Annotated in this window: 55 protein-coding genes, 1 tRNA gene, 1 pseudogene and 1 riboswitch (1 of these 58 only partly in view); of the genes and pseudogenes, 39 read left to right on the top strand and 18 right to left on the bottom strand. The window is 63.2% G+C overall.

Going from position 1 to position 55,338, the window contains the following annotated elements:
* The 20 genes from BGRAMDRAFT_RS29185 to BGRAMDRAFT_RS34755 form a co-directional block, all read left to right on the top strand.
* Window positions 1-1,163, top strand: partial view of a terminase large subunit gene (locus tag BGRAMDRAFT_RS29185; protein ID WP_006052495.1) — the 3' portion only. 649 nt of this gene lie to the left of the window's left edge; only the last 1,163 of its 1,812 coding nucleotides appear in the window; its start codon lies beyond the left edge, outside the window; it ends in the stop codon at window positions 1,161-1,163.
* 11 nt (window positions 1,164-1,174) lie between these two features.
* Entirely contained in the window at window positions 1,175-1,756 is a 582-nt protein-coding gene (locus tag BGRAMDRAFT_RS35710) for an HK97 family phage prohead protease (protein WP_006052494.1), read from the top strand.
* Entirely contained in the window at window positions 1,753-3,147 is a 1,395-nt protein-coding gene (locus tag BGRAMDRAFT_RS29175; protein ID WP_006052493.1) for a phage major capsid protein, read from the top strand. Before BGRAMDRAFT_RS35710 ends, BGRAMDRAFT_RS29175 begins: the two co-directional genes overlap by 4 nt.
* Before the next feature lie 52 nt (window positions 3,148-3,199).
* Window positions 3,200-3,457, top strand: coding sequence for a DUF7210 family protein (locus BGRAMDRAFT_RS29170; RefSeq protein WP_006052492.1), 258 nt, complete (start codon window positions 3,200-3,202; stop codon window positions 3,455-3,457).
* A 1-nt stretch (window position 3,458) separates the two neighbouring features.
* On the top strand, window positions 3,459-4,892 hold the full coding sequence (locus BGRAMDRAFT_RS29165) for a phage portal protein (protein WP_006052491.1): 1,434 nt from the start codon (window positions 3,459-3,461) through the stop codon (window positions 4,890-4,892).
* A gap of 22 nt (window positions 4,893-4,914) precedes the next feature.
* Entirely contained in the window at window positions 4,915-5,721 is an 807-nt protein-coding gene (locus BGRAMDRAFT_RS33350; protein WP_052303227.1) for a hypothetical protein, read from the top strand.
* Window positions 5,718-6,035: a head-tail connector protein gene (locus tag BGRAMDRAFT_RS29155; protein ID WP_006052489.1), complete on the top strand. Its 318-nt coding sequence runs from the start codon at window positions 5,718-5,720 to the stop codon at window positions 6,033-6,035. The genes BGRAMDRAFT_RS33350 and BGRAMDRAFT_RS29155 overlap by 4 nt, the downstream gene beginning before the upstream one ends.
* Window positions 6,032-6,430, top strand: coding sequence for a phage head closure protein (locus BGRAMDRAFT_RS29150; RefSeq protein WP_006052488.1), 399 nt, complete (start codon window positions 6,032-6,034; stop codon window positions 6,428-6,430). Before BGRAMDRAFT_RS29155 ends, BGRAMDRAFT_RS29150 begins: the two co-directional genes overlap by 4 nt.
* Window positions 6,427-6,927, top strand: coding sequence for an HK97-gp10 family putative phage morphogenesis protein (locus BGRAMDRAFT_RS29145; RefSeq protein ID WP_006052487.1), 501 nt, complete (start codon window positions 6,427-6,429; stop codon window positions 6,925-6,927). The genes BGRAMDRAFT_RS29150 and BGRAMDRAFT_RS29145 overlap by 4 nt, the downstream gene beginning before the upstream one ends.
* Window positions 6,924-7,283, top strand: coding sequence for a tail completion protein gp17 (gp17, locus tag BGRAMDRAFT_RS29140; RefSeq protein ID WP_006052486.1), 360 nt, complete (start codon window positions 6,924-6,926; stop codon window positions 7,281-7,283). The genes BGRAMDRAFT_RS29145 and gp17 overlap by 4 nt, the downstream gene beginning before the upstream one ends.
* Window positions 7,280-8,479, top strand: a complete 1,200-nt coding sequence (locus BGRAMDRAFT_RS29135) for a phage tail tube protein (protein ID WP_006052485.1) — start codon at window positions 7,280-7,282, stop codon at window positions 8,477-8,479. The genes gp17 and BGRAMDRAFT_RS29135 overlap by 4 nt, the downstream gene beginning before the upstream one ends.
* Window positions 8,480-8,489: 10 nt before the next feature.
* On the top strand, window positions 8,490-8,822 hold the full coding sequence (locus BGRAMDRAFT_RS29130; protein ID WP_006052484.1) for a hypothetical protein: 333 nt from the start codon (window positions 8,490-8,492) through the stop codon (window positions 8,820-8,822).
* A gap of 192 nt (window positions 8,823-9,014) precedes the next feature.
* Entirely contained in the window at window positions 9,015-11,111 is a 2,097-nt protein-coding gene (locus BGRAMDRAFT_RS29125) for a phage tail tape measure protein (protein WP_006052482.1), read from the top strand.
* Window positions 11,108-11,518: a phage tail protein gene (locus BGRAMDRAFT_RS29120; RefSeq protein WP_006052481.1), complete on the top strand. Its 411-nt coding sequence runs from the start codon at window positions 11,108-11,110 to the stop codon at window positions 11,516-11,518. The genes BGRAMDRAFT_RS29125 and BGRAMDRAFT_RS29120 overlap by 4 nt, the downstream gene beginning before the upstream one ends.
* Window positions 11,515-12,207: a phage minor tail protein L gene (locus BGRAMDRAFT_RS29115; protein WP_006052480.1), complete on the top strand. Its 693-nt coding sequence runs from the start codon at window positions 11,515-11,517 to the stop codon at window positions 12,205-12,207. The genes BGRAMDRAFT_RS29120 and BGRAMDRAFT_RS29115 overlap by 4 nt, the downstream gene beginning before the upstream one ends.
* A gap of 11 nt (window positions 12,208-12,218) precedes the next feature.
* Window positions 12,219-12,986 carry a C40 family peptidase gene (locus BGRAMDRAFT_RS29110; protein WP_006052479.1) on the top strand — a complete coding sequence of 256 codons (768 nt, stop codon included), beginning with the start codon at window positions 12,219-12,221 and terminating at the stop codon, window positions 12,984-12,986.
* Window positions 12,986-13,558: a tail assembly protein gene (locus tag BGRAMDRAFT_RS29105; RefSeq protein WP_006052478.1), complete on the top strand. Its 573-nt coding sequence runs from the start codon at window positions 12,986-12,988 to the stop codon at window positions 13,556-13,558. Before BGRAMDRAFT_RS29110 ends, BGRAMDRAFT_RS29105 begins: the two co-directional genes overlap by 1 nt.
* A complete protein-coding gene (locus BGRAMDRAFT_RS29100) occupies window positions 13,558-16,899 on the top strand; it encodes a TipJ family phage tail tip protein (protein WP_006052477.1) in 3,342 nt (1,113 codons plus the stop codon). The genes BGRAMDRAFT_RS29105 and BGRAMDRAFT_RS29100 overlap by 1 nt, the downstream gene beginning before the upstream one ends.
* A gap of 17 nt (window positions 16,900-16,916) precedes the next feature.
* Window positions 16,917-17,717 (top strand): hypothetical protein, encoded by an 801-nt coding sequence (locus BGRAMDRAFT_RS29095; RefSeq protein WP_006052476.1) that lies wholly within the window; start codon window positions 16,917-16,919, stop codon window positions 17,715-17,717.
* Window positions 17,718-17,719: 2 nt separating this feature from the next.
* Entirely contained in the window at window positions 17,720-17,887 is a 168-nt protein-coding gene (locus tag BGRAMDRAFT_RS34755) for a hypothetical protein (protein WP_006052475.1), read from the top strand.
* Here the strand turns inward: BGRAMDRAFT_RS34755 and BGRAMDRAFT_RS29090 are convergent.
* Window positions 17,852-18,385, bottom strand: a complete 534-nt coding sequence (locus BGRAMDRAFT_RS29090; RefSeq protein WP_006052474.1) for a macro domain-containing protein — start codon at window positions 18,383-18,385, stop codon at window positions 17,852-17,854. The two genes, BGRAMDRAFT_RS34755 and BGRAMDRAFT_RS29090, sit on opposite strands and share 36 nt — an antisense overlap.
* Complete coding sequence (locus BGRAMDRAFT_RS29085) at window positions 18,385-18,945, bottom strand: hypothetical protein (RefSeq protein WP_006052473.1); 561 nt, start codon at window positions 18,943-18,945, stop codon at window positions 18,385-18,387. Before BGRAMDRAFT_RS29085 ends, BGRAMDRAFT_RS29090 begins: the two co-directional genes overlap by 1 nt.
* A gap of 194 nt (window positions 18,946-19,139) precedes the next feature.
* On the opposite strand from BGRAMDRAFT_RS29085, the gene BGRAMDRAFT_RS29080 reads away from it, so the two are divergent.
* From BGRAMDRAFT_RS29080 to BGRAMDRAFT_RS29065, 3 genes are all read left to right on the top strand, one after another.
* Entirely contained in the window at window positions 19,140-21,617 is a 2,478-nt protein-coding gene (locus BGRAMDRAFT_RS29080) for a VPA1262 family N-terminal domain-containing protein (protein ID WP_006052472.1), read from the top strand.
* A gap of 601 nt (window positions 21,618-22,218) precedes the next feature.
* Window positions 22,219-23,379, top strand: coding sequence for an FRG domain-containing protein (locus BGRAMDRAFT_RS29070; protein WP_006052471.1), 1,161 nt, complete (start codon window positions 22,219-22,221; stop codon window positions 23,377-23,379).
* A gap of 39 nt (window positions 23,380-23,418) precedes the next feature.
* Window positions 23,419-24,069, top strand: a complete 651-nt coding sequence (locus tag BGRAMDRAFT_RS29065) for a hypothetical protein (protein ID WP_006052470.1) — start codon at window positions 23,419-23,421, stop codon at window positions 24,067-24,069.
* A 107-nt stretch (window positions 24,070-24,176) separates the two neighbouring features.
* Here the strand turns inward: BGRAMDRAFT_RS29065 and BGRAMDRAFT_RS33345 are convergent, their stop codons facing one another.
* The 4 genes from BGRAMDRAFT_RS33345 to BGRAMDRAFT_RS29045 form a co-directional block, all read right to left on the bottom strand.
* A complete protein-coding gene (locus tag BGRAMDRAFT_RS33345) occupies window positions 24,177-24,866 on the bottom strand; it encodes a YkgJ family cysteine cluster protein (RefSeq protein WP_006052469.1) in 690 nt (229 codons plus the stop codon).
* Window positions 24,850-25,197: a hypothetical protein gene (locus BGRAMDRAFT_RS29055; RefSeq protein ID WP_006052468.1), complete on the bottom strand. Its 348-nt coding sequence runs from the start codon at window positions 25,195-25,197 to the stop codon at window positions 24,850-24,852. Before BGRAMDRAFT_RS29055 ends, BGRAMDRAFT_RS33345 begins: the two co-directional genes overlap by 17 nt.
* A gap of 29 nt (window positions 25,198-25,226) precedes the next feature.
* The gene (locus BGRAMDRAFT_RS33340; protein WP_006052467.1) at window positions 25,227-26,468 is read right to left on the bottom strand and encodes a helix-turn-helix domain-containing protein; all 1,242 of its coding nucleotides are present in this window, start codon (window positions 26,466-26,468) and stop codon (window positions 25,227-25,229) included.
* 488 nt (window positions 26,469-26,956) lie between these two features.
* Window positions 26,957-27,041: transfer RNA gene (locus BGRAMDRAFT_RS29045), tRNA-Leu, on the bottom strand.
* Between the two features lie 195 nt (window positions 27,042-27,236).
* Between BGRAMDRAFT_RS29045 and BGRAMDRAFT_RS29040 the strand changes: the two genes are divergently transcribed.
* The 6 genes from BGRAMDRAFT_RS29040 to BGRAMDRAFT_RS29015 all read left to right on the top strand — a co-directional run bounded on the left by BGRAMDRAFT_RS29040 (window position 27,237) and on the right by BGRAMDRAFT_RS29015 (window position 33,177).
* Window positions 27,237-28,304, top strand: coding sequence for a LacI family DNA-binding transcriptional regulator (locus BGRAMDRAFT_RS29040; RefSeq protein WP_006052466.1), 1,068 nt, complete (start codon window positions 27,237-27,239; stop codon window positions 28,302-28,304).
* Between the two features lie 109 nt (window positions 28,305-28,413).
* Window positions 28,414-29,457, top strand: coding sequence for an ABC transporter substrate-binding protein (locus tag BGRAMDRAFT_RS29035; protein WP_006052465.1), 1,044 nt, complete (start codon window positions 28,414-28,416; stop codon window positions 29,455-29,457).
* Window positions 29,454-30,278, top strand: coding sequence for an ABC transporter permease (locus BGRAMDRAFT_RS29030; protein ID WP_006052464.1), 825 nt, complete (start codon window positions 29,454-29,456; stop codon window positions 30,276-30,278). Before BGRAMDRAFT_RS29035 ends, BGRAMDRAFT_RS29030 begins: the two co-directional genes overlap by 4 nt.
* A 50-nt stretch (window positions 30,279-30,328) precedes the next feature.
* Entirely contained in the window at window positions 30,329-31,240 is a 912-nt protein-coding gene (locus BGRAMDRAFT_RS29025; RefSeq protein ID WP_044021953.1) for an ABC transporter permease, read from the top strand.
* The gene (locus tag BGRAMDRAFT_RS29020; protein WP_006052462.1) at window positions 31,237-32,307 is read left to right on the top strand and encodes an ABC transporter ATP-binding protein; all 1,071 of its coding nucleotides are present in this window, start codon (window positions 31,237-31,239) and stop codon (window positions 32,305-32,307) included. Before BGRAMDRAFT_RS29025 ends, BGRAMDRAFT_RS29020 begins: the two co-directional genes overlap by 4 nt.
* A 42-nt stretch (window positions 32,308-32,349) precedes the next feature.
* Window positions 32,350-33,177 (top strand): phosphodiesterase, encoded by an 828-nt coding sequence (locus BGRAMDRAFT_RS29015; protein WP_006052461.1) that lies wholly within the window; start codon window positions 32,350-32,352, stop codon window positions 33,175-33,177.
* A 20-nt stretch (window positions 33,178-33,197) separates the two neighbouring features.
* Here BGRAMDRAFT_RS29015 and BGRAMDRAFT_RS29010 read toward each other — a convergent pair whose 3' ends face one another.
* The gene (locus BGRAMDRAFT_RS29010; protein WP_044021947.1) at window positions 33,198-33,713 is read right to left on the bottom strand and encodes a DUF2569 domain-containing protein; all 516 of its coding nucleotides are present in this window, start codon (window positions 33,711-33,713) and stop codon (window positions 33,198-33,200) included.
* A 208-nt stretch (window positions 33,714-33,921) separates the two neighbouring features.
* Here BGRAMDRAFT_RS29010 and BGRAMDRAFT_RS29005 point away from each other — a divergent pair, with 208 nt between their 5' ends.
* Complete coding sequence (locus tag BGRAMDRAFT_RS29005) at window positions 33,922-35,124, top strand: MFS transporter (protein WP_006052459.1); 1,203 nt, start codon at window positions 33,922-33,924, stop codon at window positions 35,122-35,124.
* Between the two features lie 27 nt (window positions 35,125-35,151).
* Here BGRAMDRAFT_RS29005 and BGRAMDRAFT_RS29000 read toward each other — a convergent pair whose 3' ends face one another.
* The 5 genes from BGRAMDRAFT_RS29000 to BGRAMDRAFT_RS34090 all read right to left on the bottom strand — a co-directional run bounded on the left by BGRAMDRAFT_RS29000 (window position 35,152) and on the right by BGRAMDRAFT_RS34090 (window position 37,421).
* Window positions 35,152-35,580: a response regulator gene (locus BGRAMDRAFT_RS29000; protein ID WP_035569834.1), complete on the bottom strand. Its 429-nt coding sequence runs from the start codon at window positions 35,578-35,580 to the stop codon at window positions 35,152-35,154.
* Between the two features lie 20 nt (window positions 35,581-35,600).
* Window positions 35,601-36,233, bottom strand: a complete 633-nt coding sequence (locus tag BGRAMDRAFT_RS28995) for a response regulator (RefSeq protein ID WP_013338705.1) — start codon at window positions 36,231-36,233, stop codon at window positions 35,601-35,603.
* 127 nt (window positions 36,234-36,360) lie between these two features.
* Window positions 36,361-36,918: a ferritin-like domain-containing protein gene (locus BGRAMDRAFT_RS28990; protein ID WP_006052456.1), complete on the bottom strand. Its 558-nt coding sequence runs from the start codon at window positions 36,916-36,918 to the stop codon at window positions 36,361-36,363.
* 82 nt (window positions 36,919-37,000) lie between these two features.
* Window positions 37,001-37,162 (bottom strand): DUF1328 domain-containing protein, encoded by a 162-nt coding sequence (locus BGRAMDRAFT_RS34095; RefSeq protein ID WP_006052455.1) that lies wholly within the window; start codon window positions 37,160-37,162, stop codon window positions 37,001-37,003.
* An 82-nt stretch (window positions 37,163-37,244) separates the two neighbouring features.
* On the bottom strand, window positions 37,245-37,421 hold the full coding sequence (locus BGRAMDRAFT_RS34090) for a DUF1328 domain-containing protein (RefSeq protein WP_006052454.1): 177 nt from the start codon (window positions 37,419-37,421) through the stop codon (window positions 37,245-37,247).
* Window positions 37,422-37,627: 206 nt separating this feature from the next.
* On the opposite strand from BGRAMDRAFT_RS34090, the gene BGRAMDRAFT_RS28975 reads away from it, so the two are divergent.
* Complete coding sequence (locus tag BGRAMDRAFT_RS28975; RefSeq protein ID WP_006052453.1) at window positions 37,628-39,208, top strand: sensor histidine kinase; 1,581 nt, start codon at window positions 37,628-37,630, stop codon at window positions 39,206-39,208.
* Between the two features lie 198 nt (window positions 39,209-39,406).
* On the top strand, window positions 39,407-39,541 hold the full coding sequence (locus BGRAMDRAFT_RS28970) for an entericidin A/B family lipoprotein (RefSeq protein WP_006052452.1): 135 nt from the start codon (window positions 39,407-39,409) through the stop codon (window positions 39,539-39,541).
* Window positions 39,542-39,786: 245 nt separating this feature from the next.
* On the opposite strand, the gene BGRAMDRAFT_RS28965 is transcribed toward BGRAMDRAFT_RS28970, so the two are convergent.
* Window positions 39,787-40,581 carry a DUF4397 domain-containing protein gene (locus BGRAMDRAFT_RS28965; RefSeq protein ID WP_006052451.1) on the bottom strand — a complete coding sequence of 265 codons (795 nt, stop codon included), beginning with the start codon at window positions 40,579-40,581 and terminating at the stop codon, window positions 39,787-39,789.
* A gap of 360 nt (window positions 40,582-40,941) precedes the next feature.
* On the opposite strand from BGRAMDRAFT_RS28965, the pseudogene BGRAMDRAFT_RS36255 reads away from it, so the two are divergent.
* Window positions 40,942-42,983: pseudogene (locus BGRAMDRAFT_RS36255) on the top strand (2,4-dienoyl-CoA reductase FMN-binding domain-containing protein).
* A gap of 61 nt (window positions 42,984-43,044) precedes the next feature.
* Here BGRAMDRAFT_RS36255 and BGRAMDRAFT_RS28955 read toward each other — a convergent pair.
* The 5 genes from BGRAMDRAFT_RS28955 to BGRAMDRAFT_RS28935 form a co-directional block, all read right to left on the bottom strand.
* Window positions 43,045-43,974, bottom strand: a complete 930-nt coding sequence (locus BGRAMDRAFT_RS28955) for an EamA family transporter (protein WP_006052449.1) — start codon at window positions 43,972-43,974, stop codon at window positions 43,045-43,047.
* Window positions 43,975-44,375: 401 nt separating this feature from the next.
* On the bottom strand, window positions 44,376-44,606 hold the full coding sequence (locus tag BGRAMDRAFT_RS28950) for a pentapeptide MXKDX repeat protein (RefSeq protein ID WP_006052448.1): 231 nt from the start codon (window positions 44,604-44,606) through the stop codon (window positions 44,376-44,378).
* Between the two features lie 113 nt (window positions 44,607-44,719).
* Complete coding sequence (locus BGRAMDRAFT_RS28945) at window positions 44,720-45,511, bottom strand: molybdopterin-dependent oxidoreductase (protein ID WP_006052447.1); 792 nt, start codon at window positions 45,509-45,511, stop codon at window positions 44,720-44,722.
* A gap of 33 nt (window positions 45,512-45,544) precedes the next feature.
* Window positions 45,545-46,183 (bottom strand): cytochrome b/b6 domain-containing protein, encoded by a 639-nt coding sequence (locus BGRAMDRAFT_RS28940; protein ID WP_006052446.1) that lies wholly within the window; start codon window positions 46,181-46,183, stop codon window positions 45,545-45,547.
* Between the two features lie 36 nt (window positions 46,184-46,219).
* Window positions 46,220-47,062 carry a DUF1223 domain-containing protein gene (locus BGRAMDRAFT_RS28935; RefSeq protein WP_006052445.1) on the bottom strand — a complete coding sequence of 281 codons (843 nt, stop codon included), beginning with the start codon at window positions 47,060-47,062 and terminating at the stop codon, window positions 46,220-46,222.
* Window positions 47,063-47,634: 572 nt separating this feature from the next.
* Here BGRAMDRAFT_RS28935 and BGRAMDRAFT_RS28925 point away from each other — a divergent pair.
* The 6 genes from BGRAMDRAFT_RS28925 (at window position 47,635) to BGRAMDRAFT_RS28895 (ending at window position 54,697) form a co-directional block, all read left to right on the top strand.
* The gene (locus tag BGRAMDRAFT_RS28925) at window positions 47,635-48,054 is read left to right on the top strand and encodes a GreA/GreB family elongation factor (RefSeq protein ID WP_006052444.1); all 420 of its coding nucleotides are present in this window, start codon (window positions 47,635-47,637) and stop codon (window positions 48,052-48,054) included.
* 222 nt (window positions 48,055-48,276) lie between these two features.
* Window positions 48,277-48,395: riboswitch (TPP riboswitch) on the top strand.
* A gap of 131 nt (window positions 48,396-48,526) precedes the next feature.
* Window positions 48,527-50,458, top strand: a complete 1,932-nt coding sequence (thiC, locus tag BGRAMDRAFT_RS28920; protein WP_006052443.1) for a phosphomethylpyrimidine synthase ThiC — start codon at window positions 48,527-48,529, stop codon at window positions 50,456-50,458.
* Between the two features lie 261 nt (window positions 50,459-50,719).
* The gene (locus tag BGRAMDRAFT_RS28915) at window positions 50,720-50,932 is read left to right on the top strand and encodes a glycine zipper 2TM domain-containing protein (RefSeq protein ID WP_006052442.1); all 213 of its coding nucleotides are present in this window, start codon (window positions 50,720-50,722) and stop codon (window positions 50,930-50,932) included.
* A 237-nt stretch (window positions 50,933-51,169) separates the two neighbouring features.
* Entirely contained in the window at window positions 51,170-51,673 is a 504-nt protein-coding gene (locus BGRAMDRAFT_RS28905) for a hypothetical protein (protein WP_006052441.1), read from the top strand.
* A gap of 198 nt (window positions 51,674-51,871) precedes the next feature.
* The gene (locus BGRAMDRAFT_RS28900) at window positions 51,872-53,470 is read left to right on the top strand and encodes an L-lactate permease (RefSeq protein WP_006052440.1); all 1,599 of its coding nucleotides are present in this window, start codon (window positions 51,872-51,874) and stop codon (window positions 53,468-53,470) included.
* 300 nt (window positions 53,471-53,770) lie between these two features.
* Complete coding sequence (locus tag BGRAMDRAFT_RS28895) at window positions 53,771-54,697, top strand: DMT family transporter (RefSeq protein WP_035569836.1); 927 nt, start codon at window positions 53,771-53,773, stop codon at window positions 54,695-54,697.
* Window positions 54,698-55,338 lie beyond the last annotated feature (641 nt).

Below are 55,338 nucleotides of genomic sequence, written 5' to 3'. Positions count from 1 at the left end.
AAATCCACGAGCACCGCAACGGCACCGTCATCAACATCATGCGCGCGGGCAAGAAGGGTCGCCGCCAGCCGCTGATCTTCATGATCACGAACTCGGGCTTCGACCGCACCTCGGTCTGCTACGAGCAGCACGAGTACGCGATCCGCGTCGCGGGAGGTGCGCTGGCCGACGACAGCTTCTTCGCCTTCGCGTGCTCGCTCGACGAGACCGATGATCCCTTCGAGAGCGAGGACTGCTGGATCAAAGCCAACCCGTCGCTCGGGCAGACGATCAAACCCGACTACCTGCGCGAGCAGGTGCATCAGGCGCGCGGCATGCCCTCGCTCGCCTCGACCGTGCGACGCCTGAACTTCTGCCAGTGGGTCGACGCGGAAGATCCGTGGATCGAAGGGCCGCTGTGGTTCGCGTGCGAGGTCGGTCGGCCACCCGAGTCGGGCGACGTGCTGCGTGGCGAGGCCGATGCGCATGAACTCATGGCCCGGGCCGATGCGGCGCGGCGCGACATGCGCGCTGCGTTCAGGGGAAAGAAGGTCTCGGGCGGTCTCGACCTGTCGGGCACGCAGGACCTGACCGCAGCCGCGTTCGTCACGGTCAACGAGGACGAGACGGTCGACGCGTTCGTGGACTTCTGGACACCCGGCGACACGATGATCGAGCGCGGCAATCGCGACAAGGTCGGCTATGACGTGTGGGATCGTGCGGGCTTTATCCACGCCACGGATGGTCGCTCGGTGGCTTATCGCGAGGTCGCGCGCGAGCTTGCCGTGCTGGACGCCGAGATGGAGATCGAGGGCATTGCCTGCGACCCGTATCGCATGAAGGACTTCGAGCGCGAGTGCGACGCCGAGGGCGTGGCGCTGCCGTTCGTGACGCACGGTCAGGGCTTCGGACGATCGTCGGAGTCGGGCCTGTGGATGCCGCGCTCGATCGAACTGGTCGAGCAGCTGATCTTCGAAGGACGCCTGCGCGTGGTGTTCAACCCATGCCTGCGCTGGAACGTATCGAACGCTGTCGTCGAGGCGGATGCGAAGGAGAACCGCATCTTCCGCAAACGCAAGGCGATCGGACGTATCGACGGCCTCGTGGCTCTCACGATGGCCGTGGGCCTCGCGCTCAACCGGAGCGCCGAGCGCGAACCGGAATACCAGATGTACTTCCTCTAAGGACGCCGATCATGGAACGTGCTTACTCGCTGCTCACCGTTCGCAGCGCGGACGATGCTGCCCGCGTGATCGAGGGCATTGCCTCGACGCCGACGCCCGATCGTTACGGCGATATCGTCGAACCGCTCGGCGCGAAGTTCAAAACGCCCATGCCGCTGCTATGGCAGCACGACGCCACGCGGCCAGTCGGCCAGGTCGAGTTCGCCAAGGCGACCAAGGACGGCATCCCGTTCCGCGCCTCGATCGCGAACATCGACGACCCCGGCACGCTGAAGGATCGCCTCGACGAGGCATGGCAGAGCGTGAAGGCGCAACTCGTGCGCGCCGTCTCGATCGGCTTTCGCGCCATCGAGTACTCGTTCATGGATGACGGCGGCATTCACTTCCTCGAATGGGAGTGGCTCGAACTCTCGCTCGTCACGATCCCCGCGAACAGCGAGGCAACGATTCAAACCATCAAGTCAATCGATACGACCACCCGCGCCGCGCTCGGCATCGGTGGTGGTCATGTCGTGCGCCTTCGTCAACCCGCGCGCGCTCGCGCTTCCAAAGCGTTCGTCATCCAGACGATCCATCGGGAGAACTGCAAATGAAGCCCACCATCACTGAACAGATCGCCGCGTTCGAAGCGAAGCGCGCGGCATCACAGGCGCGCATGGCCGAGATCATGGACCTTGCCGCCGCCGAAGGCGCGACGCTCGACGCCGCGCAGCAGGAAGAGTTCGACACGCTGGAACTCGACATCAAGGCGATCGACGAGCACCTGCGCCGCCTGAAGACCGTCGAGGCGCAGATCGTGAAAAGCGCCACGCCCGTCAATGGCGAGAACACGCAACGCGCGAGCGTGACGCGCGCGGTCGGCGCTGGACCGAACCCGATCATCACGATTCGCGGCAACCTGCCGAAAGGCACCGCTTTCACGCGTTACGCGATCGCACTCGCGCGCTCGCAGGGCAACCTGATGCAGGCCGTCGAGATCGCCAAAGGCTGGCACGACTCGACGCCTGAAGTCGAGAGTGTGCTGCGCGCTGCTGTCGCGGCGGGCACCACGACCGACCCGGTATGGGCCGCGCCGCTGGTCGACTACCAGAACATGACCGCCGAGTTCATTGAACTGCTGCGGCCTGCCACGATCATCGGTCGTATCAACGGCTTCCGCCGCGTGCCGTTCAACGTGGCGATGCCCGCGCAGACCTCGGCCTCGTCCGCGCAGTGGGTCGGTGAAGGCAAGGCCAAGCCCGTCAGCGCACTCGGCTTCGAGACGATGCGCCTCGGCTTCGCGAAGGTCGCGGGGATCGTGGTGCTGACCGACGAGCTTGTGCGCTTCTCGAATCCGTCCGCCGAGCCGATCGTGCGGCAAGACCTGATCGACACCATCACGCAGCTTATCGACCACGACTTCGTCGATCCCGACAAGGCCGAGGTCAAGGACGTGTCGCCGGAATCGATCACGCATAACGCGTCGTATATCGATGCCTCGGGCACCGACGCCGACGCGCTGCGCGCCGATATCCGGGCGCTGTTCTCGGCCTTCACGGTGAACAACGTCTCGGTCGCGGGTGCCTACTGGATCATGGACCCGGTGATGGCGCTGACCATCGGCATGATGCAGAACGCGCTCGGCCAGCCCGAGTTCCCCGGCATCGACATGAACGGCGGCACGTTCTTCGGACTGCCGGTCATCTGCTCGACCAACGTGCCGAAGGACGCGACCGACCTCACGCGGATCATCCTCGTGCAGCCGCGCGAGGTGCTGCTGGCCGACGATGGTGGCGTAACGCTCGATGCCTCGCGTGAAGCATCGCTGCAGATGGATAGCGCGCCGACCGGCAACGGCACCGGCCTCGTGTCGCTCTGGCAACAGAACATGGTCGCGCTGCGTGCCGAGCGCTTCATCAACTGGAAGCCGCGCCGCACGCTCGCCTCCGCGTACATCCGTGGTGCCAACTATGGCGCACCGGACGAAACGCCGCCCGCTGCGTGATGGTCAAGGGGGTGGGCCTTCGGGTCCGCCCGTTTTCATAAGGAGCGCAGCCATGAAGATGATCGCGACGAAGAGCTTTACCTATGCAGGGAAGCCGCGCAAACCGGGCGACGAGTTCGACGTGACGGGCCGCGACGTGCGGCTGCTGTCGGCGGTCGGGCGTGCCAAGCCCGTGCCACCACCGCCGCCGCCGAAGCCGGTCAAACGCGATACGGGCGCAGAGGAACCCGCCGCGCAGCCCGACGAAGCCAAGCCTCGCAAGGGCCGTTATCGCCGCCGCGACATGCAGGCAGAGAACGGCGAGGAATGACATGCGAATCTTCGGCCTTCAGATCACGCGGGCCGCGCCGCGTGCCGCTGTCGCGCAGAACGCGTCGCCGGTCAGCGCGTGGGGTGGCAACGGCGGCTGGTGGCCGTTGATCATCCGCGAACCCTTCTCGGGTGCGTGGCAGCAGAATCGCGAACTCGCGCCCGAGACGATGCTCGCCTATTACGCGGTCTATGCGTGCGTGACGCTCATCAGCGCGGACATTGGCAAGCTGCAGATCAACCTCACGCAGCGCGACGCCACCGATATCTGGTCGAAGACACAGAGCGCCGCGTTCTCGCCCGTCCTGCAGAAGCCGAACACCTACCAGACGCATATCCAGTTCATCGAGAACTGGATCATGTCGAAGCTCACGCGCGGCAACACCTATGTGCTCAAGGAGCGCGATGCGCGCGGTGTGGTGATCGCCATGTACGTGCTCGACCCTTCGCGCGTGACGGTGCTCGTGGCCGATGACGGCTCGGTGTATTACCGGCTCGCCAGCGACAAGCTCGCAGGCGTGCCCGAGGACGAAGGCGACGTGACGGTGCCCGCGAGCGAGATCATCCACGACCGGATGAACTGCCTGTTCCATCCGCTGGTCGGCACCTCACCGCTGTTCGCGTGCGCGCTCGCCGCACGACAGGGCCTCGCGATCCAGAACAACAGCGCGTCGTTCTTCGAGAACGGTGCGCAACCGGGCGGCATCCTTGTCGCGCCCGGTGCGATCAGCGACGAGACGGCGAAGCGCCTCAAGGACAAGTGGGAGGAAAACTTCGGCGGTGTGAATCGCGGTCGCCTCGCGGTGCTCGGTGACGGCCTGAAGTATGAGGCCCTCACGATGAACGCCGTCGATGCGCAGCTGATCGAGCAGCAGAAGATGACTGCCGAGATCGTCTGCTCGGTCTTTCACGTGCCGCAGTACATGGTGGGCGTCGGCACCGCGCCCACCTATAACAACATCGAGGCGCTCTCGCAGAACTACTACTCGCAGTGCCTGCAGTCGCTGATCGAGTCGCTGGAGCTTTGCCTCGATGAAGGCATGGCGCTGCCCAAGGACTACCGCACCGAACTCGACCTCGACGGCCTGCTGCGCATGGACACCGCGTCGCTGATCAAGACGCTCACCGATGGCGTCGGCGGCGGCATCGTTGCGCCGAACGAAGCGCGCAGGAAGATCAACCTCAAGCCGGTCAAGGGTGGCGCGACGCCCTACCTGCAGCAGCAGAACTACTCGCTCGCCGCGCTGGCCGAGCGCGATGCCAACGAGCCGTTCTCGAAGCCCGCGCTCACGCCCGCGCCCGCTGCCAGTGATCCAGGCGCAGAGCCGAACGCCGATCCGAACGCGAAGCCCGCCGGCCCGCCCGCCGATCCATTGAAGGCGATATTCGACGCCGCGCATGAAGCCTTCAACGAGGAGGACGTCGAACATGCTTAGTCCATCAGAACTCCGCGACTTCATGCGCGCGATCGCGGGCGAAACGAAGGCTCATGTCGCGCGCCTGCTCGCACCGCTCGATGCGCGCGTGAAGGCCCTCGAAGAGCGCGAGCCGGTTGCGGGCCGCGAAGGCATCGATGGCAAGGATGGCAAGGATGGCATCGATGGTCGTGATGGCAAGGACGGCGATGCCGGTCGTGATGGTGTCGACGGCAGGGATGGCACCAACGGGATCGACGGCAGGCACGGCAGCGACGGCGAGGACGGGCGCGATGGCGTGGATGGCGTGGATGGCAAGGATGGCCGGGACGGACGCGACGGGCGCGATGGCATCGATGGCAAGGACGGGCGCGATGGCATCGATGGGCGCGACGCTGCCGACCTCGACGTGCTGCCCGCGATCGACTTCAGCAAGGTCTATGGGCGCGGCACGCTCGCCAGTCACAGGGGCGGATTGTGGCGTGCCTTCACGAACACCGATGGCGAGCATGGCTGGGCCTGCATCGTGGATGGAATGGAAGGTATCGCGATCGAAGCGGACGCCGAGCGCGGCTTCGTGATCAGCATCACGCGCTCCACCAGTGCGGTGCAGATGTTCAGGCTGAAGCTGCCGGTGCTGATCTATCGCGGGGTCTACGAGTACGGACGCCGCTATGACGCGGGCGACGTGGTCACGTTCGGCGGCTCGGTGTGGCACTGCAATGCGGCAACAGGTGCCAAGCCCGACGAGCACACCGACGATGCGGTGAAGCCGTGGACGCTTGCCGTCAAGCGTGGGCGCGATGGCAAGGACGCACCGGCCCGCGTTACTCAGGGAGAGCAAGCATGAGCACGCCCGGTTACGAGATCGTCTCGATTGACGATGCGAAGAAGTGGATGCGCGTGGACGGCTCCGCGATGGACGCCGATGTGGAGCTCGCGCTCGCGGGCGCGACGGCCTCCGTCTATGCGTACCTGAAGCTGCCAGAGCCGTACTCGGAAGCCAACCCGGCACCCGCCAATGTCGTGCAGGCGATCGTCCTGCTCGCGGGCATGTTCATTCGTGATCCTGACATCGCAGACGCCGCGTCATGGCAGGCCGGTTATCCGCCCGCGCCCATCGTCTCGATCCTGTATCCGCTACGTGACCCGGCGCTCTCATGATCAGGCAAAGCGGCATCAAGGCTGGCCCGCTGAACCAGCGCATCACGATCCAGCGGCCCATCGTGACGGTCGACGCCGACTCGGGCGAGCCGGTCGTGACCGGGTGGGAGAACCTGCCCGTCGACGCGGAGGTGTGGGCCGCGATCGAGACGCTCAAGGGCATGGAATACCTCGCGTCCGCCGAGTTCCGTGCGGGCGTGACCACACGCATCCGCGTGCGCTGGCGCGACGACCTCACCTCGGCCATGCGCGTGGTGTTCCGGCTCATGCGCGGCGACACGGTGGTGCGCGAGACGGTCTATGACGTCCAGTCGGTGCTGCCGCAGTACCAATCCATGTCCGAGGTGTACCTGATGTGCGCCGATGGCGTGATCACCGAGGGAGGCCAGCCGTGAAGATCGATATCGAGGTCAAGGGCCTCAAGGAGGTCGAGCAGTTCCTCAAGACGCTGCCCGACGAGGTGTCACGAAAGATGCTCTATGGCGCGCTGATGGGCAGTGCGAAACCGATCATGGATCAGGCGAAGCAGAACGTGGTCGCCAACTTCGGCAACTCGGCGCGCTTCACGCACACGCTCGAAGAATCGCTCGTGCGCGGTCGCCGGAAGAACACCGGCCTCGCCGCGCGCGTCGACGTGAAGATCAGGAAGGGCAAGGTCAAGGACCGCATGGTCAAGGCAGGCGTCATCAAGCCGCACGGCGACGATGCGTTCTATGGCCGGTTCCTCGAGTTCGGCACCTCGAAGATGCCCGCCTATCCGTTCCTCAAGCCCGCTGCCGATGCGAAGGCTGGCGAGTCCATCAAGCGGTTCAACGGCACGCTCATGAAGCGCATGGCGAAGTGGTGCAAGGAGAACGGTGTGGTCTATCGCTCGCCGGGAGGCATGACGTGACCGGCGACGAACTGTTCGCGCTGCTCGATCAGGCGTTGCCCGGTCGGGTGTTCAAGGCGCTCGCACCGCAGGGTACGCCCGAGCCGTATGTGGTCTATGCGCTCACCTCGGGCACGCCGCGCAACACGATGTGCGGCAGCGCCAACGCCGCGCAGATGAGCTATCGCGTCGACTCGTATGCGAAGACGCAGCGCGACGCGCTCGCCGTGATCGATGCGATCGGCGCGCTCGTCGATGCGTGCGAGGGCGATCCGATCATCGAGAACCGGCAGGACATTTACGAGCAGGACACGCGCATCCACCGCGTGAGTGTGGTTCTTTCAACTTGGCAGCTAGACGACGAGGTGCAGACATGAAGAAGGCAATCAGCGCGCAGAAAACGCGCATGTATCTGGAGAACGTTGACGCGCCCGCCGCCGCGACGGGCCTGCTGAAGGCTGGCTCGAAGTCCAAGCCTTGCGTCGTGCAGTTCGATGACGTCTCGAAGCTGCGCAACGGCGCGGCGGTCTATGTGATCGGCACCGGCTGGCCGAGCATCGATCTGAAGTCGTGGGTCGTGCAGAACATCGACGTCGAGGCAAAGACCGCCGAGCTTGCGAACACCGACACCTCTGCCGAGGATGAATCGCTCGGCACGAATGCCGCGTGGCTGCTGCGCGCGTACATCGACGTCTGTGCGGTGTCCTATCAGATCAACCAGAACGCCGCTGCCGATATCGACACGACGACGCTGTGCGACGACGAAAAGACCTCGCTGGTCGGCTTCGGTGACCCGGGCACGCTCACGTTCGACTTCTTCATCGATCCAACCGACCCGGACTATCAGGAACTGCGCGACGCACAGAAGGACGGCAGGACGCGCATGTTCGAGATCGTCTACCGGAACAAGGCGGTGCGCACGCTGCCGGTGATCGTGCAGTCGGTCAACGAGTCCGGTGGCGTCGATCAGGCCGTGCAGGGTTCGGCCACGCTGAAGATCACGGGTGCGGACGTGCTCACCATGCCGCCCGGGCAGGACACGGCGAACTATGTGCTGATCCCGATGCTGGACAAGACCAGCGGCGAGGCCCCGCTCGAAGTGACGCTCACGCTCAACGAGGCGGGTGGGCAGGCGACGGGCTACGCGATCAACTGGAAGGACGGCACGCCCGTCGAGCAGGTGACGACGAAGGTCGTGCCGCACTCCTATACGAAACCGGGCAGCTATACGCCGAGCGTGGCCGCGACGATCGCAGGCTCGGCCACCGCACCGTTCAAGGCGCAGAACGCGGTCACGGTCTCGGCACCGCCCTATGCGCTCACGGCTTCGGTGGCACCGACCAGTGGGGTCGCACCGCTGCCGGTCACGCTCACGCTCACCGAGGAGAACGGCACCGCCGACTACTTCGACGTCGACTGGGGCGATGACGGTTCCGCCGAGCGCGTGTCGGCGCTCACGGCACCGCACAGCTATGCGGCAGCGGGCGAATTCGCGGTCAGCGTGACGCCGACCGTGGCAGGCGTCGCAGGCAGTGCCTCGGCAGCAGGCACCGTCGATGTGACGGCGGTCTGAGGAGGCGGTGATGAACGATCGGCTACCAGCTACGCAACGCGAGAAGCTCTTTGTCGTGCAGCCGAAGGAGACGGTGGTGGAGACGGACTCCTTCGGCGCGGTCACGCTGCGCGCGATGAACGTGCGGCGCTTCCGCGAACTGTCGCAGAAGCTCAACGAGGAACGGCCCGAGGACTTCGGCTACGACATCCTGTGCGAGATGGCGCGTGGCCCGAATGGCGAACGCTTCACCGCGTCCGCGATTGCGGGCCTGCCCGCCCATGTGCTGCCCGACCTGCGCAAGCTGGTCGATGCGGCAGTGCTGCTCTGCGGCCACAAGCCCGCCGATGCAAAAAAAGACTGACCGACCCGGTAACGCGCCTCGTCTTTGCGGTGGCCTCGCACCTGCACATGACGGCCGGGGAAGTTGAAGCGCGCATGGATTCGGACGAGCTTTTCATGTGGGCGGACGTTCTCTTCGGGTGGGGCAACGCGTCGGGCGATGAAGCCGAGGTGCTCACTGTCGAGGATGAAATAGCAGCGTGGAGGTAAAGCAATGGCATCTGCCGGTTCGCTGATCTTCGAACTCGCCGCTGACGTGGCGCACCTTCGTCAGGACATGGCGAAGGCAAACGACACGATCACATCATCGCTCAAGGGCATCTCGAACTCGGTGGCGGGCATCGCTACGCTACAGGGCGCGCAGTTCGCCATGAGCTTCGCGCGTGGCTTCGCGGACAAGGTGAAGGAAGCCATCGACGAGATGGACGCGCTCGGCAAGCTGGCGCAGCGCATCGGCACCAGCACGGCTGAACTCTCCGCGCTGTCCTATGCCGGTGAGTTCGCAAGCGTGTCGCTCGATGATCTGTCGACCGCGTTCAATGGGCTTAACAAGTCGCTGCTCGAAGCGCGCGATCCGTTGAGTGATAGCGCCGCCGCGTTCAAGGCGCTCGGCCTGAACGCCGACGAGTTGCGCAAGATGGACCCGGGCAAGGCGTTCGAAGAGATCGCAGGCGTCTTTCCGAAGTTCGCGGACGGTGCCGAGAAGGCCGCGGTGGCCACGCAACTGTTCGGCAAGCAGGGGCAGGCATTGATCCCACTGCTCAACGGCGGCAAGGAAGGCATCGAGGCGATGCGCAAAGAGGCCGAGGATATGGGCCTCATCGTGTCGACACAGACCGCGCAGGCGATGGGCGATCTGAACGACGACCTCACGCGCATCAGCAACCTCGGCAAGGGTGCCGCCGCTGTGATGGCAACGGAGATGCAGCCCGCGATTGCCGAGGTCGTGCAAATCCTCAAGGAGGCCGCGACCGAGGGCACCGTCTGGAACGGCGTGCTCGATGGGATCGTCGGCACCGCGAAGGTCGCCATGCAGGTGATCGCCGGTCTGACGGGCACCCTCTCCGCGTTCGCGAAGCTGGCCTCCGCAGTCGGGCAGGCACTCAATCAGGAGGCGTCCTTCGAGGGCATGAAGAACGCCGCGAAGATCGTCTCGGACGCATGGAACACGGCGCGCGACGATCTCACCAAGGTGCATGACGCGCAGGTGCGCATCGGCAAGTCGGCCTCCGAATCCGAGAAGGCTGCGAAGGCCGAGGCCGACGCATACAAGTCGATCGACTCGCGGCCCGTTGTGCAGTTCACCGCGAACCTCGATGCGAACGCGAAGGCCGCGAAGAGCGCGAAGAAGGAGGTCGACGAGTACGGGAACATGCTCAGGTCGTTGCAGGACCAGTACCGCGCCGCGCAGGCAAACGGCGACGAGATGCTCATGCTGCTCACCGATCCGAAGTTCGCCAAGTTCACCACCGAGCAGCAGCGCAACCTCACCGACCTCAAGCAGGCCACGCTCGATCTGACCGCCGCCAACGAGGCAGCGAAGCAGGCCGAGGAGGAACTGCAGAAAGTGCGTGACGACGCCGACAAGGCCGAGATCGCGCGCGTCGAGGGCCTGCGCGCGCTGGCCGACTCGACGCTCGATGCGCTCGATCCGACCCGCGAGTACGTGCGCACGATGACCGATCTGGTCGCCGCGCAGCAGGCCGGGTTCCTCTCGACCGGGCAGCTTGCCGCCGCGCAGGAGTTGCAGGCGAAGAAGCTGCAGGACGCGCTCGACAAGACCGATCCGATGAAGGATCAGATCAAGTCGCTGCAGCAGGCGATCGAAGGCTTCGGCAAGAAGTCGAGCGACGCGCTGGTCGACTTCATGTTCTCGACGAAGGACGCGAGCGTGAGCTTCTCCGAGATGGTGACGGCGATGCTCAAGGACATCGCGAAGCTGCTCGTCTACAAAAACATCTTCGAGCCGCTGGTCGGCTCGATCAATAACAGCGGCTGGACGGGCGTGCTCGCGGGTCTGTTCTCGGGCAATCGCATGGCCGGTGGCCCGGTGCAGGCAGGCTCGATGTATCGCGTCAACGAGACGCCGCTGCGCGGCGAGTACTTCGTGCCGAACGCACCCGGTCGCGTGGTGACGGGCAGCGGCTCGGACAGTCCCACCTCGATCGTCATCAACGTCAACGCGGACACCAGCGCGACCACCGCTGATGGCGACGGCGCGAAGGCCGTCGAACTCGCCAAACGCATCGCCATGATCGTGCGGCAGGTGATCGCCACGGAGAAGCGCACGGGAGGTCTGCTCGCATCATGATCACGACTACCTTCGATGAATGGCTCGCGCACTGGAAGCGCACGACGCCGAAGGCCAGCGGCCTGATCTTCGACTGGTGCGTAACAACCGCATCTGCCGAGGTCGAGCCGCGTGTGCGTATCGCGCAGTTCGGTGACGGCTATGCGCAGCGCCGCCCCGCTGGCATCAACACGCAGGACCAGATGTGGAGCGTGGCGCTGAACAACATCACCGAGGCGAAGGCGCAGGCCGTGCTCGACTTCCTCTCGGCGCGCAATGGCGTCGACGTGTTCTACTGGACGCAGCCGCGTACCTCGACCGTGCTCGATGTGATCTGCCCGTCATGGTCATGGACCTATGGCGACATGCTTGTCGACGGCGAGCGCGTGTTGAACGTGAGCGCCAAGTTCCTGCAGGTGCATGTATGAACATCAGGGGCGCAGCGCAGGAGCTTTCTCCCGGTGCCGTGATCGAGCTTTTCGTGATCGACCTGTCGCGCTTCGGCGCGCCGACGGTCTACATGCACGCGGGGACCAACAGGATCGGCGGCGACGTCATCTGGCAGGGTATCGCGTACCAGCGTTATCCCGTCGCGGCAACCGGCTTCGAGATAAAGGGGCAAGGCCCGCTGCCGCGCCCGAGGCTCGCGGTGTCGAATGTGACGGGCGTCATCTCCGCGCTGTGCCGTCTGTACGGCGATATCGTCGGCTGCAGGATCATCCGGCACCGCACGCTCGCCCGTTACCTCGACGCGGCGAACTTCCCGGCAGGGAACCCCGACGCCGACCCGGAAGCGTTCTTTCCCGACGACCTCTTCTTTGTAAATCAGAAGACCAAAGAGGATCAGGTGACGGTCGAGTTCGAACTCGCGGTCGCCTTCGACGTACAGGGCGTGCAACTGCCGCGCCGCCAGATCATCCGCAACTCCTGCCCGTGGAAGTATCGCGGCGACGGTTGCGGTTATGCGGGCGTGCCGGTGGCCGACGCCAACGACAACCCGACCACCGATGCGGCGCGCGACGTCTGTGGCAAACGGCTCACCTCCTGCAAGATGCGCTTCGGCGTGGCGGGCTGGCTCCCGTTCGGCGCGTTCCCCGGCTCGTCGGCCTATCGGTGAGGAGATACGGGATGACCACGCTCGACTTCACCTCCGTGCTGCCGCTCATTCAGGTCCACGCCGATGCCGAGGCACCGCGCGAATGCTGCGGGCTGGTTGTGCGCCGCGCCAACGACACGCTCGCCTACATGCCGTGCCGCAATCTCGCCCGTGATGCCGACGAGTTCGTGATCGATCCCGAGGACGCGGCGTACGCCGAGGACGCGGGCGAGATCGTCGCCTACGCACACTCGCACGTGTTCGTGCCGCCGACGCCCACCGATGCCGATCGCGCATCGATGGCGCGCACCGGCCTGCCGTGGATCATCGTCAACCATCCACTCGGCTCCTTCACGATCAATGAGCCGGTGCCATATCTGGCGCCTCTGATCGGTCGCACCTTCGTGCATGGCGTGCATGACTGCTACGGCATCGTGCGCGACTGGTATGCGCTCGAACTCGACATCCTGCTCAACGACTATCCGCGCTACTTCGGCTGGTGGGACAGCGACGATGGCCCGGACCTTTACCGCGAGAACTTCGAACGCGAGGGTTTCGTGGTCGTGCGTGAGGGCACGCTTGACGCAGCAGCGCTCGACAGCCTGCGCGAGAACGATCTGCTGCTCATGCGTATCCGCGCACGACGCGACAACCACATGGCGATCTACATGGGCGGCAACGTGATCCTGCATCACCTCGTCGACCAGCTATCGCGCCGTGAAGCGCTGCAGGAGTTCTACCAGCGCCGCACGACTGCCGTGCTGCGGCACCGCGCGCTGCTCAATAAAGGGGGTGCGTGATGCTCACGGTGCGCTTCTACGGCGATCTGCGCCGCCGCTTCGGGCGCGAATGGACGCTCGCTGCGCGCAGCCCGCGCGAGGCCATACACGCGCTGATGACGCAGCTTCCCGGCCTGCGTGCGTACTTTCGCGAGGTCGCCACGCGCCAGTTCCTCGTGCGTGGCGAGCATCAGGACTACGACGAGGCGGATCTTCACTATCCGCAGGTCAAGGGTGTGCTCAAGGTTGTGCCGCTTGTGTCCGGCGCGGGCGCATGGGGAAAGATCATCGCGGGCGCAGCGATCGCGGCCATCGGTGTGGTCGCCAGCCCGTTCACCGGAGGCGCATCGATGGCGCTGGTCAGTATCGGGATCAGCGTGGCGCTCTCGGGCGTCGCGCAACTGCTCGCGCCGCGCCCGAAAGGAACAGCGACGCCCGAGAACGCCGACAACCAGCCGTCGCTCGCATTCGACGGCGCGGTCAACACGATGGGCCAGGGAGGCCCGGTGCCGCTAGGTTACGGACGGCTGCTGGTCGGCTCCGCGATCGTGAGCGTGGGCTTCTCGACCAATAACGAGATCGTGGTGAACTGATGGGATCGCGCGACCTCGTTCCGGTGTCACGCGGCCTCGTTCCGGTCACCGGCGCGGGTGGCGGTGGCGGCAAGGGTGGCGGTGGCGGCGCGCGCTCTCCCGTCGAGTCGCCCGACTCGCTTCGCTCGACGCAATATGCGCGCGTGATCAACCTGATCTGCGAAGGCGAGATCGAAGAGATCGTGGGCGGCGCGCAGGGCATCTTCGTCGACGACACGCCGCTTGCGAACCCGGACGGCTCGTGGAACTTCGTCGGCGCGGGTATCGAATGGCGCAACGGCGCGGCCACGCAGGCTCCGATCACCGGCTTCTCGGCCACGGAGTCCGAATCGAGTGTGGGCGTCACGGTCACGCAGGCGGGACCGGTCGTGCGCAGCGTGACGAACCCGAACCTGAATGCGGTGCGCGTAACGCTCGGCTTCCCGGGCCTGTCCTACACCGACACGAAGACCGGCGACGTGACGGGTGTTTCCGTGCAACTGGCGCTCGACGTGCAGAAGGACGGCGGCGGCTTCCAGCAGGTTTACGTCGACACCGTGACGGGCAAGACGTCGAGCCGCTACCAGCGCAGCTATCGCGTCAACCTTGCGCGCTTCGGTGCGGTCGGCGGCACCTACGATATCCGCGTGCGTCGCGTCACCGCAGACTCCACCACGGCGTATCTGGTGAACGCCTTCCAGTGGGAGACGATGACCGAGATCGTCGACTCGAACCTGATGTATCCGTACTCGGCGATCGTTGGTGTGCAGATTGACGCGAGCACCTTCCGGCAGATTCCGAAGCTCGCCTTCGATATCAGGATGCGGCGCATCCAGGTGCCGTCGAACTATGACCCGGCCACGCGTACCTATACCGGCACGTGGGACGGCACGTTCAAGATCGCATGGAGCGACAACCCGGCGTGGATTCTCTACGACCTCGCCACCACCGAACGCTTCGGCCTCGGCGGCTACGTGTCGCCCGAGATGATCGACAAGTGGACGCTCTATACGATCGCGCAGTACTGCGACGGCGCGGTGCCCAATGGCTTCGGCGGCTACGAGCCACGCTACACCTGCAGCATCTACATGCAGACGCGCGAGGACGCGATCACGCTGCTGCAGCAGATCGCGGCAATCTTCAACGGCATGATCTTCTGGTCGGGCGGCATGCTCACGGTGTCCGCCGACATGCCTGCAGACGCGGCGATGTCCTACACCGCCGCGAATGTGCTCGACGGCACCTTCACCTATACCGGCACGCCGCTCAACCAGCGCCATACCGTTGTGCTCGTGACGTGGACCAACCGGGCGAACCGTTGCCAGCAGGAGATCGAGTACGTCGAGGATCGCGACGCGATCAACCAGTGGGGGATGCGCGAGATCGCCGTGACGGCGCTCGGCTGCACCTCGCGTGGCCAAGCGCATCGCGTGGGCCGGTGGATACTGCTCACCGAGCAGATGCTCTCGGAGACGGTCTCGTTCAGGACCGGCATCAATGCGGCCTTCACGCGCCTGGGTGAGATCTTCTACACCGCCGACGAGACGCGTGCGGGCTATCGCACAGGCGGGCGCATCATTGATGGCGACGTTGACTGGCTGCAGCTCGACGCGCCTTTCGTGTTCAGCCCGTCCATCAGCTACACCGTCGGTGTGTTGCTGCCCGATGGCACGTTGCAGCGCGTGGCGGTGATGAACCCGGGGGACGTCACGACCGACCAGATCGTGCTGCTGGAACCGCTGCGAATGGCCCCGAACCGCATGTGCGTGTGGTCGATCTCCGCGACCAACGCTGTCAACGAGCAGTGGCGATGTATCGCCGTGACCGAGGACGAGGAAGGCAACATCGATATGCAGGGCGTCGCGTACCGACCCGACAAGTTCGCGGCGATCGAGTACGACCTGCAACTCGAAGCGCTGCCGACCGGCATCATCAATCCGTTCGTGATCGGCCCCTGCACCGAACTGACGTTGCTCGAGTCGAAGTATCAGATCAGCCCGGTCGTGGTCGGCGCACGCGCGACCTTCTCATGGCTCGCGCCGCTGGGCGCGGTGCGCTATGCGGTGTCGTACCAGTTCGAGGACGACTCGCCCGTCTACGTCGACGCGTTCATGGCGAGCATTGATATCCAGCCCACGCAGGAAGGCTCGTGGACCTTCACCGTATGGGCCATCAACGCGCTCGGCATCCGCAGCGCGCCCGCAACCGTGACGGTCGAACTGCTCGGTCTGAGCCAGCCACCGGACGACGTGCGCGGCTTCCAGCTCGACATTTACAACGACGCCGCGAACCTGCAATGGGTCCAGTCCGGCTCGCTCGATGTGATCGTCGGCGGTCAGGTCGTGATCCGTTTCTCGATGCGCATGTCCACCGAGGTGTCGTGGGAGGAAGCCAACGAGATCGCGCGCTTCGCGGGTGGTACGACGAACGGCTTCGTGCCGCTGATGAAGGGCACCTACTTTGCCAAGTTTATGAACTCGTCCGAGAAATACTCCGCAAACTCGGCGCTGGTGATCAGCACCACCGGTCCGTTGCGCGACTACAACCTCGTCGAGGACATGGAGCAGGACCCGACCTTCGCAGGCGAGAAGGTCTACACCGAGGTGCGCAACGGCGTGCTGTACCTGTCGCAGGATGCGCACGGCTATGCGAAATCGACGACCGGCGCTTACAACTTCGATCACACGATCGACCTCGGCAAGGTCTACACGGTGCGCGGCACGTCCTACGTCGAAGGCGCGGCATACGACTTCTTCAACGATGTGGACACGTGGCCGGATTGGGACGCGGTGCTTGATGTCGACGGCACGAAGATTGACGAAGGCGGCGCGATGGTGTTCGCCTCGCTCACGAACGTGGACCCGGTAGCGGCACTGGACGACGACTGGAGTCCCTACGTGCGGCTCGTGGCCTCCGATCTGACATTCCGTGCGGCACGGTTCATGTGCGCGCTGCACGTGAAAGACAACACGCAGGGCATCGGTATCACCGACCTCGGCGTGACGGTCGACGTGCCCGACCGCATCGAGAGCCGTAACAACGTGCCGGTGGCGGCGGGCGGCACCGTGATCGAGTTCAGCGTGCCGTTCAAGGACACGCCCGCCATCGCGATCATCGCGCAGGGTCTGCAGACGGGTGACAAGTGGCTGATCGACCAGCAGTCCGCCGACGGCTTCCGAATCCAGTTCCAGACCTCGGACGGCACGCCCGTCGCCAAGACCGCCGACTGGATCGCGCGCGGCTACGGCTACGAGCACACCGATCTGACGGGCCTCGGTTACGCGAGGCTCACGCGTTTCGACTCGCCGCTGATCGAGGCGATGCGTGCGCGCATTGGACCCAAGCGCCTGAAGGCGATCTAACTCACAGCGAGCCAACCATGACGCAACCTTCCTCCTATCAGGTGCCAGCCCATCCGTCAGGGCTGGACATGCGCACGCAACTGAACCAGATCGTTCTGTCGGTGCTGGGCGACAATTGCGGACCGACCGAGCCGCCCGAGACCTACCCCGGCATGATGTGGGGCGACACGACCGCCGTGCGCCTGAAGCGCCGCACAAACGCCAACGATGGGTGGGTCGATATCGGGCCGCTCGATGACTTCCTCGCGGACATGCGAACGTCGATCAAGGCCGCCGTGCCCAAAGGCACGATCATCATGTGGTTCGGAGACGGCAACGCGATCCCTGCGGGTTACGTGAAATGCGACGGCGCGAATGGCACGCCGAACATGGTTGACACGTTTCCGTGCGGCGCTGGCGGTTCGATGGGGGCCGGTGGGCGCTCGGGCGCGAACGCCATCGCACTGACGACCGACCACCTGCCGAATCATGCACACAGTGTCTACGATCCCGGGCACGCGCACAGCGTTGCTGACCCCGGTCACGCTCACGGCGTAGGCGACCCGGGCCACGCGCACAGCATCCCGAACTATGGGTCCGTGCAGGCCGGGGCTGACAACGGTGGCGCGCAATGTCCTGTCGCGACTGGCTACAGTTCGGGACGCGGACAGAACAACGTGAACGGAAACGGAACCGGCATCTGGATCGGCGCAAGCGGGACCGGCATCTGGATATACGGAGCGGGCACCGGCATCGGCATTTATGCAGCGGGCGGCGGCGCAGCCTTCGATAACCGGCCCGCGTGCTGCGCGCTGTGGTTTCTCATGAAGGCGTCGTGATCATGCGTGCGCTTATCCTGCTCTGCGGGTTGCTGTCGTCCTGCACGGTGCTGTACGTGAGCGGCAGCGGCAATACGATCTGCGACTCCAACACGCACGGCGACTTCGGCATCACGCGTACGCCTGCGCAGCCGCTACTGGACCGGCTGCGCGGGCACGCGACCCATTAGCTCATCCCACGCGCGACGCATCTGCCGCGCGCTCTCACGCGGGGCCATGCGTCCTGTCATCGTTGCCAGCCCTGGGCAGATCACATTCTGCAGGTCCATGTGCCGCACCGCTCGTAGTGCCGCGCGGAAGGCCAGATAGGCGTTGTCGGTGTGAGCAACGACGCTCGGCACCTCCATCGTCGGTGCGGCGATCATCAGCGGGATGTCCTGATAGCCCGTCCCCACAATCAGCGCTTCACCCACCGCGAGCGCCTTCGTCGGCAGGTTCGCGATCAAGCCTTGCAGTTCCTGCTCGATCTGCGGGCCGAATCGATAGCGATACACAAGGTCGATGCCGCCGTCCATCCAGCCGTGCGAGTTCGTGGGACTCACGATCGCATCAGCGGGCGCGCCGTCGAACACGTCCGAGCACTTCACATCGAAGGCGGCAATGCCAGCGAAGGCGGCGGCGACCGCTTCCACCACCTCCGGGTTCAGGTCACGGAATCGCAGCTTCATCACACGGTCTCCACCAGCTTCACGTCTGCGAGCGCGCCGATCTGCTCCGCAAGTTTTTCCGTCTCGCCGCGTGCGTAGTCATAGTTCCGATACTCGGCGGGTGTGCGATAGAGTGTCTGCGCGACCTCCGGGTCCATCGTCTGGTAGCCCTGAACCGTAAGCGGATCGAGAGGCTTGAAGTCCCAAGCGTGCCCGCACATGAAGCCGTAGAACCACAGGCCCGGGTGATCGCTGTCGATCATGCCGGTGTTCCACAGGCCGCCGTGGACGTCGATCACGAGCGAGAGCGGCACCGCGAGACCGGCATCGAGCGTGCGCGGCACCACTCCCCGCACATCGGCAGCCGCAATGCGCGTGCTGTTCAGTTCACGGCTCGCCAGCGCCTCGGGCACGACGATCAGCACGTCGCGCCGCTGGCCGAAAAGCGGGTGTGACTTTGACACGCCCGCATAGCCATTCCAGACGCCGTTGTAATCGCGGCGCATCAGGCAGACGAGTTCGCACGCCTCGAAGTCGTCCGCATCCGGTTCGCTATTCCAAGGGTGGGCGACGTTGGACATGAAAAGACCCTCCAGTAGGTGCCAAGCAAAGTTTACGACAGCGATGGATATCGGCAAAGCCTTCAAATCTTTCCCCGCCGGCCCATCGTCGGCATGAGATAAGATCGCGCAGAGACGATGTGCGGGTTTCTCGTCTGGTGCGGCGCTCAGTCTCAAGCTGACCAGCAACAAAAACATACGGGGAGTTCCAGACAATGCCATTGGCTATCACAATATTCAGCGTTTCCGGGGAAGGCCTTGATCCGGTTTTCTGTTATGGCTTTATTCGATCGGTACGTGGGTCAGGCAAATATCCGTCACCCAATCTTCCCAAGGGGCTCGCATCCGACTGCATCAATCGCTCGGACGTTCCGGACACCGCTCTGACGCTTTTGGCTTGGGACTCGATAGTTTGCGGCGCGCGAGAAAATGAAGTGCTCGATGCTTTGCGCACAGGATCTCTTTCCCTTCCAGAGGCATCTCCGGTCGTCACCGAAATGCAAATCAGCGGCGTGCCGTTCGGGCCATTGCTTGTCGAAGAGAATTTTCAGCGAGGACGCGTAACAGGGGTCGGGCTTCTACATCGAACCGGCATTGCGAGCGAGACACATCTCAAGGCCTTAGCGGACAAACTACACGACAAACTCGCAGGGTCTATGCCGAGGGCGCTCGATAACATCGTGTCAATGATCGGCAATGCGACAGGTTTTTGTGATGTCTGCGGACCCCGCCGTCCAATTGGGGCAGTCGACTACTTCTATCGTTCACGAGCGGCGACATACGTCGACGGGCCCCTTTTTGATGTTCGGCCAGAGCAAGCGGATTTTCGTTCCAAGGCTCCCTCGTCTCAGATTCATGTGCGCCGCCACGCAGCAGCGCTTGATCAAAGATATCGTTTGCAGACTACGCTGTATAACTATGATGAGGTGCTTCGATCAACCATCCTCGACATTGACGCGGGTGTGCACGAGACAGCCCTTTCAGCGCCGGCCCATATCACCGAAATGACTATGCGGGTGTTCGACGAAACGGGCGAACTAGTCGATCAGTCAAAAGTCATGTTTACCCAGGGAATGCAGTTTGGTTTTTCAGTTTTGGGGGCTAGCGACACCTTGCCGCCCGTTTTCCCGGGAGCGCCCAAAAGTCCTGATCTAGAAGTCCGGCCTCGCATTCACACGCTTTTGTTCAAAGGCCCCTCAATGGGAAAGCGTTCTGGCAGCCTAGACATTTTGCGAACGAACAGCGCAAACCTAGCAGCCTTGATCGGGCCAATTTCCTCCAAGCAAGAGGACATTTGGTTTGATCGCGGAAGTGCTGGACAGGTCGACGTTATCCGTTGGATAAAGAAAAGAATCGAGCAGCCGGGTTTGGTCAAAGCCTTCTTGGTCGATCCATATCTGGGAAGCGACGCATTGAAGCGTGTTGTCGCCCGCCACGGCAATCAGACCGCTGAACTCTTCATTGTTGTCTCGCCCGGGAATATCGACCCGGATGCCGATGCTGCCGCTGCAAAATCGGCCAACGACTACTTACCGAAACTAGCTAGCGCCGCGACCGAATGGGCGACTAAGTTAGCGGGAAAGATCTCTGTCGTGCATATTAAGCGTGGCAACGGCAGCCGTCAGGCGTTCCATGATCGTTTTCTATGCGTACTCGATCGGGACGCGACTCCCACCGTGTATCTCTTTTCGAATAGCCTGAGCAAGGCTGCGGGCGATTGGCCCTTCGTGATTTGCCAGCTGGATCAAATTACCTCCTGGCGCGTATACGCAGATATCTTGCAGATGGTAGAAGGTCGTGTGGATGGACTTCATCCTGAGTATATCTGGACGACCGCGAATGTATCTGCAACATCGCCGACGGAATTTCTCACACCGTCAGCCGTTACCGATAACGAGGCCCCTTGGGTGGTGGCCGCTAACACGCTACTGTCCAATATCAGAACCGTCATCTATCGCAATTCGGAGTTCAAACCACAGGTAGGTTCTCTCATCGATAAGTTTCTCGCTGTTTGGCGAGAAGATATTGATGACAGACGGCTTGCGGACGCTCTATTTAAAGTTGTCACCCACCGGGATGCCATTGTGGTCTTCGTATCGGACCACTTGCGATACCGAGGATGCGATGAGATTGCTAGTCTACTTGACGGCATGTTCCTCGACCACATCCTTGACGCCTTGCCAGACACACCTCAATCAAATGGCTGGTGGCTCCCTCACGACGCGCGACGTGCCGTCTTAGGGAATCTCGGACGAACGATAGCCCGCAAGCCGAAACCCACCAACTTTGTCAGAGACAGGATCAACCCGAAAGTACAGCGATACGTTGCTTCGATCGAGACACAAAGATTCAGCGACGTCGCATGGGACGTCCACCGCGCCGCACTCTTTTTATCGGTTATCGCGCTGGAGGTAGCGTCAATTGCCAATGCACCAGAAGCGTACCGCGTTGGCATGGCTTCAGACTATATTCACTGGCTGGGTCGACTGATGCGATCAGACCTAGCTGCGAACATGTATGTCACATCCGGCGCTCAAGTGCCAGACATCGCTGATGATCTTCCGCTAGCTGCACAGGCTATTTTACAGGTCCGCAGCATACTTGGAGACCAATTGATCCCGCCGGTGAAAATGGTTATGGACGACCCCTGGGTTGCCGCCGCTTTCAAGACAAAACTCTCACCCTTCTGCTGAGTCCGACTGGACATCGCACTCGCGCGAGACGCGCAAAGGGATCCCATGAGATTCACCCGCGTGCGCGGATCTCCGGCCTCCTGATAAGCTGTAGGTCGACGGCGGATTGCGTCCCACGAAATGAATTATTTCCGGGTCAAATGCCTCATCCGAAGCGTGACCGAGCAAAGGGAATGAAGCGATGGCAAACGGGAACGTTACGCTCGGGGAAGTAGCAGCAAGTGCAAAGCAGATTGAAGTGGCGTGTTCGCGTTGCGAACGGCGCGGACGCTATCGGCTGTCTAAACTGGTTGTTTCGTTTGGCGAGAACTTTCCGATGACTGATCTCGGCTCAGAGATCGCGGACTGCCCGAGAAGGTACGCAGCTATCACTGAGCGATGCGATGTATATTTCCCCGGGCTGCGGACGATCATGGACCCGGACGAACAGCCTCGGGCACCGGCCCAGAATCACGAAGACGATGGCGAGGATTGACGGTGAAAACCGGCTATGCCAGTTCAAGCACCTTAGCTGTTGCGGTTCATAGTACGATTCTCCTCCGGTACAGCCGGAACTGCCGGAACTGCCGGATCTGCTCCAAGAACGACAACAGCACGTCCAATGACAAAAGCACAAAAGCCAAAGCTACCACCGCCCCTAGTCGGCCAGTGGACTGGAAATTTTCGCGCAACCCAGTGGTCGGGCGACATAGTTATCGACCTGGAGATGCGTTTCGATCACACAGTCGGCAGCGCGATGCTATTCCCGGGTGAAGGCGTCAATGCGCCTGTCATCGTCGGGCGCATCGACGAAATCTGGCTTGCGCCTGAAGGCGCATTCACGACCATTCTGCTCCAACCGACGCATCCGAAAAACTCGACCCATCTTGTCCCGCCACAACAGGTTCGCGAGGTTTTCCCACAGGAAATACGCATTGCCACGAAGGCTCAAGCGCGTATCAGGTGGGACGGAACGAACATGGAAGTCCAGTGGCATTCCGATATCGGAATGGAGGGGCAAGCGCGTCTAACACGTAATGATCCTGATCGCCCGTCCGATATCCCGTCGAAGCGAATGAGTTGGGATGCATTCAAGCGTCATGTCTCACGGCTGGAAACGCGAAAATTTATCTTCCGTGGTCAAAAAAAGCCGTGGCGGCTCCGCTCGCATTTCCATCGCACAAACCGCTCCGATCTGTTTAGATACACCTTCGACGATCTCGGAACGCTGCATCGACATTTGAGCGCGCGTACAAAGCATATTTTCAACCCTGCCGATAGCGATCAGTTCGGCGCGCTGCTTCATCTGGCGCAACACCACGGGTTCCCGACGCCTCTGATCGATTGGTCCTACTCGCCATACGTTGCTGCGTTTTTTGCCTTCAGGCATATAACGATCGCTGCCTCGCGCAAGCGCAATGCGGGTTGTGTTCGCATCTTCCAGTTGGATCAGGCTCAATGGCGAGAGGAAAATCTCCAGATACCAGTCACGGCACCAGTGCGGCCTCACTTCTCGCTACTGGAGTTCTTGGCGATCGAAAACGAACGGCTCATCCCCCAGCAGGCGCTGTCAGCGCTGACGAATGTAAGCGACGTCGAGTCCTATATAAAGGCAGTCGAGCAAGTTCGACAGCATCAATACCTCTATGCGATCGATATCCCGGTCAAAGAGCGGGAAACGGTAATGAAGGAGTTGGCCTTAATGGGCATCACAGCGGGCTCGTTGTTTCCCGGTCTCGATGGAGCCTGTGAGGAATTGCGTGAGCGACTGTTCGCACAGTGATCGCACGACAGTACGACCTACAACAAGCTAGAGGGAAACTTGGACACTGGAAACGTATCCGCCATCATCTCTGCGTCGGCTGGCATCATCGGAGTGCTGCTTGGCAATTCGTTCGTTACTGTCAAGGAGTTGGTGGTCAATCGGTCCAAGCGCCGCAAAGACACGGCGTACCTTGCGATCATCGTCGTATCCCATCTCGACCGATTCGCCAATGGCTGTTCTTCAGTCGCGTGGGACGATGGCACCTCAGAAGGCAGGCCTGCCGGTCGCAACGAAGAAGAGTACAGGCCGACTACAGAGCCCCCCGAGTTCCAGCCATTGGATATCGACGTCGAATGGAAAGTGCTTCCGCGCGAACTTATGTACGAGATACTCCGACTCCCTGACCTGCGGGAACAGATTCAAAACAGGCTCGCGGGCATCGCGGAATACGACAATGACTACCCCGAGCATGCAGAGTACTTTTGGACCAGAAGGCGCGACTACGCAGATCTGGGACTACGCACTTCTGAGTTGTCTCGCCGCCTCCGCAGGCATGCCGGAATGCCTGCTGAAGAGCCCAAACCGGGTGAGTGGAACCGAGACGGAGGATTGAGAGACGTGGTAAAGAATATTGACGATGAACGCGCCGCGTACGAACGTCGCCGTCGGGAAGATTCCGCACCGCTGCCGGATGGGCTCACGTGTTAGGAGCACGATTTGCTTCACGCGCGGCCTCGGGAGCGGTCAACTGGGCGACATCGTGCCAGATGGCGACGGCCGCACTCCAGCGGAGTCGATTACTTAAGCGGTGGTGGTCATGGCCGCCCCTTCGGAAAGAACTGACGGATATCGCCCACGGCAGGCGCGGTCGTGACCGTGAGCGGAACCGGCCTGCCGCTGCTAGGATCGCGGCCAATGCAGTCGCGCTGTGAGGTGGTCACCATCGCGAGCGCGGTCTGGTAGTCCATGAGGTTCAGGTACGGCACCTTCGATGGACCGCCGATCAGTTCGCACAGCAGTGCGTCGCTGTCCATGTTGAACTGCTGGCGGCAGGCCAGCGGGCGCGATGAGTAGATCGAGCAGGCGTCGCCCTTGAGAAACGGACATGGATTTCCGTAGCCCGCCGCAACATCGCCGCGCCGTGTGAGGCCAGTGACCGTGCGCGGCTTGACACCAATGCGCCTGCCGATCAGCGCGGCCTCCTGCTCGGGCATGAGCACCGACGTATGACAGCAGTGCGAGCAGCCCTTGCGACAGGCCGCGTGCGGCTTCGCGACCGCGCCGAGTTCATCGACCGCTTCCCAAAGCGCCTCGATCTTCGCGTAGATCGTCATGCCCGAACTGTTGATCACGGCATTGACGCGATGGTGATGGCGCTGCTTGATGGACAGCGCCTGCTCGTTGACGATCCCGATTACGCGCGCGAGCTTGCCTGACTCGAGTTCGCGCCAGCGCGTGACAACCTGTTCGTCGTGCTGCGCCTCGGATTCAGTGAGCGTCGCCATGCTGCCCTCCGTAGTACATCTCCTGCAACAGCAATGTGGCGAGTAGCGAGCGCGGGTCGGTGTCGGTCATCTGCTGGCGTTCACCGTCCTTCGACGAGATCGGCGCGAACCGCACGAACTGGCACTGCGCGTCGATAACGACCTGATCCCAACTGCCGTCGCTGTCGCAGTAGCGCACGCGCTGGCAAGGGTGCCCGATGATCAGCCGGCCTCCATCGACAAGTGCGGCGAGCACGTTCTCGATGTCATTGGTGACGCTCTTCGCTTCCGGCTGCTTGAGGTCGGTGATGGCGACGAGGTTGAACGCCTCCGTCTGGTAAATGGCGTGCATGGTCCTGTCCTCCTAGCTAGGTCCGTGAATCACAGCCGCTCGAGTTCCGCCTGCATCTTCGCGAGCCGTTCGATGCGAGCGCGATCGCGTTCCTTCACTTCGCGCAGAACGGTCGGCTCGACGACGCCCGCCTGCAGGAACGCCGCCTCCATCACGGATGCCGGTTGCTCGCTGTGACGGTCGACGGCCTTATTCACGCGGGCCGGTTCCGAAATAACGATCTTCGCTTCCGTCTGCAGCGTACCGCGCAGACTCGGCATCCCTTCCGGTCGCAATAGCTGCTCGGGCTTGCAATGGAACACCGGCCAGAGCTTGGCAATCGTCGAGCGGCGCAGCCATGCGTGCTGTTCCATCGACTTCACGTTGCTGCTGGTGGTGGCATAGGCTTCGGCCAGCGCCTTGACGGTCATGTTTCGATATAGCCGCCACGCGAGCATCGGGGACTTGCCAGCGACCATGTACGCCAGCACCGCATCGGGATAGTCGGTTGCGGCAGGCGAACGCGGCTCTTTGATCGTGCGGCGGCGCTGCTCGGGCTTGACCTCCGCGATGACCGGCGCGGCTTGTACCGGCTTTTCATCGAAGGCCGAATCATCCGAGCCGGGGAGCGGGGTTAGCTGCGCCACCGGGCAGTCGTAGACCTGCGCCAGCTTTTCGAGCGTCAGACGTGAGGGGGTGGCCTTGCCGCTTTCATGCCACGCGACTGTCGTCTTGTCTCGACCTAAGAGATCAGCTGCGTCTTCGACAGTGAGTCCACGATGCTCGCGCCATGCGCGGATGAAATACATGCCGTTCGCCACGCGGTCGACCACTTCGGTGGGAGGCGCCTCGACGAACGCGCGATAGAACACGCGACGCTTCGGCTTCGGGGATGAGTCGACCAGCGAGGTCGACAAGGTATCAGGCGGAAATGCTTCAGGCGGGGAGATAGCGGCGGGTGTTTCCAGCTTTGCTTGTGGCTCGACCTCTTCAGGCAGGCGTGCAATGAGTGACTGCCAGTGCCGGTCGTTCAGATTGAGTGGCCGGGCACTATCTCGGCGTGGTGAGACGGTGGGAGGGTCATCTGGCGTGGGCACCTGCGCGGCCTGCAGCGATCCTTTGAACAGGCCCGGGCGCGTGCTTGCCTCCAGTTGCGCGGTTTGCGCCCGTCTTGCTGCTATCCAGAACTCGGTCAGGGCCGAGAACATCGTGTACGGGATTGTCGCCTTGAGGCGATTGCCCGCGTGGTCCGTCTCGTAACGGACGTCGGAATAGTCCAGACCATAGGGCATAGCTTCAGCTCTCCCAGAATTTTGTGTAGTGGCGCGCGACCCCTCGCGGTCGTGCAGCGCCCGAAAAAGTGGGAATGAGAACGCTTTTCGGAACGCTGATATTGACGGTAGATATGACAAATGCAGAGCGCAACACGCAGGCGTTTAAAAGATGTACCGCGCGTCGATATTTTGAGCCTCGGGGTGAGGCCCGACAGGGGATTCGGCTGCTTGATAGGTACAAACCCGCACCATTTAAAACGATGCGGTGGGCATAGAGAATCCGACCGAATCGATGGGGTATTCGACAGGCGGCGCAGAGAACAGCGGCGGCCTACGCGACCGGCAAGGTTCGCTGGGGCCCGTCTTGGGGCCTTTTTGGGGCCCCGGGCATAAAAGACCGGTTAAAACCGGTCAAAACCGTGCTGTTACGTCAGGCTGGAACGTGGCTCAAACCCTTGTTTTTAATAGAAAACGAAGGGTTCCGAATGACTTCGGTATAATATCCGTGGTGCCGGGAACCGGACTCGAACCGGCAAGCCGTTAGGCGGCGGATTTTAAGTCCGCTATGTTTACCAATTTCATCATCCCGGCGAGGGAGGCAAAACCGCGTGGACGCGCATTCTACCATTGGCCGCCGGGCCGACCAACGGGCTAATCAACCGCGCCAGCCGCCACCTCACAACCCTCCACTCCCCCGCCGCGCCGAAGTCATCCCCCGGTCACAAACGTTCCCGATAATCGGCACCGAAAACGTTTACATCGAACGGACACCACCGAGCGGAAACCATGACCCCGACGATCAAGGATGTCGCTGCGCACGCGGGCTTTTCCATCGCGACGGTCTCGCGCGCGATCAACGCGCCGCACACTGTGAACCCCGTCACGCTCGACAAGGTCCGGCAGTCCATCGACGCGCTGCGCTTCCGGCCCAACCCGCTCGGACGTCAGTTGCGCGGCGAGCGCACGCGCCTGATCGGCGTGATCGTGCCGACGCTCGCGAATCCGGTGTTCGCCGAATGTCTGCAAGGCATCGACGAACTCGCGGCGGCGCACGGCTACCGGCTCATGCTGATGACCACGCAATACGACGCCGACCGCGAACGCCGCGCAATCGAAACGCTGCGCGAACATCGCGTGGAAGGGTTGATCCTCACAGTCACCGACGCCGACACGCATCCGCTTCTCGACGAACTCGATCGCGACGGCCTCCTCTATGTGCTGATGCACAACGACACGGTGCGGCGTCCGTCGGTGTCCGTCGACAACCGTCTGGCCGCGTACGAAGGCGTGCGCATGCTGATCGCTCACGGTCATCGCCGCATCCTGATGCTCGCGGGCACGCTCGCCGCGTCGGACCGCGCGCGTCAACGTCACCTCGGCTATGCACAGGCGATGCAGCAAGCCGGCCTCACGCCGGCCCCCGCGCTCGAAGTCGACTTCAACGCGGACGAACTCGCGCCCTCGGTGCTCGCGCATCTGACGCACGGCGCGAATCGCCCGAGCGCGCTTTTCTGCAGCAACGATCTGCTCGCTATGGTCGTGATGCGCGGCCTGCGCCGCGCGCGCCTGCAGATTCCGCGCGATATGTCGATTCTCGGTTTCGACGGCCTCGCGATGGGCGAACTGCTGTCGCCGCCGCTCGCGAGCGTCTGCGCGCCGAACCGTGAGATCGGCTGCGCCGCGTGGCGTCGCTTGCTCGCGCGCGTCACGGGCAGCGACGAAGGCATGAGCGATGCGCCGCTCGCGCTGACGCTGCCGCACAGTCTGCGCGAAGGCGCGACCATCGCCGCAATTTCGAACCGTAACGACACCGCCGCGCCGCAAACGAATACGCGCTTTCATCTAGCGTCCTGAATAACAACTGCCTGAAAACAGGCGATCCAACCACCCGCCATCTTTTTTCGTGAGGACAACTACAGTGATCCGCTCTCCCCTTCGACTTGCATCGCCGCCAAGCTCGCTGATGCGCCGCCTCGCGCAGTCCACGGCATTCGCTGTCGGCGCGGGCGCGCTCGCAAGCGCCGCGCTCGCCGCGCTCGCCATCATCGCGCCGCAAACGGCCCGCGCCGACGAAACCGCAATCTGCTACAACTGTCCGCCGGAATGGGCCGACTGGGCCAGCCAGATCAAGGCCATTCAGCAAAAGACCGGCATCCGCGTGCCGTTCGACAACAAGAACTCGGGCCAGTCGATTGCGCAGTTGATGGCCGAGCAGAAAAGCCCCGTCGCAGACGTCGTGTATCTCGGCGTATCGTCGGCATTCCAGGCGAAGGACAAGGGCGTGGTCGAACCGTACAAGCCCGCGCATTGGGACGACATTCCCGCGAACCTGAAAGACCCGCAAGGCTACTGGTTCACGATTCACTCGGGCACGCTCGGCTTCTTCGTCAACAAGGACGCGCTCGAAGGCAAGCCGGTGCCGCGCTCGTGGGCCGACCTGCTCAAGCCCGAGTACAAAGGCATGATCGGCTACCTCGACCCGTCGAGCGCGTTCGTCGGCTATGCAGGCGCGGTCGCGGTGAATCAGGCGCTCGGCGGCACGCTGGAGAACTTCGAGCCGGGCCTCGACTGGTTCCGCAAATTGAAGGCCAACGCGCCGATCGTACCGAAGCAAACGGCCTACGCGCGCGTCATGTCCGGCGAAATTCCAATTCTGCTCGACTACGATTTCGACGCCTATCGCGCGAAATATAAAGACCATGCAAACGTCGAATTCGTGATTCCGAAAGAAGGCACGATCTCGGTGCCGTATGTGATGAGCCTCGTGAAGGGCGCCCCGCACGAAGCGAACGGCAAGAAGGTGCTGGATTTCGTACTCTCCGACGAAGGCCAGAAACTGTGGGCCGATGCGTATCTGCGTCCCGTGCGCGCGAATGCGATGAGCGCGCAAACCGCCGCGAAGTTTCTGCCGGCCAGCGACTATGCGCGCGCAAAACCGGTCGACTTCGGCAAGATGGCCGAGAAGCAGGCGAGCTTCGGCGAACGCTATTTGCAGGTGATGCATTGAACGACATCACGTTCCCGCTGCGCTGGCGCATTGCATTGCTCGCGCCGGCGCTCGCGGTTTTCATCGCGTTCTGGCTGTTGCCGATGGGCGCGCTCGCGCAACTGAGCGGCGACGGCCACGCGTTCGCCACCTATCGCGCGATGCTGACGAATCCGCGCTACATGTCGAGCCTCGGCGCAACGGTCATGCTGTCCGCAGCCGTCACGGCGGCAACGCTGGTGCTTTCGGTGATCGCCGGTTTGCTGCTCGCGCGCCGCGAGTTCGCGTTCAAGCGCACGCTGCTCGCATTGCTGACGTTTCCGCTCGCGTTTCCCGGCGTCGTGGTCGGCTTCATGGTCATCATGCTCGCGGGACGGCAAGGGCTGATCGGCGCGCTTTCACTCAAGCTCACCGGCGACCGCTGGGTGTTCGCGTACTCGATGAGCGGTCTCTTTCTCGGCTACCTGTACTTCTCGATTCCGCGTGTGATCGTCACGGTGATGGCCTCGGCGACGAAGCTCGATGCGTCGCTCGAGGAAGCCGCGCGTTCGCTCGGCGCATCGCCGTGGCGCATCACGCGCGATGTCGTGTTGCCCGCGCTCTCTCCCGGTTTGATCGCGGCCGGCGCGGTGTGCTTCGCGACCGCGATGGGCGCATTCGGCACCGCCTTCACGCTCGCCACCGACATCGACGTATTGCCGATGACCATCTACACCGAGTTCACGCTCAACGCGAACATGATCACGGCGGCCGGACTTTCGATCGTGCTCGGCATCGTCACGTGGGCCGTGCTCGCATTGGCGCGCAGCGTGAGCGGTTCCGCTGTGGCGGCGAGCGCATGAGCGCCGTCGTCGAACATGACGCCGGCGAAAACGGTAAGCAGGACTTCTCCATGAATTCGATCACTGTTTCTTCACATGCTGCGGCCGGCAAAAAGCCGCGCTCGCGACTGCGCTTGCCCGATAGCCGAGCATGGCTCGCGGCGGGCCAGTGGCTCGTCACGCTGCTGCTGTGCGCATTTCTGATCGTGCCGGTCGTGATGTCGATTCTCGCGGGTCTCACGGTGAATTACTTCAAGGGCATCTCGAGCGGCTTCACGCTGCGCTGGCTCGGCGAGGTGTGGACCCAGTATCACGGCTCGGTGTTTCTCTCGCTCGAAGTCGCGGCGGCCACGCTCTTCATTACGCTGTTGACCGGCGTGCCCGCGGGCTACGTGCTCGCGCGCAGCAAGACGCGGCTGTCGCGCGTCATCGAAGAGTTTCTTGTGCTGCCGATCGCGCTGCCTGGGCTCGCGTCCGCGCTGGCGCTGCTCGTCGTGTATGGCGGCTTCACGATGTTTCGCATGAGCGTTGCGTTCATCGTCGTCGGGCATGTGGTGTTCACGCTGCCGTTCATGGTGCGCGCGGTCGCCGCGGTGTGCGCGAGCAGCGATCTGCGCACGCTCGAGGAAGGCGCGGCGAGTCTCGGCGCGAGCTTCATGCAGCGGTTCTTGACCATCGTGCTGCCTAATGCGAGGCCGGGCATCGTCGCGGGCGCGCTCGCGGTGCTCACGCTTTCCATCGGCGAATTCAATCTGACGTGGATGCTGCACACGCCCGACACAAAGACATTGCCGGTCGGTCTCGCCGACACCTACGCGTCGTTGCGCATCGAAATCGGCAGCGCCTACACGATTCTCTTTTTCATCATGACGATGCCGCTGCTCGTCGCAATGCAATGGCTCGGCGTCGATGCGACCGGCCAGCGCAGCGCGGCGAAAAAACGCGGCGCCGCTTCCGCTACGAAGTCCATCACGACGCCATGACACTCGCTTCTTTTCCCGCTTCTATTCCTATCACGCTGACGCAGTGCGCGAAAACGTTTCGCGGCACACGTGTGCTCGAACCGGTCGATCTGCGCATCGAAGCAGGCGAAACGCTCGTGCTGCTCGGGCCGTCCGGTTGCGGCAAGACGACCACGCTGCGCATGATCGCCGGACTCGAAACGCCCGACGCCGGAGGCCGCATCGCATTTGGCAACGACGACGTGACCGCGCTGCCTATCGAAAAACGCCAGGTGGGCATGGTGTTCCAGAGCTATGCGCTGTTTCCGAATCTGACGGTGCGCGGCAACATCGGCTATGGCCTGAAGATCAAGCGCGTGCCTGCGGAAACCGCACGGCGACGCATCGACGAATTGCTCGCGATGATGCGTCTGACCGACCACGCCGATAAACCGATCGATCAACTGTCGGGCGGTCAGCGTCAGCGCGTCGCACTTGCTCGCGCGCTCGCCGTCGAGCCGCGCGTGCTGCTGCTCGACGAACCGCTCACCGCCCTCGACGCGCGCCTGCGCGACGCGTTACGCAGCGAGATGAACGCGCTGCTGCGCGACCTCGGCATCACGACCGTGTATGTGACGCATGACCAGGCGGAGGCGATGGAACTCGGCGACCGCATCGTCGTGATGAGCGCGGGGCGTATCGAGCAGATCGGCACGCCGCGCGACATCTACTATCGGCCTGCGAATCGCGCGGTCGCGCAATTCGTCGGCACGATCAATCGCGTTGCCGGCGAGCGGCGCGGCGGCATGCTGACGACCATCGGCGGCGCAGTGCCGCTGCCTTCGGCGCATCGGGATCTATCGGCGCAGTCGGACTCGGCGCACGAAATTTTCTTCCGCCCCGAAGACGCATTCCTCGCCGATCCCGATCACGCGCAGTTGCGCGGCCTCATCGAAAGCAGTGCGTTTCTCGGTGAGCGCACGCGCTTGACGATTAGCGGCGCCGCGCCCGATGCGCTCTTCGTCGATGTCGCGGGCCGCGTCGAACTGGCGCGCGGCACGCCGGTCGGCATTTCGATCGGGCACGACGCGCTGATTGCGCTATCGTAACGAAGCCGCGCATTAAACCGCGCGCAACACAAAGGACTACCCATGCTGCTGGCTCAAATTAGCGACCTGCATATCAAGCGGCCCGGCGCGCTCGCCTATCGCCGCGTCGATACGGCCGCGCACTTCGCGCGCTGCGTCGACGCGCTGAACGCGCTCGACCCTCGGCCGGACGTCGTCATCATGACCGGCGACCTCGTCGATCAGGGCGAACCGCAACAGTACGAGCACCTGAAAACGCTGCTCGCGCCGCTTCAAATCCCCTACTTTCTGCTCGTCGGCAATCACGACGACCGCGCCGCATTGCGCGCCGCGTTTCCCGATCGCGCGGAACTGCACGGCGGCGATGAGTTCGTGCAGTACGCGGCCGACATCGGTCCGCTACGGCTGATCGCACTCGATTCGATGGTGCCGGGTCAAAGCGCAGGTACGCTGTGCGACGCGCGGCTTTCGTGGCTCGCCGCGCAACTCGATGCGGCGAACGGCAAGCCGACGGTGGTCGCGCTGCATCATCCGCCGTTTGCGTGCGGCATCGGACATATGGATGCGCTGCGGCTCGATCCGCTTGCCGCCGACAAGCTCGCCGCATTGATCGCGCGTTATCCGAACGTGGAGCGCGTGATCTGCGGACACGTTCATCGGCCGATGTTCGTGCGTTTTGGCGGCACGATCGCGTCCGCGGTGCCGGCGCCCGCGCATCAGGTCGCGCTCGATCTTCGCGACGATGCACCGTCGGCATTCATGATGGAGCCGCCCGCGTATGCGCTGCATCGCTACGATCCGGCGACGGGCATCGTCACGCATCATGCGTATGTCGATGCCGCCGACGGTCCGTATCCGTTTTATGAGCCGGAAGGCGCGTTGATCGACTGAATGCGTACTGTGTGTAAAGCTCAGCGGTTCACGAAGGTCTGACGCACGCGCCGCGACATGCGGAAATAGGGTATGCCCAGCGCGGCCGCGACGATCGCCTGCATCAGGCCATCGAACGGAATCGCGATGTCGATGCCGATTGCGTGCGTCATGTAATCGCTCAGCAGATACGCGCCAGTTCGCATCGCGAGAATCGCGCCGAGCCACGCCTGAACGTGCCGCGGCAAGCGCGCCGATCTGCGCCACGCGAGCAGCGCGAACCATCCGATGCCCGCGACCATGAACGCGCCGATCGCCACGTCCATGCCGACCATCGCGATCACCGCGCGATACCAGCCATGCGTCGCGGCGCGAACGAACACGGCGAGCAACTCCCATTCGAGCATCATTTCGAGTGGATTGCGCAACGCGATCGCGGTGACGAACGCCCACGCGGCAAGGCAAATTAGCGCGACCAGCAGACATCCGCCAATTCGCTGCGGCGCAAGCTCAGCTTGCGCGTGACGTCGGCTCGGACACACAGTGCGTTGTTTCATCGGATCGTGCGAGGTGGGCAAGAAATGGGCAAGACGTGGGCAGAAATAGCCCGCCGATTCTACGAACCCCACCGCATCAAACCTCGCAGTTTTGTCACAAACGAGCCGTGCATCCGAATGGCGGCGGGTCAGCACGATCCGATACGCTCCGGTATGATCGGCACGCTTGAGGACCGCGCATGGGCCGGTCCGCCGACCGCCCTCTCTCATGTCCACGTCCAACGCGTCCGCCCCCGCTTCCGCCGATCCATCGCTGCGCGGCCTGCTGCTTCTGCTCGCCACCATCGCCGGTGTCGCGGTCGCGAACATCTATTACAACCAGCCGCTGCTCGACAACTTCCGGCAGTCGTTTCCGGCAAGCGCGTCGTGGGTCGGCGTCGTGCCCGCCGTCACGCAACTCGGCTACGCGGCCGGCATGCTGTTGCTCGCGCCGCTCGGTGACCGCTTCGACCGGCGTGCACTGATCCTGCTGCAAACCGCGGGCATGTGCATCGCGCTCGTCGTGGCCGCCGCCGCGCCGGCGCTGCCGGTGCTGGTTGCCGCGAGCCTCGCGATCGGCGTGCTCGCCACCATCGCGCAGCAGGCGGTGCCGTTCGCCGCCGAACTCGCGCCGCCGTCGCAGCGGGGTCATGCGGTGGGCACGGTGATGAGCGGCCTGCTGCTCGGCATTCTGCTCGCGCGAACCGCAGCGGGCTTCGTCGCGGAATACTTCGGCTGGCGCGCGGTATTCGCGGCGTCGGTGCTCGCGTTGCTTGCGCTTGCCGTGGTGATCGTGTTGCGTCTGCCGAAGAGCAAGCCGACTTCCACGCTGTCGTACGGCAAGCTGCTGGTGTCGATGTGGCATCTGGTCGTCGAGCATCGCGCGTTGCGTGAAGCGTCGCTGACGGGCGCCGCGCTCTTCGCCGGATTCAGCATCTTCTGGTCGGTGCTCGCGCTGCTATTGGCCGGGCCGCCCTTTCATCTCGGACCGCAGGCCGCTGGCCTGTTCGGCATCGTCGGCGCGGCAGGCGCGCTCGCCGCGCCGCTCGCGGGCAAGTTCGCCGACCGTCGCGGACCACGCGCGATCATCACGCTGTCCATCGTGCTGGTGGCGATTTCGTTTGTCGTGTTCGGCTTTTCCGCGAAGAGCATCGCGGGGCTCGTGATCGGCGTGATCGTGCTCGACGTGGGCGTGCAGGCCGCGCAGATTTCGAATCAGTCGCGCATCTATGCGCTGAAGCCCGATGCGCGCAGCCGCGTGAATACGGTGTACATGGTCGCGTATTTCATCGGCGGAGCCCTCGGTTCCGCTGTGGGCGCCGCTGTATGGCCGGTGTTCGGATGGGTCGGCGTGAGCGTCGCGGGTCTGGTGTTCGCGGGCCTGGCCGCATGGAATCATCTGGCGCTGCAGGCTCGTACTGCAAACGATTGATTGCGCTTGTTGTTGCACGGCGAGCGCTCAGCCGTGGCTGCGCGCGAGCGCATATTCGTGCAGCGCGTCGATCACGCGATCGAATTCGAACGACTTGTCGTAGAAGTGGCGCACGCCATACTGCTCGCAACGCTCGCGATAGGCAGGCAACGCGTGGTTGGTCAGCACCGCCGCGAACACCGAGTCGATCAAGCCTTCGCGCTGCAAATAAGCCAGTACGGGCACGCCTGAACCGCGCTTCAGTTGCAGGTCGACGATCACCGCGTCGAACGCTTCGTCGCCAAGCAGCGCGATGGCTTCGTCGGCGGAATCGGCATACGCGGCCACTTGCAGCGAACCGGACGCGTCGATGGCTTCCACCAGGCTGCGGCGGATCAGCGGCGAATCCTCGATAAGCAGCACGCGCAACGGCGCGTGACTGGCTGATCCGGCAACGGTATTCGATTCGCTGTTCATCGGCATCTCTCGATCGTCCATTATTCGATCAGGCCGTTCTTGATCGCGTAATAAGTGAGATCGGCATTGTTCGCCAGCCGCATCTTCTCGAGCACGCGAGCCCGGTACGTGCTCACCGTTTTCACGGACAAATGCAGTTCTTCGGCAATCTGCGTGGGAATCTGCCCCGCCGCGAGCTTGCAGAAGATCTGGAACTCACGTTCGGACAGCGCTTCGTGCGGCCGCGCCGCCGCCGGCTTGTCGAGATTGTCGGCGAGCGTGTCGGCCACCGCCTCCGATAAATAGCGATGACCTCGCGCCACCGCGCGAATCGCCCGCACGATCTCGTCCGGCTCGCAGTCCTTGTTCAGATAACCGTTCGCGCCCGCGCGCAGCAGGTTGATCGCGTACTGGCTCTCCGGATAGCCGGAGAGGATCAGCACGCCCTGCTCGGGGCGCACCTGCTTGATGACGCGCAGCGTGTCGATGCCGTTTTTATCCGGCATCGCGATGTCGAGCAGCACGACGTCGAATGCCTGCTCGCGCACGAGGCTGATGGTCTCGTCGCCGGTGGCGGCTTCCGCGGCGACGCACATGTCCGGCTCGTCGGCGACGAACTGTCTGAAACCGCCTCGGACGATCGCATGATCGTCGGCTATCAACACTCGAATCATCGGCTTGGTGTCCGTACGATGGAATCGCTCCAAAGCAGACATTGTAATGACGTCGCGCCGGCGTTCGACGTTATCGGCTGTGTTGCGGCCACTACCGCCGGCCGCAAGCTCATACAGCCGCGCCGACTCACTCGCGACCCTCGAGCAGATCGGCCATGTCGTCCGCATGCTCTTCCTCGACGGCGAGAATCTCTTCGAACAGACGCCGCGTCGTGACGTCCTTCTCGCCAAGATAGCGAATGATCTCGCGATAGGTGTCGATGGCAATGCGCTCGGCGACCAGGTTCTCGCGGATCATGTCCGTGAGATTCTCGCCTTCCTTGTACTCGGAATGCGCGCGCGTTTTCAGGCCGTCCGGTGCGAAGTCCGGCTCGCCGCCCAGTTGCACGATGCGCTCGGCGATGCGGTCGGCGTGCTCCTGCTCTTCCGTTGCGTGCTCCGCGAATTCGGCGGCCACCGCCTCGGAGTTGATGCCCTTCGCCATGAAGTGATGCCGCTTGTAACGCAGCGTGCAGACGATCTCCGTCGCGAGCGCGTCGTTGAGCAGCTTCAGCACGGTCTCGCGGTCGGCGCCATAACTTTGCGTGACGGGTCCGTCCGACATGTGCTTGCGGGCGTCGTCGCGAATCTTTTGAATGTCCATCACGAACGGGTCGCTCGACTGGGCGCCAGGTGTGTTCGCCATTGAGTTTCTCCTTTATCCGTATTGAGGGAATGGGCGCATCGCGGACCATGCCCGCGACGCGCCGTTAGAGTCGTGCTCAGATCTACGTTCGGAACACGCCGAGCAGCAGCGTGACCACGAACACGACCAGAAAAATATAGAACAGAATCTTCGCGATTTCGGCCGCGCCCGCCGCGATTCCGGTAAAACCGAACACCGCTGCGATGATCGCGATAACAAAAAAGACGATGGCATAGTGAAGCATGGCGACTCTCCTTCTTGTTGGTATCCGCGTGAATTCTCGTGCGCTGGCGTTGCCTCAAGCGCCGCTAAACATGCAAGCGGCGCTAATCGACAATTTTTTTCGTCACCACAAAGCCGAGCACGAGGAACACCACGCACAGAATCACAAATACGACGAACAGGAACTTCGCAATTGCCGCCGCGCCCGCCGCGATGCCGGTAAAGCCAAGAAGACCGGCGATCAAGGCAATGACGGCGAAGACCAACGCCCACTTCAGCATGATGGCTTCCTCCTGGAACGATGAATGGATCAGGGTTCATGCTATCCATCGGCGGCGGCGGGCGCATTCCGACGCACTCCGGTTTTCGTGTGAGAATCCGCTTACATTGGATTACGGCAGCGTTACGACGAGCCGATTCGCGCACGCGAGCGCTCGCGCGTTGGCGGCGGCGAACGCTACACTGATGGCTGTCCACGGAGCCGAATGTGTCGAACGTGCAGAACGTGCCTGATTTGCCCAACGCAGTCCCGCATGACGCGAAGCAGCAAGCGCAAAGCGAGGCTGGAAGTCGTGCGCAAACCGAAGCGCAATCCGATGCCCAAACCAATCCGCAAGCCGCTGCGCAACCGCGCCGCGCCGCCGCGCGTCTGAGCGACTGGATGCGCAGCCGAAGCTGGGCGATCGCGATGACGGTCGCAATCGTGATCACCGTCGGCGGGCTCGTCATTCTGGAGACCGCGCGCGAGCGCATCGCCGCCGAGTACGAGACGGCGCTCGAAGCCCGCGACGTCACCGTGCAACTGAGTGCACTGGCGAGCCAGCTATCGCGTTTGAGCTCGCAGCAAAGCGATTATCTTCTGACGAAGCGCGACGACGCCGCACACGCGTTTTGCGCGACGGCCGCACGCATTCGCGCCAGCGAAGAGCCGCTCGAGCGCTTTTACCGCAGTCCCAAAGCCGATAGCGCCGAGCTCGCGAGCTTCACGCAGATTCGTGCGCTGATCGACGCACGCATCGGCGCGGGCGCGGCGGCGTTGCAGCGCGCCGCACCGCATCCATTGGAGCTTGGCGCGTGCGGCAGCACGAGCAGCGAGCAGGCGGTGGACCCCGCGTTCGTCGACAGCACGCTTAGCCTGCTGCGCGATAACGAAGAACGCCGCGCGCAGCATGCGCTCGCCGCGAGCCGCGCCGATCAGCGCATCTCGACGTTGTGCGCGGCGGGACTCTCGGCGCTCAACATTGTGTTGTTCATTCTGCTGTTCCGCAATCTCGGCATTCAGATCGACAGACAAGCGCGCGTGCAGCGTCAATTGATCACGCAGCAAGGCGAACTCGATCAGCTCGTCAACGAACGGACCCGCCAACTCGAGGCGCTCGGCTGGCATTTGCAGGCTGTCAGCGAAAACGAAAAGACGCAGCTTGCGCGCGAGTTGCACGACGAGTTGGGCGCGATTCTGACCGCGAGCAAGATGGACGTCGCGTGGGCAAACCGCAAGCTGAAGGACAGCGCGCCCGAGATCGCCGGCAAGCTGCAGCGTGCGCTCGCCAATCTGGACCAGGGTATTGCGCTCAAGCGCCGCATCATCGAGGACATGCGGCCCACGGTGCTCGCGAACTTCGGTCTCGTGACCGCGTTGCGCACGCTCGCCGACGAAGCCGCGCAGCGCAACAACTGGACACTGAACCTGCAGCTTCCCGCAGACGATATCAAGCTCGACGAGCAAACCGAAATCGCGCTCTTTCGCGTCGCGCAGGAATCGCTGACGAACGCGGCGAAATACGCGCGCGCGTCGCAGGTGTCGATCGGTCTGCATATCGGCGAGGGGCAAGTGACGCTCGACATTGCGGACAACGGCGTGGGCATCATGCCTGCGGATTTGAAGCGCACGCACACGCATGGACTGCTCGGCATGCGTCAGCGCGTCGCCGCGCATGGCGGACGATTCGACATACGGCGCGGCGTGCCGAACGGCACCGACATTCATGTCGTGATGCCGAGCGCGAGCACGGCCGCGCAACCGGCCAGCGACTCGGACGCAAACCCAAGCGCGCGGCAGAACGACTAAAAGCATCGTTGTAGGAGTGCGCCGACGCGAACACCAGAGCGCACCTACAACAAAATCGCAGCGCAGCCGACAGCGCCGCATGCGCCCTTTTTTTACCATGCAATCAGACCGGATCGACTGGCGCAAGCCACGGTCGGCAGCTAGCAGAGCCGCTAGCGGGACACGTCAACCGATACCTTCTCGACAAGGAGAACTTCCATGAATCGACTGATCGCTTTGCTCCTCATTGCAGGCACGGCCGCGCTCGCCGGCTGCAACACGATGGCAGGTGCCGGCCAGGACATCTCGAAGGGTGGCGACGCCCTCACCAATCAGGCTGAGAAGGCGAAGTAAATCGCTGTTGCTTGAAGCCCTGCGCATTTGCGGCGCAGGGTGGTTCATCGCAATGCAATGCATCATCGAGCCCGCTGCGGGAAACCGCAGTGGGCTTTTTGTTGTGCGTGCTTGTTGAACGTGAGCTTAGCGTTGCCCGTGTTGCCAAAACAAAGCGGCGATCCACTTGCGTGAATCGCCGCCCCGTCCTCCCAGGACTTGCCGCTATGCCGTGCGCTGCGATGCGCGCAGGTTGGCTAGCGAGCTTATGCGCCCGTCAGCGTGTTCGACAACTCGATACTCGGTGTGCTCGTATTGCCGTTCTGCACGATCAGCAGATGAATCTGCCCCACCGCGAGCTGGCTCAGCACACCGCCGATCGGCACCGACGTAATGAGCCAGTCGGCGTTGTTCGACAGCGTGAACGATTGCGACTGATAGATCGGCGTCTTGCTGCCCGCGGCCGTCGCGATCAGCACATACTGGCCGCCCGATACGTAGATCGAATCCTGGCCGCTTGCCGGCACGGCGTTCTTGAACGCGACGCCCGCCAGGGTCGGCGACACGGTGCTGATGTTGGTGTTGCCCGCCTGCACGAGATACAGGTCGAGATTCGGCGCGTTGCCCGATGCGTTGAAGCCGCGCACGCGCGCGCTATTCGACAGAAGGCCCTTGTCGAACGGATCGTCGATCAGGCCGATGTCCGCCGCCGCCGTGCCGGGCAACGCGAGCACCGTATATTCGTGGCCCTTCGAGACGTTCGGGAAATTGCCGCTTGCGAGCGCGGTCTTGGTGCCGGTCGCCGCATAAGCAACATTCGTCGAACCCGTGTTGATGTTCGTGAAGTTCGTCACGCCCTTGTACGAGATATTCGTCTGTCCGGACGGCGCGTTGCCGTTGACGAGAAAGTCCACTGCCGGTCCGCTCGGGATCGCATGCACGAAATGGATTTGCGGGTTCGTCAGACCCAGCTCCTTGCCTACGTCGTCGGAGCCTCCGCCGCATGCACTCAGCACGGATGCAACGGCAATCATGGCCGCCATGGTTCGAATCAGTTTCATTCTGTTCACCTATATCGATGTCGGGCTTCTGGCCCATTCATATGCGGGCGCACGCTCTGGACGCCGCCATCTGAAACCGTGTTCGGCAATGATTCGAACGGTCTCGTTTTGGCTGTCCTCGGCGAAGCACTCCCTCCTATCCCTGCACGCAACGCCCTGTTTTAAAGGCGCGGCGCGGTCCATGTCGATGGACGCACCCAATGAGCAATGGCTGTGCCGCGGTCATCGAATTGGCTTATCGCGGCGCGAGAATGTCTTACGGGGCAACATGCGGCGAGCATTAGAAGCTTTCCTCAGATGGTGAGCCCGAGCGCGCGGTGTATCGTTCGTGCGCACCCCATACTTACAACGGCAGCCTGTATGTCTTACCAACGCTTACTCGCGGAACTCGACCTCGGCTTTACCCGCTTGCGCAATCGCGTCGTGATGGGGTCCATGCATACGGGCATGGAAGATCGCTTCTGGAATTATCCGAAGCTGGCCGAGTACTTCCGCGAGCGCGCGAAGGGCGGCGTCGGCCTCATCATCACCGGCGGCATCTCGCCGAATCGCGAAGGATGGCTGCTGCCTTTCGGCGGCACGCTGAACTCGGTATTCGATCTGCGCAATCATCGGCGGCTTACGCAAGCGGTTCACGAAGAAGGCGGCAAGATCGCGCTGCAGATCCTGCACGCAGGACGTTATGGGTATCAGCCGTTCGTTGTGTCCGCATCGGCATTGAAGTCGCCTATTTCGAAGTTCAAGCCGCGCGCGCTCAGCATCGCCGGCATTCAGAAGACCGTGCGCGATTACGCGCGCGGCTCGCCCAGCGCGCGGGCTATGACGGCATCGAGATCATGGGCAGCGAAGGCTATCTGCTCAACCAGTTCCTCTGCCCGCGCACCAACCGGCGCACGGACCGTTACGGCGGCAGCATCGAAAACCGCATGCGCCTCGCGTGCGAGATCGTTGAGCGGGTGCGCGAGACGTGCGGCGAGCGCTTCATTGTCGTCTATCGGCTTTCGCTGATCGACCTCGTCGAAGGCGGCAATACATGGGATGAAACCGTGCAGGTCGCACGCGCGCTGGAAGCGGCCGGCGTGACGATATTCAACACAGGAATCGGCTGGCATGAGGCGCGGGTGCCGACCATCGTCACCTCGGTGCCGCGTGCCGCGTTTGCCGCGTTGAGCGCGCGGCTGAAGGCTGCCGTGACAGTCCCGGTGATCGTCTCGAACCGCATCAACACGCCCGACGTCGGGGAAGCCTTGCTCGCCGACGGCGCGGGCGATCTGGTTTCGATGGCAAGACCGCTGCTCGCCGATCCCGAGTTCGTGCTGAAAACCGCCGAGGGACGCACGCACGAAATCAACACCTGTATCGCGTGCAATCAGGCCTGTCTCGATCATACGTTCAGGAATCAGCGCGCGACCTGCCTCGTCAATCCGCGCGCCGGTCGCGAAACCGAACTCGTGTACCGGCCGCTCGCGGGTTCGCAGAAAGTGCGCTCCGTTGCGGTGGTCGGCGCCGGGCCGGCGGGATTGTCGGCGGCGACGGTGGCGGCGTCGCGCGGGCATCGCGTGACGCTGTTCGATGCGGCCGCAACCATCGGCGGTCAGTTCAATCTCGCGATGCGCGTGCCGGGCAAGGAAGAGTTCAGCGAGACGATCCGTTATTTCCAGAGCCAGCTCGAGCGGCATCGCGTCGATGTGCGGCTCGGCACGCGCGTCGACGCCGCGCTGCTCGCCGCGGGCGCTTACGACGACATCGTGATCGCGACCGGCATCGTGCCGCGGCGGCCGGCGATCGCGGGCATCGACGCGCCCAATGTTCTGTCGTATGTCGACGTGCTGCGCGGTGCGCCGGTGGGCGGGCGCGTCGCCGTGATCGGCGCGGGCGGCATCGGCTTCGACGTCAGCGAGTTTTTGCTGCATCGCGCGGACGAACCGCTGCCGCTGCCGCGCGACGCGTGGCTCGACGAATGGGGCGTCGATCTGTCCGTCAGCGAACCCGGCGGCCTGAAGCCGCCCGCGCCCGCGCGTCCGCCGCGGCAGATCTGGTTATTGCAGCGCAAGGCGGGCAAGCTCGGTGCGGGGCTCGGCAAGACCTCGGGCTGGGTGCATCGCGCGACGCTCGCGAGAAACGGCGTGAAGATGCTGGACGGCGTGTCGTATCTGGAAGCCGGCGCACGTGGTTTGAAGATCGCGCGCGGCGGCGTCGAGCAATGGCTGGAGGTCGACCATATCGTCGTATGTGCAGGGCAGGAATCGCTGCGCGATTTGCATCCAACGGAGTCCGCGCGTGGAAAATCGGCGGATGCGGGCGGTCCGCGTTTTCATGTGATTGGCGGAGCGGCGCTCGCGACCGAACTCGATGCGAAGCGCGCGATTCGCGAAGGCGCTGAACTGGCCGCGCGGCTTTAAAGCGCCAACGTGGCCCGCGTTGCGTGCGGGCCGCGCTCTCGTTCGTGCGCAGTCTCGCGCATCACGCGAGCGCTTTCTTTCGATAATCGAGCCAGAAAGACAAACCCACGCTGAGCAGAATCACGACGGTCGCGATGACCGTCGAATGCGTAACGGGCTCGCCGAGCAGCAACGCGCCGAGCGCGACCGCCACCACCGGATTCACATACATGCAACTGCTCGCGATGATCGGGCTCGTGTGCCGTATCAGGAAACCGTAGGCGACGTAGGCCGCCATCGTGCCGATCAGCATCAGGTAGATGAACGCCAGCACCGGCAGAAAATGCACTTCGAGCATGCGTTCGCCGGAGACCCACGCGACCATCGTCGACATCGCGCCGCCCAGGCCGATTTGCAGCGACGTCGATAGAAACAGGTCGGACGGCAGTTTGAGACGGCCGGCGAGATGCGCGCCGCCCGCCCAGAAGAGCGCGCCGCAGAGAATCGCGAGGCTGCCGCCCGCCGAGCCGGGCGTGTCGTCGCCGTGACTCAGAATCGCGATGCCGACGAGCCCGAGCCCCACTGCGAACCACTCGCCTCTGCCGATCTTGCGCCCCGCCACCGCCGCGATCACCGTCGCGAAGAGCGGCACGGTCGCGACCATCACCGCCGCCGTGCCGGTGCCGACCGTGCGCATGCCATACGCGAGCATGCCGCTCGACAGGCCGACGAGCATCGTGCCGACGAGCCCGGCATTGCGAATTTCGGCGGCGCTCGGCCACACCGGATTGCGGCGCGCCGCGAACGCGAATAGCCCGACGCCCGCGAACAGATTGCGCAGGCCGGACATCAGCAAAGGCGGGAACGAGCCGAGCGCGACGTGCACCGCGAGATAAGTCGAACCCCACACGAGATAGACGACGCCGAGCGCGAGCGCGATCTGTCCGTTGCGCGATTGCGGCAAACGGATCGGAAAACCACGAGAAAACCAGCCTGGAAGTTCCTGCGACATGTCGTCAACGCGCCGGCGCCGTTCGAGCTTCCCGCTGTGGGGACGGCGGACACCGCATCGGCGATGCGGTCAAACGGGCGAGGCTGGCGGACATGGTGGTGGAGCGAAAGACGATGGTTGGCTAACAGAGAGAGCCATACGGGAACCGCGGTGCCGGTCCGGTTGATCCGGTAGTTCCGGCCGATTCGCGGCTCGCGCGCCAAATGCACGGCGCGCATCGCATTATGCAGTAAGCGCCCACCGCGCCAGGCGAAAGAATCGTAACTTTTGGTGCACACGCAACAAAAAGCCGGGGCAGACGGCACCCCGGCTCTCAGTCTAAGAATCGCGCCGCGTATAGCGGCTATGCAGCGGGCATCGGCCCAGACACGCGCGTCGGCGCGTCAGCCCGCTGCCTGCGCTCAGTTGCTCATCGCGCCCGACGCCTCGTGCTTCATGCCCATCGCGTCGCCCTTTTTCATCTTGTCGTGCTTCATCGTGTCCTTTTTCATGTGGTCTTTCGACATCGAATCCTTGGACATCGTGTCATGCGACATCGCATCGTTGGACATGGCGCCGCTCGCCTGGGCGAACGCGGCGCCGCCGCTCATCAAAAGGGCGACGGCTGCTGCTGCGATTGCAATCTTTTTCATGGGATAACTCCGTTTGTAGTTGATGAATCGAACCGGCTGTAGCCGGCGTATTTCCGAAGCTTCTGCCGCCCGAGGTCGCGCACGCGCGCGGCGCATGCGGCGACCCGCGCGCGTCAGGAGCCTCCGAACCAGTTGTAGCCCTGATCGACCCAATAGCCGCCAGGATACGTGTTGGTGACGAACATCTCGACGATGTGCTTCGGATTCTTGTAGCCGAGCTTGGTCGGCATGCGCAGCTTCATCGGGAAGCCATATTTCGCGGGCAGGCGCTCGCCGTCGTAGGAAAACGTGAGCAGCGTCTGCGGATGCAGTGCGGTCGGCATGTCAATGCTTTCGTAGTAATCGTCCGCGCATTTGAAGCCGACGTACTTCGCGCTCGTATCCGCGCCGATGCGCCGCAGAAACTCGCCGAACGGCGTGCCGCCCCAGCGGCCGATCGCGCTCCACCCTTCCACGCAGATGTGCCGCGTGATCTGCTCGGCGTGCGGCAGCGCGTACAACTCGGGCAACGTCCACACGCGCTGACCCGTGACGAGTCCGCCGATCTTCAGCGTGTAGCCGGAGGCGTCGACCTGTGGCACTTCGTCGATGCCGTAGTACGCATTGAATGGAAACGGCCGCGTGATTTGCGCTTCGGTATACGTCGGCGCCAACTGCTTCGGATCGAACAGCGCGGCTTGCGCGCGATCGTTCAGGCGCGACACGGCCGTTAGAAACTTGTTGACGGAGTCGTCGTCGGTGAGCGAGCAGCCTGTGAGCAGCGACAATCCGCCGAGCGACAACAACTGCTTGCCGAACAGACGCCGCGACGGAATCGACAGCTCGCGTCTCGCATCAATGAGGATCGACTCGCGGTCCAGTTTGCCGGCGGCTTTTTCCGGCAGTTTGTCAGATGGCTTGTCCATGATTCGGTATCCGTAACATTTCGAACGTTGGGCTCAGCGGCCGCGCAACATCGCGAGCAGCGAACGCGGCACGAGCGCGACCATCGCGAGATGCACGACGATGAACGCGGCCATCAGCGCCATCGCGCAGAAATGGACGATGCGTGCGTTGTCGTAACCGCCCATCAGTTCGCGCAGCAGCGGAAACTGCACCGACTTCCAGATCGCGAGGCCCGACAGCACCAGCACGATCAGATCGACAACCACGAACAGGTAGGCCAATCTCTGCACCGCGTTGTAGACCCGCAAGTCGGCGTGCGAGAGCTTGCCCGTCAACGCGGCGATGAAATCGCGCCACACCGCGCGCGGCGAGATCGGGAAAAACTTGCGCATGAAGCGTCCGCTCGCGAGATTCATCGCGAGATAAATCAGGCCGTTGAAGACCAGCAACCACATCGCGGCGAAGTGCCATTGCAACGCGCCGCCAAGCCAGCCGCCGAGCGTGATTTCCGTCGGAAAACGAAACCACGCAAAGACCGGCGACGCGTCGTAAATGCGCCAGCCGGACAGCATCATCACGATCGCGGCGAGTGCGTTGAGCCAATGCGTGACGCGCACCCACAGCGGATGGATTGCGCCGCTCGCGGGCGTGGCAGGCGGCGCGTTGCCGCGAACGACGTGAGGCGTGGCCATGAGACTCTCCTGTGATTGGCGGCGTGCGTTGTGCGTTCAATGGCAGAGCGGTAGATCAGCCACTTGCAGCACGTCGCCCGTTGCAGCGTTTTCGACGAAGGCGACAACGCCGAATTTATCGACTGACGGATTGGCGTTTGCGCTCGCGTCCGCACTGTCGAGCCGTATATCGCGGCGAATCTGCAGCTTGCCGCCGACGAGCGGCACCGGCCCGATCCACTGCCGCACCACTCTCTCGTGATGCAAGGTTGCGCCGCGGTTTTCTCCCGCGCCGACCTGCGAGCTCAGCGCGTTTTCATAGACGGCGACATAGGCGTCGAGCCGTGCTGCGCTATCCGCAGTCCGGCTGTCGAAGCGGGCCGCGAGATCGAACGCGCCGCCTGGCTGCGGCTTCATGTCGAGCGCGATGTTCGCCTGCGCCGGCTCGGCGATCAGCTTGTCGACGCGGCTTTGGAAACTGTCCTGCTGCGACCACGTCCGCAACTCGCGTCCGCCGACGAACACTTCAGGCGTATAGATCGTGTGGCCGCCGGCAAGATCGGTAAGCGTCTGCTGACGCTCGGTGAAACGGTGCTGCGAGAAACGGTCCGTCCAACCGAGACCGTTCCAGTAGTCGACGTGCAACGCCAGCGGCACGACGCTTCGCGTGGCGCCGCTGTTCTTCCATTGACCGAGCCACGCGTCGGCGGGCGGACAGCTATTGCAGCCTTCGCTGCTGTAAAGCTCGACGAGCGCCACGCGATGAGCGGGACTGCGCGCGCTGCACATCGCACTCGCCGCGCTCACGAGGCCGCTCGCGCACAACAACGCGAGCGCGGCGACGAGTGCGACGGCTCGACTAAACGGCCGATGCGCCCGGCGTTTGATGACTGTTTGCATGACGTGCTCCGATCAGGATCTGCACGTTTGTCGAAGCGCGTCGCCGGTTATGACACCGCGCCGCAAATTTTTTTCGCCCGTTTGTTTTCTGTTGTTTGCGGCGGCGTCCACGCGTGCTTGCGCGATGTCGCCAACTTTCTACACTGCGACTTACAACAACGAAATGTCCGCCAAGGTCGCTGAAAGACGCCGTGCTAACATGCTTGTGTCGATCGCGCCGCTTTGCTGTGGTCTTCTCATGACTCTGTTTTCAAGCGGCGCGCCACCCACTTCATTCGATAACCGCCGGCCACTCATGCGCTTTCCGACTTCCCGTGCCTTCACCCGCTTGCGCCCTCGTGGCGCAACCGGCTGCGCGCGCGTGGAACTCGCGCCGCAAAGGGCCGGCGAACCGTCGCGAACGCTTCTGCCGGCAACGGTTCCGCTTCTCGCCGCCCGGCACCCCGACTGACGCAGCCTGCTCCTTGCCTGAAGCTGCGTCGTCCCTCAAGGGACTGTCGGAGCGCCGGGCCGATCCCATCCGCATGACCTATTCTCGTACAGAGATTGCAGATCGAATTGGAGTAGCCGCCGTGAAGACGACCAGAAGGACCAAGCAGTGTTACCTCACCGAACTCGACGTCGCGCGTCTTGAGAAGCACGCCGCCGCGCCCGGCGCGAACGCCCGTTTTCAGGAGATGCTCGACGACGTACTGGAGCGCGCCGTGATCGTGGACTCCCGCGAAATTCCGGCGAACGTGGTCACGATGAACTCGCAGGCCACGCTCGTCGACGAAAGCAGCGGCGAGCAGATGACGTGGACGGTCGTCTATCCGCCCGACGCCGACTTCGCTCATGGCCGCCTGAATGTTTTTTCGCCGGTGGGCCTCGCGCTGCTCGGCGCGAAGCGCGGCGAGCACATTCACTTCATGCCGCCGAGCGGCGCCGAAAAAGTGCTGAAGCTCGAGAAAATCCTGTATCAGCCGGAAGCTGCGGACGACTTCACGCGTTAAGCAACCCGTGCCGGTGCTGCGGCGCGTCATAGCGTGCTGCATTCCGCGTTCTGCGTTCTGCATGCCGCGTCACTACAAGCATAGTGCGTAAATCGCGCATGCAAGAGCGCAGCGATTCTCCGCCCGCAGCCGCCGAAGCAAACCACCGCGTGCTGCCCCGCATTAGCACTCACGCATCGCGCGCGGGTTGCCAAGCAGCGCCCGCCCGGTGTATCGTGTGCGCTGCTAACGCGGGGGTCCTGCGTTGCACGGAAGTCGGAGGTCCGTGCCACGTGGGTGAGAAATACCCTTTGAACCTGATCTGGATAATGCCAGCGCAGGGAAGCGTACGGATTTCGCAGCCAGTCTCTAGCCTCACCTCTCGCGAATTCCGACTACTTCCATCTCGTCTCCTGCTTAGCGGCCCCACATTGAATGGGACCGGAGCAAGGCGTCATTGCGCTTAACTCCGGCCGACACACGGAGAACATGCATGAACGCCAATCCGAAGTTCCTTTCCGCCGACGCCCACGTCGATGAAGCTGCCGTCGCGCCGCTGCCCAACTCACGCAAGGTCTACGTGACGGGCTCGCGTCCCGACATCCGCGTGCCGATGCGCGAGATCAGCCAGGCGGATACGCCCGACAGCTTCGGCGGCGAAAAGAATCCGCCGGTCTATGTCTACGATACGTCGGGCCCCTACTCCGATCCCGACGCGAAGATCGACATTCGCGCCGGCTTGCCCGCACTGCGTCAGCGCTGGATCGAGGAACGCGGCGACACGGAAGCGTTGACGGGTCTGTCGAGCGACTTCAGCCGCGAACGCGCGGCCGACACCGCTACCGCCGATCTGCGCTTCCAGGGCCTGCATCGCACGCCGCGCCGCGCGATCCCCGGCAAAAACGTTTCGCAGATGCACTACGCGCGTAAAGGCATCATCACGCCGGAGATGGAATACATCGCGATTCGCGAAAACCAGCGCCGCGCCGAATATCTGGAGAGCCTGAAGACGAGCGGCCCGAACGGCGAAAAGCTCGCCGCGATGATGGGCCGCCAGCATCCGGGCCAGGCGTTCGGTGCAAGCGCGTTCGGTCCGAATGGCGTCACCGAAATCACGCCTGAATTCGTGCGCGAGGAAGTGGCGCGCGGCCGCGCGATCATCCCGAACAACATCAATCACCCGGAAAGCGAGCCGATGATCATCGGTCGTAACTTCCTCGTGAAGGTGAATGCGAACATCGGCAACTCGGCGGTGACGTCTTCGATCGGCGAGGAAGTCGACAAGATGACGTGGGCGATCCGCTGGGGCGGCGACACGGTGATGGATCTGTCCACCGGCAAGCACATCCACGAAACGCGCGAGTGGATCATCCGCAATTCGCCGGTGCCGATCGGCACGGTGCCGATCTATCAGGCGCTCGAAAAGGTCAACGGCAAGGCCGAAGACCTGACGTGGGAAATCTTCCGCGACACGCTGATCGAGCAGGCTGAACAGGGCGTCGATTACTTCACGATTCACGCGGGCGTGCGTCTGCAATACGTGCCGCTGACGGCGAAGCGCATGACCGGCATCGTGTCGCGCGGCGGCTCGATCATGGCGAAGTGGTGCCTCGCGCATCACAAGGAAAGCTTCCTGTACGAGCATTTCGAAGACATTTGCGAAATCATGAAGGCGTATGACGTGGCCTTCTCGCTCGGCGACGGCCTGCGTCCCGGTTCCATTTACGACGCGAACGACGAAGCGCAGCTCGGCGAACTGAAGACGCTCGGCGAACTCACGCAGATCGCGTGGAAGCACGACGTGCAGACGATGATCGAAGGCCCCGGCCACGTGCCGATGCAGTTGATCAAGGAGAACATGGACCTGCAACTGGAATGGTGCGACGAAGCGCCGTTCTACACGCTCGGGCCGCTCACCACCGACATCGCGCCGGGTTACGACCACATTACGTCGGGCATCGGCGCGGCGATGATCGGCTGGTTCGGCACGGCCATGCTCTGCTACGTCACGCCGAAGGAACACCTCGGCTTGCCGAACAAGGACGACGTGAAGACCGGCATCATCACGTACAAGCTCGCCGCGCATGCCGCCGATCTGGCGAAGGGTCATCCGGGCGCGCAGGTGCGTGACAATGCGCTCTCGAAGGCGCGCTTCGAATTCCGTTGGGAAGACCAGTTCAACCTCGGCCTCGATCCGGACAAGGCGCGCGAATTCCACGACGAAACGCTGCCGAAAGATTCCGCGAAGGTCGCGCATTTCTGCTCGATGTGCGGCCCGCACTTCTGCTCGATGAAGATCACGCAGGACGTGCGCGAGTTCGCCGCGCAGCAAGGCGTCACCGACGACGAAGCGCTGAAGAAAGGCATGGAAGTGAAGTCGATAGAGTTCATGAAGAAAGGCGCTGAAATTTACCAGCGGCAGTGATGCGTTCGCGCATCGCGTGGGGCGCATGCCGTCGCCCACTCGATGCGCGCGCAACCTTTCGCCACGCAAAAGCCCGCGCTTGCGGGCTTTTTTTGGTGCTTAGGTCAGGCACACGCGATGCTGCAAACAGGGAAACATTTGATTACGAAACCGTCAGTCTGCTGACAACCGCATACATCTGGAAACCGGTTCCGGCGATAAGATCAAAGCGAACGAACAATAACGACAGGCGGTTTCGAATTACAACAGGGAGTCAACATCATGAGATCGATTCGTAAGATAGGTTCGCTTGCGATGATCGTCGCGGTTGTCGCAAGCCTTTCCGCGTGCGAGGGTATGACGACGCGGCAACGGGACACCGCGATCGGTGCGGGCGTCGGCGGCGCGGCGGGTGCCGTGATCGGCGGCAGCGCGCTGTCCACGCTGGGCGGCGCGGCGGTCGGCGGCGTGATCGGCAACCAGGTCGGCAAGTAATCGCCTCGTATGACCGGACAAAGCGGACCGGGCGCCATGCCCCGTCCGCTTTGCTCACAATCTATGCGGATGTGCCGCATCGAAACGGCGCTGGACGAGAGCCGCAACACGCGGCTGCAATGAGGCGAAATACGCCGTTACGGTTTTGCAAACCTCCTCGCGCGCCGTCGGCGTAAGCTCGTGCGATAACGTACCGACGACGGCGTCGGCCGCGTTGTTTGCAAACTGGAGCGCGCCATGAAGTCCCGCGTCATCGACACTTTTCATACTATTCGCATGCAGTTCGCGACGGTTGCGCCTCGCCGGCGCATCGGCCGCGGCCGGCTCGCGTTGAGCGGCGCTGCAAGCGCGTTGCTGCTGTCGGGCTGCTATTACCCGTACGGCTACTACCCTGGCTATTACGCGGGTTATCCGTCGTATTACGCGACCGTGCCAGCGAGCGCTGCCCAGCGCGAAGTGCCGCTCGGCACGACCGGCGACTCGCAGGGCGCGCAGTCCATGCAGCAGCAGTCGGCGCAGGCGCAATATGGCCAGCAGCCGCAGCCCGGCGCGGCCGCTTCGCCGCCCGCGTATGTGGTCGCGCAGCCGCCGGTGTACGTTGCGCCGGCTTATCCCGCCTACTATCCGCCGCCGGTCTATCCGGCCTGGTACGGCTACGGCTATCCGGGCTGGTATGGGCCGGCCGTGTCGATCGGCTTCGGCTGGTCGTGGGGCGGCGGCGGGCACGGTCATCATCACTGAGCTTTCGCTCCTCCCGTAGTTTCCCTTCTTGACGCGCGGGCCTCGGGCTCTATGCTTGGTTAAGCCTCACACAGTAAGCGTTTAAAAGCGAGCCGCCCGGCGCTTTCGTGCCCGGCGGCGCTCATCCGTCCTGCACCAGCGACGCGTCCCGTCATTGGCAATCTCGCGTCGATTTCGAACAACAACGAAGGAGACGTGATGTTTCATCAACTACTCACCCCCATCGGCGATTCGCTGCTCGCGTCGTTTCTCGTCGCGGCGTTGCCGATCATTGTCGTGCTGGTGCTGCTCGGCTGGGCGCGCCGGCCTGCGTGGCAGGCGTCGCTCGCCGGACTCGTCGTCGGTCTGATCGTCGCCATTGCCGGGTGGAAGTTTCCAGTGGGGCTCGCGCTCGACTCCGTCGCGGCGGGCGCCGTGTTCGCGTGCTGGCCGGTCATGTGGATCGTGTTCACCGCGATCCTGCTGTACAACATCGCGCAGCGCTCCGGCCGCTTCGCCGCCTTCCGCATGTGGATGATCGACAATCTGCCGAACGACCGGCGCGTCGTGCTCGTCGTGGTGGGCTTTTCGTTCGGCGCGCTGCTCGAGGGCATTTCGGGCTTCGGCACGCCGGTCGCGATCACCAGTTCGCTGCTGATCCTGCTCGGCTTTCCGACGCTCGAGGCGCTCACCTTCACGCTGATCTTCAACACCGCGCCGGTCGCATTCGGCGCGCTCGGCGTGCCGATTACGGTGCTCGGCGCGGTCACGCATCTGCCGGCCGATTTGCTCGCGAAAATGGTCGGTCGCCAGTTGCCGTTCTTCGCGCTGCTGCTGCCCTTCTATGTGATCGCCGTGTACGCCGGCTTTCGCAACATGCTGCGCATCTGGCCGGTGCTGCTGATCTCCGGCGCGAGCTTCGCGCTGACGCAGTTCGTCTCGTCGAACTACGTGAACTACAGTCTGACGGACGTGTTGTCGTCGATGGTCTCGCTGATCGTCACCATTGCATTCCTGCGCGTGTGGAAGCCGGCGGTCGACCCGGCGTTCGCGATCGACATCGACCGCGCCGGCGAAGTGCGCAGCAAGATCGGCGGCGGCCAGGGCTGGTATCCGTGGATCATCGTGTCCGTCGTGGTGATCGTCTGGACGGTGGCGAAAATCTTCCTGATCGGCGACGTGAAAATTCCCTGGCCGGGGCTCGACAAGGCCGTGTTCATCACGTTGTACAACACGCCGTACGGCGCGATCTGGGACTTCCAGCCGCTCGCGACCGGCACCGCGATTCTGGTGGCGGCGATCATTACGAGCCTCGTGGTCGGACTCGGCGCGCGCGAATTCGGCGCGGCCATCGCCGATACGTGGGTGCAGACGCGCATCGCGATTCTGACGGTCGCGACCATCGTCGGACTCGCGTATCTGATGAATTACTCGGGTCTCACATATACGCTCGGACTCGGCGTCGCGTCCGTCGGACCGTTCTTTCCGCTGGTGTCCGCATTCCTCGGCTGGGTTGCCGTGTTTCTGTCAGGCAGCGACACATCGGGCAACGCGCTGTTCGGCAATTTGCAGGTGGTCGCAGCGCATCAGTTGAACCTGAACCCGGTGCTGATGGCGGCGACCAATTCGTCCGGCGGCGTGATGGGCAAAATGATTTCGCCGCAAAACATTTCGACGGGCGTCGCGACCACGGAGTTGAAAGGCAAGGAAGGCGTGGTGTTCGCGAAGACCTTCAAGCACTCGATTCTGCTGACCGTGCTGCTCGGCATTCTGGTGTGGCTGCAGCAAAACGTGCTGCAAGGGATGATTCCGCATTGACGGTTGTTGGGCGGCTCTAGCGGTTGCTCGGCCGCCAGGCATGCTGCCGAAATTTTTCTCGTAGACGGGAGGCGCCGGTCGCACCGGCGCTTCACCTTCCTCCCTCGCCCGTGATCGTAATTTTTCTCACATCAGCGTGAGAATTGCTCGCTATGCGCGCCTCGCCGCGACGCTTACGATCACGTGTGTCAGACGTCCTCTCCCGATACTTGCCGTTTCATTCAGACGTGAAACGTTTCGGGTAATCGCGCTGTTACGATGCACAGGCGTCTCGACTCAACCGCGCGCGACGCCACCATAATGAATGCCAAAAACCTCTTCCAGTTGCTGATCCTCGCGGCCTTATGGGGCGCGTCATTCCTGTTTATCCGCGTCGGCGTGACCGACTTCGGCGTTGCTCCGTTGATGGCGCTGCGCGTCGGCATCGGCGCCGCGTTTCTTATCGTCGTGCTGCTCGCGCGACGTCCGCTGCAACAATCCGCGACGATCCTGCGCACGCGAGCTTTCCCGCTTCTCGTGGTGGGCATTCTGAATTCGGCCGCGCCGTTCTGCCTGTTCGCGTATGCGGAGTTGACGCTGTCCGCCGGCGTGACCTCGGTGATCAACGCGACGACGCCGCTGTGGGGCGGCCTCGTCGCCTTCGTCTGGCTGCGTGACCGGCTGACCGGACTGCGCACGCTCGGGCTCGCGATCGGTTTCCTCGGCGTGCTGATGCTCGTGTGGGATCAGATCGCCACGCCGAGCGGCTCGGCGGCGACGCCGCTGACCACCGCGCTCGCAGCGGGCGCCGCGCTCGGCGCAACGCTTCTGTACGGCATCGCGGCCAATTACACGAAACGCTACCTGACCGGCGTCGACGCGCTGACCGTCGCGGCCGGCACCATGACAGGCGCGACCATCGTGCTGTTGCCGCTCGCCGTGATCTACTGGCCGAGCGCGCCGGTCTCGCTGCACGCGTGGGGCGCGGTGATCGCGCTCGGCGTGGCGTGCACGGGCGTCGCCTACATGCTGTTCTTCCACCTGATCGCGGTCGCGGGACCGGCGCGGGCAATCACCGTCACGTTCGTGATTCCGATCTTCGGCATTTTGTGGGGCGCGTTGTTTCTCGGCGAAGGCGTGTCGGCCGGCATGCTCGAAGGCTGCGGCGTGATTCTGGTGGGCACGGCGTTGGCGACGGGCGTCATCAAGCGCTTGCCGTGGCTGGGGACGCGGCGCGCCGATACGTGAACGCGTTGTTGGGGTCGGTTGCGTGGGCCGGCGCAAAAAATAGCCCGCACTCCACCGGAGTGCGGGCAAAAACCGTCGCCCTACGAGGATAGGCGACGGGGCCACCGAGGCCCGCGCGTCGAGCGCGCGGCCGTCATCGGGCTCGGCATCGGCTTGACGGCCGATGCTCGATGGAATGAAAAGCGCTATTGAGAAGAGACTTCGCCTGGGTGAGGCCACGGGAATCCGGCCCCATGTACTTCTAAAGCAGCATGTATGCCAGTTGGGATTAAACGCGAGAGGTTGGCGGTAACTCGTTGAATTTGCGCTGCATTTTTCGTGGCGTGTGATGGCTTCGGCACGCTGCCGCAACGCGTCGGAGAGTTACGTCACCGGGGTAACGTCAGCGGAGTAACGTGACGTCGAATCGCGGGAGAGTGTTGGGATAGGCCACAGCCATAAAAAAACCCGTCCGGGACAAGAATGTCCCGGACGGGTTTTTTTCATACAGCTTGCCGCCGCTGCCGCGCAGCGGCGCGCTTGCCTCAGCGCAACTGATCGGCCATCAGCGTCAGGATCTGCTTTGCCTGCGGGCTTTCGTCGAGACCGCCCTTGTCGTCGACGACGGCCACGCGGGTCTGGTCCGGCGTCAGCGCGCGCAC

The sequence above is a fragment of the Paraburkholderia graminis C4D1M genome, assembly GCF_000172415.1.
In the GTDB taxonomy this organism is placed as follows: domain Bacteria; phylum Pseudomonadota; class Gammaproteobacteria; order Burkholderiales; family Burkholderiaceae; genus Paraburkholderia; species Paraburkholderia graminis.
The sequence above is the reverse complement of the archived record's forward strand: the minus strand, read 5'-3'. Positions and strand labels throughout refer to the sequence as shown.

What these genes read in the sequence shown, in the direction of transcription:
- BGRAMDRAFT_RS35710 (WP_006052494.1), top strand. Translation starts at nt 1,175, where the DNA reads ATGGAACGTGCTTACTCGCTGCTCACCGTTCGCAGCGCGGACGATGCT.
- BGRAMDRAFT_RS29175 (WP_006052493.1), top strand. Translation starts at nt 1,753, where the DNA reads ATGAAGCCCACCATCACTGAACAGATCGCCGCGTTCGAAGCGAAGCGC.
- BGRAMDRAFT_RS29170 (WP_006052492.1), top strand. Translation starts at nt 3,200, where the DNA reads ATGAAGATGATCGCGACGAAGAGCTTTACCTATGCAGGGAAGCCGCGC.
- BGRAMDRAFT_RS29165 (WP_006052491.1), top strand. Translation starts at nt 3,459, where the DNA reads ATGCGAATCTTCGGCCTTCAGATCACGCGGGCCGCGCCGCGTGCCGCT.
- BGRAMDRAFT_RS33350 (WP_052303227.1), top strand. Translation starts at nt 4,915, where the DNA reads ATGCGCGCGATCGCGGGCGAAACGAAGGCTCATGTCGCGCGCCTGCTC.
- BGRAMDRAFT_RS29155 (WP_006052489.1), top strand. Translation starts at nt 5,718, where the DNA reads ATGAGCACGCCCGGTTACGAGATCGTCTCGATTGACGATGCGAAGAAG.
- BGRAMDRAFT_RS29150 (WP_006052488.1), top strand. Translation starts at nt 6,032, where the DNA reads ATGATCAGGCAAAGCGGCATCAAGGCTGGCCCGCTGAACCAGCGCATC.
- BGRAMDRAFT_RS29135 (WP_006052485.1), top strand. Translation starts at nt 7,280, where the DNA reads ATGAAGAAGGCAATCAGCGCGCAGAAAACGCGCATGTATCTGGAGAAC.
- BGRAMDRAFT_RS29130 (WP_006052484.1), top strand. Translation starts at nt 8,490, where the DNA reads ATGAACGATCGGCTACCAGCTACGCAACGCGAGAAGCTCTTTGTCGTG.
- BGRAMDRAFT_RS29125 (WP_006052482.1), top strand. Translation starts at nt 9,015, where the DNA reads ATGGCATCTGCCGGTTCGCTGATCTTCGAACTCGCCGCTGACGTGGCG.
- BGRAMDRAFT_RS29120 (WP_006052481.1), top strand. Translation starts at nt 11,108, where the DNA reads ATGATCACGACTACCTTCGATGAATGGCTCGCGCACTGGAAGCGCACG.
- BGRAMDRAFT_RS29115 (WP_006052480.1), top strand. Translation starts at nt 11,515, where the DNA reads ATGAACATCAGGGGCGCAGCGCAGGAGCTTTCTCCCGGTGCCGTGATC.
- BGRAMDRAFT_RS29110 (WP_006052479.1), top strand. Translation starts at nt 12,219, where the DNA reads ATGACCACGCTCGACTTCACCTCCGTGCTGCCGCTCATTCAGGTCCAC.
- BGRAMDRAFT_RS29105 (WP_006052478.1), top strand. Translation starts at nt 12,986, where the DNA reads ATGCTCACGGTGCGCTTCTACGGCGATCTGCGCCGCCGCTTCGGGCGC.
- BGRAMDRAFT_RS29100 (WP_006052477.1), top strand. Translation starts at nt 13,558, where the DNA reads ATGGGATCGCGCGACCTCGTTCCGGTGTCACGCGGCCTCGTTCCGGTC.
- BGRAMDRAFT_RS29095 (WP_006052476.1), top strand. Translation starts at nt 16,917, where the DNA reads ATGACGCAACCTTCCTCCTATCAGGTGCCAGCCCATCCGTCAGGGCTG.
- BGRAMDRAFT_RS34755 (WP_006052475.1), top strand. Translation starts at nt 17,720, where the DNA reads ATGCGTGCGCTTATCCTGCTCTGCGGGTTGCTGTCGTCCTGCACGGTG.
- BGRAMDRAFT_RS29090 (WP_006052474.1), bottom strand. Translation starts at nt 18,385, where the DNA reads ATGAAGCTGCGATTCCGTGACCTGAACCCGGAGGTGGTGGAAGCGGTC.
- BGRAMDRAFT_RS29085 (WP_006052473.1), bottom strand. Translation starts at nt 18,945, where the DNA reads ATGTCCAACGTCGCCCACCCTTGGAATAGCGAACCGGATGCGGACGAC.
- BGRAMDRAFT_RS29080 (WP_006052472.1), top strand. Translation starts at nt 19,140, where the DNA reads ATGCCATTGGCTATCACAATATTCAGCGTTTCCGGGGAAGGCCTTGAT.
- BGRAMDRAFT_RS29070 (WP_006052471.1), top strand. Translation starts at nt 22,219, where the DNA reads ATGACAAAAGCACAAAAGCCAAAGCTACCACCGCCCCTAGTCGGCCAG.
- BGRAMDRAFT_RS33345 (WP_006052469.1), bottom strand. Translation starts at nt 24,866, where the DNA reads ATGGCGACGCTCACTGAATCCGAGGCGCAGCACGACGAACAGGTTGTC.
- BGRAMDRAFT_RS29055 (WP_006052468.1), bottom strand. Translation starts at nt 25,197, where the DNA reads ATGCACGCCATTTACCAGACGGAGGCGTTCAACCTCGTCGCCATCACC.
- BGRAMDRAFT_RS33340 (WP_006052467.1), bottom strand. Translation starts at nt 26,468, where the DNA reads ATGCCCTATGGTCTGGACTATTCCGACGTCCGTTACGAGACGGACCAC.
- BGRAMDRAFT_RS29040 (WP_006052466.1), top strand. Translation starts at nt 27,237, where the DNA reads ATGACCCCGACGATCAAGGATGTCGCTGCGCACGCGGGCTTTTCCATC.
- BGRAMDRAFT_RS29035 (WP_006052465.1), top strand. Translation starts at nt 28,414, where the DNA reads ATGCGCCGCCTCGCGCAGTCCACGGCATTCGCTGTCGGCGCGGGCGCG.
- BGRAMDRAFT_RS29025 (WP_044021953.1), top strand. Translation starts at nt 30,329, where the DNA reads ATGAATTCGATCACTGTTTCTTCACATGCTGCGGCCGGCAAAAAGCCG.
- BGRAMDRAFT_RS29020 (WP_006052462.1), top strand. Translation starts at nt 31,237, where the DNA reads ATGACACTCGCTTCTTTTCCCGCTTCTATTCCTATCACGCTGACGCAG.
- BGRAMDRAFT_RS29015 (WP_006052461.1), top strand. Translation starts at nt 32,350, where the DNA reads ATGCTGCTGGCTCAAATTAGCGACCTGCATATCAAGCGGCCCGGCGCG.
- BGRAMDRAFT_RS29010 (WP_044021947.1), bottom strand. Translation starts at nt 33,713, where the DNA reads ATGAAACAACGCACTGTGTGTCCGAGCCGACGTCACGCGCAAGCTGAG.
- BGRAMDRAFT_RS29005 (WP_006052459.1), top strand. Translation starts at nt 33,922, where the DNA reads ATGTCCACGTCCAACGCGTCCGCCCCCGCTTCCGCCGATCCATCGCTG.
- BGRAMDRAFT_RS29000 (WP_035569834.1), bottom strand. Translation starts at nt 35,580, where the DNA reads ATGAACAGCGAATCGAATACCGTTGCCGGATCAGCCAGTCACGCGCCG.
- BGRAMDRAFT_RS28995 (WP_013338705.1), bottom strand. Translation starts at nt 36,233, where the DNA reads ATGATTCGAGTGTTGATAGCCGACGATCATGCGATCGTCCGAGGCGGT.
- BGRAMDRAFT_RS28990 (WP_006052456.1), bottom strand. Translation starts at nt 36,918, where the DNA reads ATGGCGAACACACCTGGCGCCCAGTCGAGCGACCCGTTCGTGATGGAC.
- BGRAMDRAFT_RS34095 (WP_006052455.1), bottom strand. Translation starts at nt 37,162, where the DNA reads ATGCTTCACTATGCCATCGTCTTTTTTGTTATCGCGATCATCGCAGCG.
- BGRAMDRAFT_RS34090 (WP_006052454.1), bottom strand. Translation starts at nt 37,421, where the DNA reads ATGCTGAAGTGGGCGTTGGTCTTCGCCGTCATTGCCTTGATCGCCGGT.
- BGRAMDRAFT_RS28970 (WP_006052452.1), top strand. Translation starts at nt 39,407, where the DNA reads ATGAATCGACTGATCGCTTTGCTCCTCATTGCAGGCACGGCCGCGCTC.
- BGRAMDRAFT_RS28965 (WP_006052451.1), bottom strand. Translation starts at nt 40,581, where the DNA reads ATGAAACTGATTCGAACCATGGCGGCCATGATTGCCGTTGCATCCGTG.
- BGRAMDRAFT_RS28955 (WP_006052449.1), bottom strand. Translation starts at nt 43,974, where the DNA reads ATGTCGCAGGAACTTCCAGGCTGGTTTTCTCGTGGTTTTCCGATCCGT.
- BGRAMDRAFT_RS28950 (WP_006052448.1), bottom strand. Translation starts at nt 44,606, where the DNA reads ATGAAAAAGATTGCAATCGCAGCAGCAGCCGTCGCCCTTTTGATGAGC.
- BGRAMDRAFT_RS28945 (WP_006052447.1), bottom strand. Translation starts at nt 45,511, where the DNA reads ATGGACAAGCCATCTGACAAACTGCCGGAAAAAGCCGCCGGCAAACTG.
- BGRAMDRAFT_RS28940 (WP_006052446.1), bottom strand. Translation starts at nt 46,183, where the DNA reads ATGGCCACGCCTCACGTCGTTCGCGGCAACGCGCCGCCTGCCACGCCC.
- BGRAMDRAFT_RS28935 (WP_006052445.1), bottom strand. Translation starts at nt 47,062, where the DNA reads ATGCAAACAGTCATCAAACGCCGGGCGCATCGGCCGTTTAGTCGAGCC.
- thiC (WP_006052443.1), top strand. Translation starts at nt 48,527, where the DNA reads ATGAACGCCAATCCGAAGTTCCTTTCCGCCGACGCCCACGTCGATGAA.
- BGRAMDRAFT_RS28915 (WP_006052442.1), top strand. Translation starts at nt 50,720, where the DNA reads ATGAGATCGATTCGTAAGATAGGTTCGCTTGCGATGATCGTCGCGGTT.
- BGRAMDRAFT_RS28905 (WP_006052441.1), top strand. Translation starts at nt 51,170, where the DNA reads ATGAAGTCCCGCGTCATCGACACTTTTCATACTATTCGCATGCAGTTC.
- BGRAMDRAFT_RS28900 (WP_006052440.1), top strand. Translation starts at nt 51,872, where the DNA reads ATGTTTCATCAACTACTCACCCCCATCGGCGATTCGCTGCTCGCGTCG.
- BGRAMDRAFT_RS28895 (WP_035569836.1), top strand. Translation starts at nt 53,771, where the DNA reads ATGAATGCCAAAAACCTCTTCCAGTTGCTGATCCTCGCGGCCTTATGG.